This is a genomic window from Fibrobacter sp. UWB15 (genome assembly GCF_900177705.1).
Taxonomy (GTDB): Bacteria; Fibrobacterota; Fibrobacteria; order Fibrobacterales; family Fibrobacteraceae; genus Fibrobacter.
The window spans coordinates 115343-173013 of the sequence record NZ_FXBA01000005.1 but is presented as its reverse complement, the minus strand read 5'-3'; the positions used below and the strand labels follow the sequence as shown (position 1 = coordinate 173013).

52 protein-coding genes (2 of these 52 running past the window's edge) are annotated in these 57671 nt (G+C 50.6%); 20 read left to right on the top strand and 32 right to left on the bottom strand.

Going from position 1 to position 57671, the window contains the following annotated elements:
* Positions 1-1261: the 3' end of a heavy metal translocating P-type ATPase gene (locus B9Y58_RS09350; protein ID WP_073055560.1), read on the top strand. Its footprint begins 1295 nt before the window's first position; 1261 of the gene's 2556 nt are visible here — the last part of the coding sequence; its start codon lies beyond the left edge, outside the window; it ends in the stop codon at positions 1259-1261.
* A gap of 33 nt (positions 1262-1294) precedes the next feature.
* On the opposite strand, the gene B9Y58_RS09345 is transcribed toward B9Y58_RS09350, so the two are convergent.
* Entirely contained in the window at positions 1295-2458 is a 1164-nt protein-coding gene (locus tag B9Y58_RS09345) for a Bcr/CflA family efflux MFS transporter (protein WP_073055562.1), read from the bottom strand.
* A 265-nt stretch (positions 2459-2723) separates the two neighbouring features.
* On the opposite strand from B9Y58_RS09345, the gene B9Y58_RS09335 reads away from it, so the two are divergent.
* Both B9Y58_RS09335 and B9Y58_RS09330 read left to right on the top strand, forming a co-directional pair.
* Positions 2724-3227: a DUF2798 domain-containing protein gene (locus B9Y58_RS09335; protein ID WP_073055565.1), complete on the top strand. Its 504-nt coding sequence runs from the start codon at positions 2724-2726 to the stop codon at positions 3225-3227.
* A gap of 31 nt (positions 3228-3258) precedes the next feature.
* Positions 3259-3924 carry an MmcQ/YjbR family DNA-binding protein gene (locus B9Y58_RS09330; RefSeq protein ID WP_073055567.1) on the top strand — a complete coding sequence of 222 codons (666 nt, stop codon included), beginning with the start codon at positions 3259-3261 and terminating at the stop codon, positions 3922-3924.
* Positions 3925-3996: 72 nt separating this feature from the next.
* Here the strand turns inward: B9Y58_RS09330 and B9Y58_RS14920 are convergent, their stop codons facing one another.
* The 10 genes from B9Y58_RS14920 to B9Y58_RS09280 all read right to left on the bottom strand — a co-directional run bounded on the left by B9Y58_RS14920 (position 3997) and on the right by B9Y58_RS09280 (position 15562).
* Positions 3997-5241: a YecA family protein gene (locus B9Y58_RS14920; RefSeq protein WP_073055569.1), complete on the bottom strand. Its 1245-nt coding sequence runs from the start codon at positions 5239-5241 to the stop codon at positions 3997-3999.
* 2 nt (positions 5242-5243) lie between these two features.
* Complete coding sequence (locus B9Y58_RS09320; protein ID WP_073055570.1) at positions 5244-6362, bottom strand: AAA family ATPase; 1119 nt, start codon at positions 6360-6362, stop codon at positions 5244-5246.
* Between the two features lie 188 nt (positions 6363-6550).
* Positions 6551-7705, bottom strand: coding sequence for an alpha/beta hydrolase (locus tag B9Y58_RS09315; RefSeq protein WP_109639734.1), 1155 nt, complete (start codon positions 7703-7705; stop codon positions 6551-6553).
* A gap of 123 nt (positions 7706-7828) precedes the next feature.
* Positions 7829-8368, bottom strand: a complete 540-nt coding sequence (locus tag B9Y58_RS09310) for a flavodoxin family protein (protein ID WP_072977139.1) — start codon at positions 8366-8368, stop codon at positions 7829-7831.
* Between the two features lie 140 nt (positions 8369-8508).
* Entirely contained in the window at positions 8509-9519 is a 1011-nt protein-coding gene (locus B9Y58_RS09305; RefSeq protein ID WP_073055572.1) for a PDDEXK nuclease domain-containing protein, read from the bottom strand.
* A 204-nt stretch (positions 9520-9723) separates the two neighbouring features.
* Positions 9724-12069, bottom strand: coding sequence for an EcoAI/FtnUII family type I restriction enzme subunit R (gene hsdR, locus B9Y58_RS09300; protein WP_073055574.1), 2346 nt, complete (start codon positions 12067-12069; stop codon positions 9724-9726).
* A gap of 41 nt (positions 12070-12110) precedes the next feature.
* On the bottom strand, positions 12111-12464 hold the full coding sequence (locus B9Y58_RS09295) for a hypothetical protein (RefSeq protein WP_073055576.1): 354 nt from the start codon (positions 12462-12464) through the stop codon (positions 12111-12113).
* A 24-nt stretch (positions 12465-12488) separates the two neighbouring features.
* Positions 12489-12836, bottom strand: a complete 348-nt coding sequence (locus B9Y58_RS09290; protein ID WP_073055578.1) for a hypothetical protein — start codon at positions 12834-12836, stop codon at positions 12489-12491.
* A gap of 1 nt (position 12837) precedes the next feature.
* Entirely contained in the window at positions 12838-13995 is a 1158-nt protein-coding gene (locus B9Y58_RS09285) for a restriction endonuclease subunit S (protein WP_073055579.1), read from the bottom strand.
* A 121-nt stretch (positions 13996-14116) separates the two neighbouring features.
* Entirely contained in the window at positions 14117-15562 is a 1446-nt protein-coding gene (locus B9Y58_RS09280; protein ID WP_073055580.1) for a class I SAM-dependent DNA methyltransferase, read from the bottom strand.
* Between the two features lie 807 nt (positions 15563-16369).
* On the opposite strand from B9Y58_RS09280, the gene B9Y58_RS09270 reads away from it, so the two are divergent.
* The 10 genes from B9Y58_RS09270 to B9Y58_RS09225 all read left to right on the top strand — a co-directional run bounded on the left by B9Y58_RS09270 (position 16370) and on the right by B9Y58_RS09225 (position 25333).
* Positions 16370-17251 carry a LysR family transcriptional regulator gene (locus B9Y58_RS09270; protein WP_073055582.1) on the top strand — a complete coding sequence of 294 codons (882 nt, stop codon included), beginning with the start codon at positions 16370-16372 and terminating at the stop codon, positions 17249-17251.
* A 23-nt stretch (positions 17252-17274) separates the two neighbouring features.
* Positions 17275-17763 (top strand): GNAT family N-acetyltransferase, encoded by a 489-nt coding sequence (locus B9Y58_RS09265; protein ID WP_073055583.1) that lies wholly within the window; start codon positions 17275-17277, stop codon positions 17761-17763.
* A 119-nt stretch (positions 17764-17882) separates the two neighbouring features.
* Positions 17883-19094 carry a GGDEF domain-containing protein gene (locus tag B9Y58_RS09260; RefSeq protein ID WP_233247899.1) on the top strand — a complete coding sequence of 404 codons (1212 nt, stop codon included), beginning with the start codon at positions 17883-17885 and terminating at the stop codon, positions 19092-19094.
* Between the two features lie 67 nt (positions 19095-19161).
* Entirely contained in the window at positions 19162-19815 is a 654-nt protein-coding gene (queC, locus tag B9Y58_RS09255; protein ID WP_073055585.1) for a 7-cyano-7-deazaguanine synthase QueC, read from the top strand.
* 1 nt (position 19816) lies between these two features.
* Positions 19817-20146, top strand: a complete 330-nt coding sequence (gene queD, locus B9Y58_RS09250) for a 6-carboxytetrahydropterin synthase QueD (RefSeq protein WP_073055586.1) — start codon at positions 19817-19819, stop codon at positions 20144-20146.
* A gap of 3 nt (positions 20147-20149) precedes the next feature.
* Positions 20150-20812 carry a 7-carboxy-7-deazaguanine synthase QueE gene (locus B9Y58_RS09245; protein ID WP_073055587.1) on the top strand — a complete coding sequence of 221 codons (663 nt, stop codon included), beginning with the start codon at positions 20150-20152 and terminating at the stop codon, positions 20810-20812.
* Positions 20813-20991: 179 nt separating this feature from the next.
* The gene (locus tag B9Y58_RS09240) at positions 20992-21828 is read left to right on the top strand and encodes a TIGR02147 family protein (RefSeq protein ID WP_073055589.1); all 837 of its coding nucleotides are present in this window, start codon (positions 20992-20994) and stop codon (positions 21826-21828) included.
* The gene (locus tag B9Y58_RS09235; protein WP_073055591.1) at positions 21815-23326 is read left to right on the top strand and encodes a hypothetical protein; all 1512 of its coding nucleotides are present in this window, start codon (positions 21815-21817) and stop codon (positions 23324-23326) included. Before B9Y58_RS09240 ends, B9Y58_RS09235 begins: the two co-directional genes overlap by 14 nt.
* A gap of 265 nt (positions 23327-23591) precedes the next feature.
* Positions 23592-23933 (top strand): P-II family nitrogen regulator, encoded by a 342-nt coding sequence (locus tag B9Y58_RS09230; RefSeq protein WP_073055593.1) that lies wholly within the window; start codon positions 23592-23594, stop codon positions 23931-23933.
* Between the two features lie 125 nt (positions 23934-24058).
* The gene (locus B9Y58_RS09225; RefSeq protein WP_073055595.1) at positions 24059-25333 is read left to right on the top strand and encodes an ammonium transporter; all 1275 of its coding nucleotides are present in this window, start codon (positions 24059-24061) and stop codon (positions 25331-25333) included.
* A gap of 211 nt (positions 25334-25544) precedes the next feature.
* Here the strand turns inward: B9Y58_RS09225 and B9Y58_RS09220 are convergent, their stop codons facing one another.
* The 3 genes from B9Y58_RS09220 to B9Y58_RS09210 are packed head-to-tail and all read right to left on the bottom strand — an operon-like array spanning position 25545 to position 27122.
* Positions 25545-25880 (bottom strand): hypothetical protein, encoded by a 336-nt coding sequence (locus B9Y58_RS09220; RefSeq protein ID WP_073055596.1) that lies wholly within the window; start codon positions 25878-25880, stop codon positions 25545-25547.
* Between the two features lie 12 nt (positions 25881-25892).
* The gene (locus tag B9Y58_RS09215) at positions 25893-26477 is read right to left on the bottom strand and encodes a hypothetical protein (RefSeq protein ID WP_073055598.1); all 585 of its coding nucleotides are present in this window, start codon (positions 26475-26477) and stop codon (positions 25893-25895) included.
* Positions 26478-26489: 12 nt separating this feature from the next.
* Positions 26490-27122 (bottom strand): sulfurtransferase TusA family protein, encoded by a 633-nt coding sequence (locus B9Y58_RS09210; protein WP_233247898.1) that lies wholly within the window; start codon positions 27120-27122, stop codon positions 26490-26492.
* Between the two features lie 29 nt (positions 27123-27151).
* Between B9Y58_RS09210 and B9Y58_RS09205 the strand changes: the two genes are divergently transcribed.
* Positions 27152-28717 carry a glycosyltransferase gene (locus B9Y58_RS09205; protein ID WP_233247897.1) on the top strand — a complete coding sequence of 522 codons (1566 nt, stop codon included), beginning with the start codon at positions 27152-27154 and terminating at the stop codon, positions 28715-28717.
* Here B9Y58_RS09205 and B9Y58_RS09200 read toward each other — a convergent pair.
* From B9Y58_RS09200 to B9Y58_RS09180, 4 genes are all read right to left on the bottom strand, one after another.
* The gene (locus B9Y58_RS09200) at positions 28707-28916 is read right to left on the bottom strand and encodes a PilW family protein (RefSeq protein ID WP_073055610.1); all 210 of its coding nucleotides are present in this window, start codon (positions 28914-28916) and stop codon (positions 28707-28709) included. The genes B9Y58_RS09205 and B9Y58_RS09200 overlap by 11 nt on opposite strands.
* 307 nt (positions 28917-29223) lie before the next feature.
* A complete protein-coding gene (locus B9Y58_RS09190; RefSeq protein WP_073055614.1) occupies positions 29224-30177 on the bottom strand; it encodes a pilus assembly PilX N-terminal domain-containing protein in 954 nt (317 codons plus the stop codon).
* A complete protein-coding gene (locus B9Y58_RS09185) occupies positions 30167-31321 on the bottom strand; it encodes a hypothetical protein (RefSeq protein WP_143154665.1) in 1155 nt (384 codons plus the stop codon). The genes B9Y58_RS09190 and B9Y58_RS09185 overlap by 11 nt, the downstream gene beginning before the upstream one ends.
* 8 nt (positions 31322-31329) lie before the next feature.
* Positions 31330-33075 carry a type II and III secretion system protein gene (locus B9Y58_RS09180; RefSeq protein WP_085534907.1) on the bottom strand — a complete coding sequence of 582 codons (1746 nt, stop codon included), beginning with the start codon at positions 33073-33075 and terminating at the stop codon, positions 31330-31332.
* 279 nt (positions 33076-33354) lie between these two features.
* On the opposite strand from B9Y58_RS09180, the gene metK reads away from it, so the two are divergent.
* A complete protein-coding gene (metK, locus tag B9Y58_RS09175) occupies positions 33355-34545 on the top strand; it encodes a methionine adenosyltransferase (protein WP_073055618.1) in 1191 nt (396 codons plus the stop codon).
* 90 nt (positions 34546-34635) lie between these two features.
* Here the strand turns inward: metK and B9Y58_RS09170 are convergent, their stop codons facing one another.
* Genes B9Y58_RS09170 through B9Y58_RS09155 form a run of 4 tightly spaced genes read right to left on the bottom strand, consistent with a single transcriptional unit; the run spans position 34636 to position 41259 of the window.
* Positions 34636-35502 (bottom strand): hypothetical protein, encoded by an 867-nt coding sequence (locus B9Y58_RS09170; protein WP_073055619.1) that lies wholly within the window; start codon positions 35500-35502, stop codon positions 34636-34638.
* A 2-nt stretch (positions 35503-35504) separates the two neighbouring features.
* Positions 35505-39611: a C25 family cysteine peptidase gene (locus B9Y58_RS09165; protein WP_073055620.1), complete on the bottom strand. Its 4107-nt coding sequence runs from the start codon at positions 39609-39611 to the stop codon at positions 35505-35507.
* A 40-nt stretch (positions 39612-39651) separates the two neighbouring features.
* Positions 39652-40524, bottom strand: a complete 873-nt coding sequence (locus B9Y58_RS09160; protein ID WP_109639732.1) for a hypothetical protein — start codon at positions 40522-40524, stop codon at positions 39652-39654.
* 9 nt (positions 40525-40533) lie between these two features.
* Positions 40534-41259, bottom strand: a complete 726-nt coding sequence (locus tag B9Y58_RS09155; RefSeq protein WP_233247896.1) for a hypothetical protein — start codon at positions 41257-41259, stop codon at positions 40534-40536.
* Between the two features lie 21 nt (positions 41260-41280).
* On the opposite strand from B9Y58_RS09155, the gene B9Y58_RS09150 reads away from it, so the two are divergent.
* Both B9Y58_RS09150 and B9Y58_RS09145 read left to right on the top strand, forming a co-directional pair.
* Complete coding sequence (locus B9Y58_RS09150) at positions 41281-41772, top strand: peptide chain release factor family protein (RefSeq protein WP_073055623.1); 492 nt, start codon at positions 41281-41283, stop codon at positions 41770-41772.
* Between the two features lie 66 nt (positions 41773-41838).
* Positions 41839-43077, top strand: coding sequence for a hypothetical protein (locus B9Y58_RS09145; RefSeq protein WP_073055624.1), 1239 nt, complete (start codon positions 41839-41841; stop codon positions 43075-43077).
* Here B9Y58_RS09145 and B9Y58_RS09140 read toward each other — a convergent pair.
* Positions 43074-43529, bottom strand: coding sequence for a hypothetical protein (locus B9Y58_RS09140; RefSeq protein ID WP_143154666.1), 456 nt, complete (start codon positions 43527-43529; stop codon positions 43074-43076). The two genes, B9Y58_RS09145 and B9Y58_RS09140, sit on opposite strands and share 4 nt — an antisense overlap.
* Positions 43530-43629: 100 nt before the next feature.
* On the opposite strand from B9Y58_RS09140, the gene typA reads away from it, so the two are divergent.
* A complete protein-coding gene (gene typA / locus B9Y58_RS09135; RefSeq protein WP_073055627.1) occupies positions 43630-45462 on the top strand; it encodes a translational GTPase TypA in 1833 nt (610 codons plus the stop codon).
* Between the two features lie 239 nt (positions 45463-45701).
* Here typA and B9Y58_RS09130 read toward each other — a convergent pair whose 3' ends face one another.
* The 8 genes from B9Y58_RS09130 to radC all read right to left on the bottom strand — a co-directional run bounded on the left by B9Y58_RS09130 (position 45702) and on the right by radC (position 54914).
* A complete protein-coding gene (locus B9Y58_RS09130; RefSeq protein WP_073055629.1) occupies positions 45702-46445 on the bottom strand; it encodes a hydroxymethylpyrimidine/phosphomethylpyrimidine kinase in 744 nt (247 codons plus the stop codon).
* Positions 46446-46457: 12 nt separating this feature from the next.
* A complete protein-coding gene (locus B9Y58_RS09125) occupies positions 46458-47756 on the bottom strand; it encodes an MgtC/SapB family protein (RefSeq protein WP_073055631.1) in 1299 nt (432 codons plus the stop codon).
* Positions 47757-47818: 62 nt separating this feature from the next.
* Entirely contained in the window at positions 47819-49468 is a 1650-nt protein-coding gene (locus B9Y58_RS09120; protein ID WP_143154667.1) for a sensor domain-containing diguanylate cyclase, read from the bottom strand.
* A gap of 69 nt (positions 49469-49537) precedes the next feature.
* A complete protein-coding gene (locus B9Y58_RS09115; RefSeq protein ID WP_073055635.1) occupies positions 49538-50023 on the bottom strand; it encodes a dihydrofolate reductase in 486 nt (161 codons plus the stop codon).
* Positions 50024-50042: 19 nt separating this feature from the next.
* Positions 50043-50855, bottom strand: a complete 813-nt coding sequence (locus tag B9Y58_RS09110; protein WP_073055636.1) for a thymidylate synthase — start codon at positions 50853-50855, stop codon at positions 50043-50045.
* 117 nt (positions 50856-50972) lie between these two features.
* Positions 50973-51227, bottom strand: a complete 255-nt coding sequence (locus B9Y58_RS09105) for a hypothetical protein (RefSeq protein WP_073055638.1) — start codon at positions 51225-51227, stop codon at positions 50973-50975.
* 111 nt (positions 51228-51338) lie between these two features.
* Positions 51339-54047: an OmpA family protein gene (locus B9Y58_RS09100; RefSeq protein ID WP_073055640.1), complete on the bottom strand. Its 2709-nt coding sequence runs from the start codon at positions 54045-54047 to the stop codon at positions 51339-51341.
* Positions 54048-54209: 162 nt separating this feature from the next.
* Positions 54210-54914, bottom strand: a complete 705-nt coding sequence (gene radC / locus B9Y58_RS09095; protein WP_073055641.1) for a RadC family protein — start codon at positions 54912-54914, stop codon at positions 54210-54212.
* Positions 54915-55044: 130 nt separating this feature from the next.
* Here radC and B9Y58_RS09090 point away from each other — a divergent pair, with 130 nt between their 5' ends.
* Positions 55045-55878 (top strand): CvfB family protein, encoded by an 834-nt coding sequence (locus tag B9Y58_RS09090; protein WP_073055643.1) that lies wholly within the window; start codon positions 55045-55047, stop codon positions 55876-55878.
* A 51-nt stretch (positions 55879-55929) separates the two neighbouring features.
* Here B9Y58_RS09090 and B9Y58_RS09085 read toward each other — a convergent pair whose 3' ends face one another.
* Positions 55930-56661, bottom strand: a complete 732-nt coding sequence (locus tag B9Y58_RS09085; protein ID WP_233247895.1) for an OmpA family protein — start codon at positions 56659-56661, stop codon at positions 55930-55932.
* Between the two features lie 84 nt (positions 56662-56745).
* On the opposite strand from B9Y58_RS09085, the gene B9Y58_RS09080 reads away from it, so the two are divergent.
* A protein-coding gene (locus B9Y58_RS09080; protein WP_073055646.1) for a hypothetical protein crosses the window boundary here: on the top strand, positions 56746-57671 show its 5' portion. 133 nt of this gene lie beyond the right edge of the window; the window shows 926 of its 1059 coding nt (coding positions 1-926); its start codon is at positions 56746-56748; its stop codon lies beyond the right edge, outside the window.

Here is a 57671-nt window from a genome sequence, read left to right as displayed (position 1 = left end):
GGTCGGCCGCGTAAGCACCGTCGTCCTGGACAAGACAGGGACCATCACCAGCGGCACTCCTGCCGTTGTCGGCGTTCTCCCAGAAGATGGCGTAAGCGAAAGCGAACTGCTACGCTACGCCTCGGCGCTGGAATCGCGAAGCGAACACCCCCTGGCAAAAGCCGTTACGGAGCAGGCAAGGCGGGAATCGGAAAAATCAGGACAGTCGCTACAGGCCTGGATTGCGGACATTTCCGGTTCCGTGGTGCCCGAAAGTTTCGAGGTACTCCCCGGTTTCGGACTGAAAGCCACCCTAGCTTCGGGCACCGAAAGGCAGGTGCTCCTGGGAGGCTCCTTGCGCTTTGTACGGGAGCACATCCAGATTTTCGAAGCTGTCGAAAGCAAAATTCGTGAATCGTCTGCGAGGGGCGAGACTCCCCTACTTTTTGCGCTATCCCTTGAAAACGGCACTTCCAAGCTCCTCGGGACCATTACCGTTGCCGATAGCGTGCGGAGCGACTCCCGCCTTGCCATCGGAGAACTCAAGTCCATGGGGCTCAAGGTGTGCATGCTCACGGGCGACAACGAACTGACGGCAAACGAAATCGCCCGGCAGGCGGGCATCGACCGGGTTTTCGCGGGAGTGCTCCCGCAAGGGAAAGACGACGTGATCCGGGAACTCATGGAAAATTCTACAGTCGCCATGGTTGGTGACGGCATCAACGACGCTCCGGCCTTGACCCGCGCCCATGTGGGCTTTGCTATCGGAGCGGGTTCCGACGTAGCATTGGATGCCGCCGACGTGGTGCTGGTCAAGAATTCCCTGTGGGACGTGGTAACCGCCATAAGGCTCAGCCGGCGGACCATCCGCAACATCCACGAGAACCTGTTCTGGGCGTTTATCTACAATGTCGTCGGAATACCCCTTGCGGCAGGTTGCTTCTACCACCCGTTCGGCTGGACGCTGAACGCCACCTTCGCGGCATTCGCCATGAGCCTTTCCAGCTTCTGCGTGGTGACTAACGCCCTAAGACTTAATTTATTTAAAACAAAGGCCGTACCGGCTAAAGGAAAAACGATGCAAAAGAAGTTCAAGGTCGAGGGCATGATGTGCCCCCATTGCGAAGCCTCCGTCAAGAAGGCGGTAGAATCCATCGACGGCGTGGAAAGCGCCGCGGCAAACCACAAGAAAGGCGAACTGCTGGTGAAATTCTCCCGCGAGATTCCCGATTCGACCATCGCCGAAGCCGTAAAGGAAGCGGGCTACGAGTTTATCGGGTAATACATCGTCGGTTGATGGCGAGACATTCAAAGATTAACGTCGAAAGGCCATTGCCGAAATCGAAATAAGTGTCAACACCGCGCCCACGAGAAGCACGATTGATGCACTTGTGGCGATGTCGCCCATGCCCACCAGCGGAGAGACGATTCCGCCCATCAAGAAGCCTGATGCCCCGATGGCCGCTGCAGCGGTACCTGCATTTGTACGCTCAGCGTTCAATGCCAAGGCCGTTGCCGGAGGCTGGCTCATGCCGAACATGAACGTAAGCCCCATGAAGGCGACTTGCAGAAGCGGGAGTAAAGCGTGCGTCATGAGGGCGGCAGCAACGGCAATCGCGAAAACGAGCATCCCCGCGCCCGCGATTTTCAGGGCCTTGAATTCGCTGCCGACTTTACCCGACAAGGCGCAACCGATGGCCGTGAAAACGGCATTCAGCGCAAAGCACAGACTAAAGCCGACAGGCGAAAGGCCGTAGATTTTTTGGTAGATAAACGGCGAAGACGCGATATACCCGAACAAGATAATCATTGGGAACGTGCATACCAGAAAATACAATACGTAGGTGCGGTTCTTGAACACTTTTGCGTACAAGCTAAAACTTGCCAAGACAGACTTTTTGCTGCGGCGTTTTACAGGGAGCGATTCCTGAAATTTCCCTGACATAAAGAGCAACAGAGCACCATACAGGAGCAACACCGCGAAAGTCCCTTTCCAGCTCATGAAATTCAGCAAGAATCCGCCCAGCACGGGGGCTACAATCGGGGCGACTCCGTTCACTGCGCTCACCATGGCAAGGAACTTGGTGAGGACGGGACCACGGTAGGAATCCGCCGAAATGGAACGGGCAATCACGATGCCGCCGGATGCCGCCATGCCCTGCAACAAACGAAACACGTTGAAGGTTACGATGTTCGGCGCAACAATGCAGGCGACAGTCCCGCAAACAAAAAGCAACAGACAAACTAGCAACAACTTTTTGCGGCCATACTTGTCGCTCAGTGGGCCTACAAAGAGTTGCCCCACCGAAAGCCCGAGCATGCTCATGGTGAGGCTCAACTGCGCCATCGAGGGGCTTGCCGCAAAGTAATCGGCAAGGCTCGGGAGGGCCGGCAAGTAAAGGTCAGTCACGAAGGGGCCGAACGCCGAAAGCAAGCCTAGCAACAGCATAAGGAAAGTGAATTTCTGTTTTCCGCTCATAAATTCCTCTTGGCGAAACCATGCAGAATCGCCATAAAAAAAGCCCGCAAAGCCGGACAACTGGACTTATGCGGGACCGCTACACGTTGATTTCGCAAGCGAATTTAGGAAAAAATTTTTCCGTTGGCAAGTTCTTGACAAAGGCAAAAAAAATTTTTATTTATGGGCACGAAATTTCATTGCGTATAATGGTTCAGCGTGAAACTCAAACATCAGGGTTTTGCGCCTTTTTTATTGCGCAGGGCCCGCAACAAAAGAGGTTAAAATGGACTTTTACATGAAACTCCCGCGCGGCAAACGCGAATTCACCCTTTTTCTCGTGACGCTTTCGATTATCTCGATGAACATCATCGCGCCGCTCATCACCTGTTTCGAGATGGGTTTTAGCATGGAAAGCTGGGCGCACGTATTCCCGATTATGCCGATACTCTGGCCGTGCGTCATCGCGACGGTGCTTGTCACGTACAAGCCCGCTGCATTCCTGACTTCAAGGCTTACGCAGAAAGGCGACAGTTTCCATGCGGTGATTACACTCAACATCATGTGCACGGTTTTCCTGATGTCCATCATCTTGACGATTGTAGGTACCTGGGTCGGAAACCGCGAAATCACAATGGAGCCGCTGGTAAACTTCTTTTACAAGTGGCCTCGCAACTTTGCCATTTCGCTCGCGGTAGAAATCTTGATCGCGCAGCCGATTGCCCGCCGCGTGATGCTAGGCTTGCACAAGTACCGCGACGCCCGCCGGGAAGTCGCTGTTTCTAACTGAGCCGTAAATAATTTTATCTATCTTTTCGTTTGTGACAGGCATCGACGAACAATTCAACGGCAAGAAACTCCTTGTAAAAAAGCTCATTCCTTTCGGATTCACGAAGGAAGGGGCAAACTATGCGCTCGTCCGCGAAATACTTGGCGGACAATTCCGTCTGGAAATCAGAGTGGGACGGGGCAAGAAAGTTTCGGTCAAGGTATTCGATAACGATTCCGGTGAAGAATATCTACTGTTTTCGGTGCTGTCAGTGCAGGGGGCCCTCGTGGGCCGCATCCGCAAAGAAGTTTCTGCCATTACGGATAAATTCATTAGCGAATGTTTCGAGACGCAGATTTTCAAAAGGAAATCAGCGAACGACCTGATTGGCTACGCGGAGCAAAAATACGGAGACAAGCCCGAATATCTGTGGGAACGGTTTCCGCAATTCGCCGCCATCCGCAAACACGAAAACAAGAAATGGTATTGCCTGTTGGGGACTGTCGAAAAATCAAAAGTTGGCCTCAAGGGCGACGAGATTATCGAAGTGGCGAACTTCAAGATAGTCCCGAAGGAATTGCCGGAACTCCTGAAAAAGCCCGGCTACCTCCCCGCATACCACATGAACAAGAAAAGCTGGGTAACGGTCATCCTTGACGGGACCGTGCCGCTAACCGAAATCAAGAAATTGCTGGATAAAAGCTATACGCTGGCGTGAAAAATAATGTCATTTCAGCACAAAAACAGCCGCCAATAAACCAAATCCCAGTAAAATAAGTTTCAACAAACCCTAATTCACCATTTTTCCGCAGCATTTCTTGTACTTGAGGCCACTACCGCAAGGGCAAGGATCATTGCGCCCCACTTTCGGCATCGATCGATCAACAGAAGGATTCTGTTTCAAATCTCGCATTCCAAAGTCACTTTTTTGAGATGGAGACAATTCATTCGAAGTGTTTCCGTAAGTAACCCAAAGCCTAGCCTTATTGTTGAGTTCCATAATAGCACTGATAATAGGCGTAATCTTGTCCATATCAATGCGGGTAAAACCGATTTGCAAACGATACCTTTCAATAATTGCAGTAGGATGTTCCAGCCCTATGCGCAAATCATCCAGGAGGCACAACGCATCAAATTCTGCTGCGGCGGGATTATCCGAATGCTTTTTAAAGTGTTCGCGGATGGTTTTGAATTCCGCAAGATTTTCATTGATATCATCCGTATAGTCAAGCCAATCGTTAAATTCTTCGCTGGTCGGTCTATATGGACGATGGTGTTTACGACTTTCAATAATGTTATCCATCACAACGGGGGTTTCGACACTCCAGTTGCAAAGGCATACTCCATAGTTCGTAAAATAGCGGGTAAACAAGCTGCACTCGTTGATTGCCGCAATTCCTTGACTCTTTGTCAGAGGGTTATCGCTATGATTCACATTCCACTTGCTGATAACCGTTTCGGGATCGCAAATGCCATAAAGGTTGGCGTAAACCTTGCAATAGTCATGGAACCCAGCCATAGACCGTTTTGTTCCATCCACAATTTCAATAAATTCCTCAGGAACAACCAATGTCAAGTTGTCTTCATCCGTTCCGAAAAGGAACATAAACCCAATAGACAAATTCTGTTCCACGAACTTGAACACGCGTTCGTCGATGTTCAGAAAATTGAATTTTGTTGGATAACCTTCCGGGAACATTTCCTTGAAGGGAGACTCACCCGCGTATTCATCAAACATAAGGTCCAAGAACAGCGAATATTCAAATTCACCGGAATACTTGACAAAACTTTTAAATATTTCTGGAATTCGCTTTTTAAGGATTTCGATGTACTCGGCCTTGCGCAATTGTTCTTCGCAAACCTCGTCTTTTTCTAGTTCCGGCGTCGTGCAGAAATGAATATCCTGGACGGAATCCTTTGGGCAAGCATTCAGAAGTTTTGCAAGAGTCTTAGACGGAATCGGTTCTTTGTGGATGCAGTTCGTTTCACGGAGTAAACGGCTACGGTAGTCTTTCGGCAGAGAATTGATGTTCATTTTTAAAACCTTTTAAACCACTTGTTGAATATGGGGTCGCTGATATAGAGACCAGTTTCGCGCTGTTCTACTATATCTCGGTCTATCAGGGCCTTCTTTATTCGGGGAATATTCGATTTAGTCCCGAGGCGATAAGTCTCCAGCACCTCCTGCGACAGGAAACCGTTATGAATTCCCGCGGCAATCGCCCGGAGCATGTTCATCTGGTAACTGGAAAGCCCCTCCGTCTGCTGCATAAAGAGCGCCGCATTCTGGGCGATAAGTTCATTCACGGCGGTATCAATTATTTCAGAAGTAACTTCGCGTTCCGTGTGCAGCATAACCAACCATGCAAGCTGTTGTACGTAAGAAGAATAATTTTCCACTTCGCCACAAATTCTTGAAGCCTGTTCCTTGTCGATACGAAGTCCATGCTTCTTGAACTTATCGCAGATAAAGGGAACCCAATTTTCGGTAGAAATGACACCCAGGTAAATCGCGTCGCCAAACTGATAGAATGGCATGCTCTTGTTCTGGAAGATGTTTGTGAGCAGGTGCTTTTTGCTGCCAAAAAGACAATACGAAACGTTATGCTGCAACTGCCATGCACCGCGAAGCCGTTTCTGGACAGAGAGCGAATCCGGAAACTCGCCAATCTGTTGAAACTCGTCGATGCAAACAACGATGCGTTTCTTTTGCTTTTTCGCAATATTTTCGGCCAATTCCAAAATTTGCTCGGGAGCGTTTTCCTTCGGAGTGATACCCAGCGAAAGCGAAAACTCAGACGTCGGATCCGGCCCCATGCTGATTTTAGGCGAAACCCGGCTCAAAAAATTCTTCGCATTTTGCAGGATAGAATCAATCTTTGACGAAGTCTGCTGCAAAACTGCGGTCGCAAGTTTATTGTAGAAATCGTATTCGCTGCGACAGTCAAAAATGTCCAAATAGACGACTGTGGCCTTTTTCGGATTCACCAAGCGGCCGACATGGCGAACCAGAGATGTCTTGCCGATACGACGATTAGAGATAAGCAAGGTGTTTACCCCGTGCTCAAAATTCGCCTTGAGCCTTTTGGTCTCAGCTTCGCGATCCGTAAAGTTTTCGCCCTCAACCGCATAACCATATATAAAAGCGTCGTTCATGGGAACCTCCGCCGATAATATACATTATTTTTCATCGGTACACAATGTTGTGCACCAAAAAGTACACAAAGTTGTGGTCCACAAGGTTGTGTACCAAGCGTTTGGCTTAAATTCAACAAAAAGCAACCAAGGTCACAATTTGTGACCTTGGACAGCAGCGAGAATCGTCGCGGTTTTGTGTCTTTTGCTTACTTCAAGTTCGCCTTGAAGAATTCGTTCAGCTTTTCGAAGGGGATTTTTTCCAGGTTGTCGTAGAGGTCCACGTGGGAGGCTCCGGGGATAACGAGGAGTTCCTTGTTGCCGACGGTCTTGCTCCAGTTCTTGGTGGCGTCGAGTTTTGCGGGAACGTCCGCCTTCTTGCCGGTCATCTTTTCGAATGCGCCTTCGCCGAAGTAGCGGCTGTGGGCCTTTTCGCCGTGGATGATGAGCACCGGGTTACGGATTTCGTCAGCGTACGCGAGGAGCTTGGTGTTCATGAGCGAAGTGCCTGCGGAGGCGGCCCAGCCCTTGTTGCTGTTGAGGGATCGCTTGTGGTAGCCGCGGGGGGTCTTGTAGTAGGCGTAGTAATCCTTGACAAAGTAAGGTGCGTCGTCCGGGAGCGGGTCCACCACGCCGCCGGCCAGGTCGTAGGTGCCGTTTTTGAAATCCTTGGTGCGCTGGGCCATCAAAGCCTTTCGGGCCTCGTTGCGGGCGTCGGCGTTGTTTGCCGCATCGAAGTAGCCATTTGCGGATACGCGGCTCATGTCGTACATGGTGGATGCAACCGTCGCCTTTACACGGGTATCGATGCCGGCAGCATTAATCGCCATGCCGCCCCAGCCGCAAATGCCGATGATGCCGATTCGTTCCGGGTCAACGTTGTCGCGGGTCGAGAGAAAGTCCACGGACGCCATGAAGTCTTCGGTGTTGATGTCCGGGCTGTTCATGTAGCGCGGCTCGCCGCCCGATTCGCCGGTGAAGCTCGGGTCGAATGCGATGGTCAGGAATCCGCGTTCCGCCATCTGCTGGGCGTATAGGCCGCTGGACTGTTCCTTGACGGCACCGAACGGGCCCGAGATTGCGATGGCGGGGAACTTGCCGTTCACCTTGAGGCTCGTGTCCTTGGGCACGAACATGTCGGCGGCGAGTTCAATGCCAAAGTGGTTCTTGAAAGTGACCTTGGAATGTTCGACCTTGTCGCTCTTGGGGAATACCTTATCCCATTCGGCGGTGAGCGTGAGCTTGTTCATATTTTCTTCCTTTGTCTGTTGTGCTGCAGGAGCAGTTTCTGTTGCGGGGGTGCATGCCATCAGGGTGCATGCGGAAGCCACGGCAAGCGCCGCTTTAAAGAATCTGGATTTCATGATTTATCTCCTATTTAAAAATTCAACTCTTCTTGTCATGTCCGCGCAGGCGGACATCTTAAGATTCTCGCCTTCGCGAGAATGACGAACTGCAATTTCGCCTTTGCGAGAATGACTTTATTGTTAAACTTTCTTTCCCATGGCGAACGCCTTTTTCAGGAGCGCGGAATTCTTCTTGACGTCGCCTGCGCTTTCAGCACCCGTAGCGCAGAGGGCGCCCTTGAGCTTCACGCCGTCGAAACAGGCAATCCACCCGCCAATGCCGCGCTTCGCGATGTTCATGGCCTTCGCGTCGGTGTCGGCGGCAGAAGTGAGCAGGTAAATCTCGCGGAACTTGTAATCGCTGGAATAGAGGGAATTCGCGCGGTCGAGCATCGTCTTGAGCTGGCCGCTCATCTCGTAATAGTAAATCGGTGTTGCGAATACGATGACGTCCGCCGATTCCATCTTCTTGGTGATGGCGGGAGCGTCGTCCTTGATGACGCATTTGCCCTTCTTCTGGCAAGCGAGGCAGCCCATGCAAAAACCGATCTTCTTGCCGCGTAGCGACTCGAATTCCACCTTGTTGCCCGCCTCGGCGGCACCCTTCGCGAACTCCTGCGCCAGGGTTTCGGAGTTGCTCCCCTTGCGCAAGCTGCTGGACAAGACCAATACTTTTTTCATAGGTTCCTCTCGGTTGAAGTCTTTACATGTTCAAATATACCTTCATTTTTCAGATATTGCAAATACTTTGTTTTAATAACTAGATATGCTTGTAAGGCATAGATTTAAATAGCATAAAAAGGCGGGGCATTTTTTAGCATCTACTTCTCTTCGATCAATTCTATCAGCTGTTCCTTGTTGGGTAACACTGTTTGATACTTGCTGGCAAAAATCTGCGAATTGCCTTCGGGCAAAGTGATTTCTACAAGGGAGTCCGACTTTTTCTTGCAAAGAACGATGCCGATAGTGTTATTTTCGTGCGGAAGCTTTACAAAGCGGTCATAGTAGTGCACATACATCTGCATTTGGCCCAAATCCTGATGCGTGAGTTCGCCAATCTTCAGATCCACCAACACAAAGCACTGCAGCAGCCTGTTGTAAAGAACCAGGTCCACAAAGAAATGCTTTTCGTCCAGCGTAATCCGCGACTGCCGCCCCACGAAAGTATACCCCTTTCCCAGTTCAAGCAAAAAAGACTCCAACTTGTCGATGAGCTTGCTTTCCAGTTCGGTTTCCGAATATTCGGACTGTTCCGGCAGTCCCAAGAATTCCAAAATGTAGGGATCCTTGACAATGTCCGCCGGAGACTCCACGATACACCCTTTTTTAGACAGTTCCCTCACCGACTCCTTATCCTTGCTTACAGCGAGCCGTTCATAAAGCGCGGAATCGAACTGCCTTTTGAGTTCCCGCAGGCTCCAATTCGAGTTTTTTGCCTCAATTTCGTAGAATTTCCGTTCGTTGGGATTATCAATACGCATCAGAAACAAGTAATGGGAGTAGCCGAGGGTGAATTCCGCAGACACTGTCTGCGAAATCTCCTTGGAGTAAATCAAGAAAAACTGACGCATTTGCTCCAGGTTTCTCTGCGAAAATCCCTTGCCATAATTCGTGGTAAGTCTGGCAGAAAGATTTTTGAGGACTTCCTTTCCGTATTCCGCGCGGACGCTACCCTTCTGCTCGTTTTCGACAATCGAACGGCCGATTTCGTAATACGTGCGTACCATCGCCGTATTAACGGCAACAGCAACAGACTTACGGTTCTGTTCGAGAATCGACGCAATTTGAGAATAAAGAGCGTCTTCCCTATGATTAGCCACTTTTTTAGCCATATAGCCTCCATTTAGCCGCAAAAAAAACGGCTTGTTAACGTTTGAGGCGTTCTTGCAAAACCGATAAACCGATTTAACGCAAAAACGCACCTCGCCTTAAAACAGCGAGATGCGTTCAGCGGTAATGTATCAAAATCTACCAAAGTTGGCAAGGGGTATAACAAAATTTTACATAACGAGACAGGTTATTTGTATTTCAAAAGTCTACGCTACGTACAACGTTTTCTGAAAATCGGTAAAGAGCTTCTTCAAATCCTTGCCGGTCACGCCCATTTTATCGCAGGCGTCCTTGATGGTGCCGTACTTGAGTTTGACGAGTTCGGGCAACTGGTTCAGCGAGAGTTCATCGACTCCGTTTTCCACATACTGCTGCAAGACAAATTCCATGAAGGGAACTTGCTTTTCGGTTATTTCGTTCAGGATTTCTTCGTGCATCAGGCGGACTCTTTCAGCGCGTTCCATGGGGCTTTTGTTGTAAGCGATGAGTTCCAGCACATCGAGCAGGTCGCATTTTTCGTTCTGCGTCAAGGCCTGCACTTGGCGGAGCCTTTCTTTGCTGAATCCGTTGTCGCTCAAGTTCTGCAGCAACGCTTCGCGGGTTGTGGGATCAGACCAGCGGGCTCGCAAATCCTTACTATCCTTGAAGAACTCCGGAATCTTGCCGAAGAGGATTTTGATAAACTGTTCGAGCGTTATGAGTTCGCCATCGAACATAAATTTTTCTTGCCACTGGGCACGCAAGCGCAAAATATGCCCATCAGAAAGTTTAATTTCAACGCAATTTTTTTCTTTCATGTTTGCGTCGCATGTGCACGGAAGATTGCCGCAGATTTTGCAGGGTTTCGGTTTGCGTGGCCCGCCGCTAGAGCCGTCGCCTCCATCAGGTTTTCCACCATCGGGCGGTTCCGGCGTATCTACAATCGGTTCGCCATCCCACTCGGGGTCGCTAAAGTTCCTGCTCGCACCAACGAAATCGTAAATCGTGAAGAAATACTTTCCGTCGAAAAGTCTTGTACCGCGACCGATAATCTGCTTGAATTCGATGATGTTGTTCACTGGCCGCATCAGCACGATGTTGCGGACGTTCTTGGCATCTACACCGGTCGAAAGCTTTTGCGATGTCGTGAGAATCGTGGGCAACAGTTTTTCGTTGTCCTGGAATGTCTTCAAATCGGCTTCACCCTTGTCGCCATCGTCACTGGTGACTCGCTTGCAGTAATTCACGTTGGGTTTGCGCGAATGCTGGTTTATCATGTCGCGAAGAATAGCGGCATGAGCCTGAGTCGCACCGAACACAATCGTTTTTTCGTCGGGATCAATCTGTTTCAGGAATTCTTCTACCCTAAATTCATCACGGTCGCGAATCTTGATGTTGCCATGATAAAAATCATCTTCGGTGTAAATCTTATTCGGATCTACTTCGCCGCTTTCCACATCGTCATCAGATTCATAAACATAAGTATCAATATTGCTAGAAGAAATCCGGACGCGGTATGGCGTCAAGAAGCCGTCTTCAATTCCCTGCTTCAGCGAATAGACATAGACGGGCTTTCCGAAATACTCGTAAGTATTGGCATTTTCCTTTTTCTTGGGAGTTGCCGTCAGGCCCAAGTGATACGCCCGTTGGAAATAATCGAGGATATCACGCCAGCGGCTTTCGTCATTGGCGGCACCGCGATGGCATTCATCGATGATGACAAGATCAAAAAAATCTTCGGGGTAATTTTCATAAACGAATTTTCCATTCAACGAGGTCATCATCGTCTGGAAAATACTGAAATAGATGCTCGGGCCCTTCGGCACCCCTTTTGCCTTGGCAATGGATTCCGGCGTAATGCGACACATGGCATTTTCGTCAAATTGTCCGAAATCATTGAGGGCCTGATTCGAGAGGATATTGCGGTCGGCAAGGAACAAGATGCGCGGCAAGCGTTCCGTTCCATCGACATTCCATTTCGCCTTGAAGATTTTCCAGCAGATTTGGAAGGCGATATAGGTTTTGCCCGTTCCCGTAGCAAGCGTGAGCAAGATACGGTCCTGCTTTCGGGAAATGGCATCCATGACGTTATTGACGGCGATTTCCTGATAGTAGCGGGGAGACTTGCCGCCATCCCTGTTGAACGGAACTGCATTCAGCTTGTCGCGGAGCGGATTGTTTTCAGGATAAAGTCGTTCCCAGAGTTCCTGCGGTGTCGGGAATGCATCGATAAAGCCTTCCTCACCCGTCTGCATGTCGATTGCCCAGATTTTATCGCCGTTGCAGGAATACGTGAAGCGGATGTTCATGCGTTCCGCATATTCCTTGGCTTGCGGCACACCCTCGCTTACATCGAGTTCATCCTTTTTCGCCTCGACAATGGCAATCTTGATTCCCTTATAAACCAGAAGGTAGTCGATTTTCTTGGGGTTGCGTTCAGCATGGCCGATTCGCCCCGGCGCAATCTCATAAGCGGACTGCTCCGTATAAATGGCGCTGTCCGGCGTCACTTCCCATAAGGCTTCTTTCAGCTTGGGGTCAATCTTCTTTCTTCTGGTATCGGACTCGTTCATAATCTAGTGGGCAGTGGTTAGAGGTTAGGGAACTTTATCAACTAGGTATTTTTCAAAGTCGGATGTCTATAATACACTTTGGAGACCAATTCATGCAGTTCCTTATTAACCGCCAAAGCCTTATCACTATCCTCTTCTATTTTATTCAGAATTGAAGACAGTTGTTCAGTCAGTTCAGCATTCGCCTGAACATTTACCGCAGCATTCACAAGAGACTCTCTAATATTTTTTCGGTTAGTTTCAATATCTTCTTCAATTTTTTTGATATACAGGAAGATTTCCTGAAATTCACCTTGAACATTTTTGATATTTTGTTGTTTATTTACTATAAAGAGCACTATGCCTATAACGACAGAGACCGCTAAGACAATAATAAGAATGGTTGTTCCTTCCATGATTGGTTTCTCCTTGGTTTGATGTTATTTTTCTTGATATAAATGTTTAATTGAAGGGTGATTTATGCATATCAATGCAATTTTTTGCGTCAGATTATCACAGCTGCATTCAACTTGATCAAAGAATTGTTCTTCATCCTTTATCACCTTGGGCAAAAGCGCATCGTTTGATACAGAACGAATTTTTATCATAAAATCAAGAAACTGCTTGCGATGTTCACGTTGAGTGATTTCTGCATAATTTTTTAATTCGGCTATTTTTTCAAGGATTCGATCGAAATCATCCTGAACTTTGTTGACTTTCCTAATGCCCCAAATACTCCATATAATGAATACGGCAAAAAGGATTAGGAATACATCTTCTATCTCCATATCAGTTACCTCCTTGGAAGGTTTGTTTGAGGATTGTTTTTTTGAGTTCGTCGCAGTTGGCGATGATTTGCTTGTAGTTCGCTTCGAGGCGCTTGACGTTTTCGGAAAGTTTATCTAGGCGAGCAACAATTTCTTTTTGGACGGAAAGAGGGGGAAGAGGAATTTGGAAAGATCTTAAGTAATCCAAACCAACAAAACGTTGGGTTGTTCCTTTAGCCTCTTGTTGCATTTTTTCAAGAATAAATGATGAATTAAGAATATACTGTAAAAATTTCGGATTAATCAATGTTGATTTTTTGAAAAGAGCAACATTTTTTATAGCATAACAAGGTTCTTCCGACACAAGGACCGCATTTCCAATTGTTCCTATCATAGCGAATAAAATATCACCAACACAAACTTTACTCCGCTTATTGATAGCCTCATAATCTTCTTTTGAGATATATTTCACATTATCAACATCAATCAAACCATTCTTCAAATTTTTTGAAGTAACTAAAGGATACCCCTCTTTATGGTATTTGGGAGAATCATGAGTTCCATCTCGGACATCACACACATCTCTCATTTTTTTCCATTCCCAGCCGGAGGGCAATTCTGCACAGGATTCTTCGCTACGCTCAGAATGACGTGATAGTGGGTTAAGTTCTTTTTCAAGGGTGGTTTCGAATAGTTCCTTGGCGTTTTTGAGGTTAGTTTCGGCGTTTGTTTTGAGCGTTTCTATTTTTGAGAATTCTTCGTCAAGGAATTTGACTATGCGTTTCTGTTCCGAAAGAGGGGGAATGGGAACTGACAATTCTTTTAATAATCTGTAATGACGGGCGTATCCTAAATTATCAAAGTTCACACTTTTTAGAAAATAGAAGAAAAAGTGAGCATTAAGATAATCTTTCGGGCATAAGATTTTCACACCATCTGCGCCAAGAACAAAATCAAAGTCAATATATTTCAAAACCTTTGTATGGTCTCCAAAAATTACAATCGGCTTTGTTACTTTGAACAAATCAATTCTATCGTTCCAATATCCAGAAATCAAACAATCTTCTTGTGACACAATAGGGAATTCGCCCTCTTGCAAGTAATCTTTGCTAGGGATTTTTGTCGTATACTTGACACGTTCTATACAATCTTCAAATTCTTTCCATTCCCATTTGCTCATAACATTCTCCGGTTGCTTAGACCCATTCGACTTTGTTTATCCCGGACTTGTTCCGGGACTCAGGGTGACACGTTGTTTAACGCTTTGGATTCTATCGCTACGCTCCAGAATGACAAAGTTCTCATATCGACAATTTGGCGAGGATTTTCCTGTTTTCTTCGTCTAAACTCTGCATTTCCTTGATGATGGTTTTGGCGTCGCGGAGTTCGACTTCGGTTTTCTTGTTGGGATTTTTCACCGAGAGATCATATGTTTCGGGGTTCAAATCCTTGACGTTCACGGTCCACGATTTTTCGCTGTCAGTCTTTTTCTTCTGCAACTTCACGAATTCCGCAAGGTCATCTTCGGTAAGCGGGTTCGTCTTGCCCAGGTTGCGGCCAAAGTCCGGCTGGTAGTACCAGATTTTTTCGGTGGGGCGCCCCTTTTCGAAGAAGAGCACCACGGTCTTTACGCCTGCTCCTGTAAACACGCCGCTTGGCAAATCGAGAATCGTGTGCAGGTCGCAGTTTTCCAGGAGTTCCTTGCGCAACATGACCGACGCGTTGTCGGTGTTCGAAAGGAAGGTGTTCTTGATGACGATGCCCGCGCGGCCGCCCGCCTTGAGCAGCTTGACAAAATACTGCATAAAGAGGTAGGCAGTTTCGCTTGTCTTGATGGGAAAATTCTGCTGGACCTCGGCGCGTTCCTTGCCACCGAAGGGCGGGTTCGCGATAATGACGTCTTTCCGCATTTTCTGTTCCACGTTCGCCATGTTTTCGGACAAGGTATTCGTGTGCAAAATGTTCGGGGCGTTCACGCCGTGCAAAATCATGTTCATGATGCCGATGATGTAAGCAAGGCCTTTTTTCTCTTGTCCATAGAAGGTTTTCTTCTGCAAGGTTTCCCTGTCGGCAACACTCTTGACTTTTTGCTTCATGTAGGCGTAGGCTTCGCAAAGGAACCCTGCACTTCCGCAAGCCGGGTCAAGCACGGTCTCGCCGATTTTCGGGTCGATGATGCGGACGATGGTGCGGATAAGCGGACGCGGCGTGTAGTATTCGCCCCCGTTACGGCCTGCGTTGCCCATCCTGCGGATTTTGTCTTCGTACAGGTGGCTCATCTCGTGCTTGTCTTCGCTACTCTGGAAACTCAGCGCGTCGGCATACCACAGGATTTCGCGGAGGTTGTAGCCGCTCGTTATTTTGTTGCGGAGTTCACCGAAGATTTCGCCAATCTTGTATTCCAGCGATTGCGGCGTGGTGGCGGTTTCCTTAAACTTTTTGAGGTAAGGGAACAGCTTGTTGTTCACGAAATCCGTGAGGTCGTCGCCGGTGAGAGCCTTGGCGTGGTCAGGTTCGCCATTCTTTGTTTTCGGGGCGGCCCAGGTGTTCCAGCGGAACTTCTTTTCGATAATCCGTTCGTAGGTTTCGCCCTTGAGTTCGGCTTCTTCTTCGCGCTCGGCTTCGAGGTTGTCCAAGTACTTGAGGAACAGGACCCACGAGGTCTGCTCCACGTAATCCAGTTCGTTGCTGCAACCACCCTCTTTCCAGAGGATGTCATCGATATTGTTAAAAGTCTGCTCAAACATAAGGGCCTCATTTGCTAGCCCTTATACTGGTGCATTCAACTGCAAGCAAAATTCCGCGGTCATTTCGGCAAGCTCAATGACCTTTATCTCGCCCGGCAACCACGCGTTCGCAAAAAAGAAAAAGCGTGGCGTCGAATGCACATACTGAAACCGAGGCTCTGGTAAACCTGTACCACAATAAGTACAAACGACCCACGCCCATTGCTGGACGTGAGTGTTCGCCTTACTCTCGTGATACATTGAAAATTTACCAGATTTTCGGTTTCGAGAATAAGAGCTAACTCAACGTTAAACTCGCGCCCCAAACCGTGAGGAATGGGGCTATGTCAGTGGGAAATATATATAAATATGCGAGAGATGGATTGCCACGGGTTCTACGAACCCTCGCAATGACGTGTATCAAGCCCGGAATGACGTGCGAGGCAAGAGCAGCAGAACCACTTGCGAGTTCTACTGCCGAGCCGAAGCGGTCATGCGCTTGCGCAATGACGAAAAAAAACGGTGACCCCGGCACAGTGGCCGGGGTGACAAATGGAGCGGGAATGACAAAAGCCCGGGGGTTTTAGGGGGCGGAGCCCCTTAGGCGAGGGGGTGCTGGAAGACTTGCCCTAGTTCGGTCTAGATCCTTCGACTACGAGCCTGCGGCTCTTCGCTCAGGATGACACGCTCATGGCTCCAGGGTGACAACAGGGCAAGGCTGCAAGCAGGGGGATTCTTCCCCCACCATCAAATCAATCAGTTATTCCTTTTGGGCTTTATTTTTACGATTTTATACCTGCGGGGCTTGAATTTTATTAGTTTTCGGGTATGGAACTTCGAGTTTTGCGGTATTTTCTGGAGGCAGCGCGGTTGGGGAATGTCTCGCGCGCGGCGGATAATCTTTGCGTGACGCAGCCGACGGTGAGTCGCCAGCTCAAGGAGTTGGAGGAGGAACTGGGCGAGAAGCTTTTCGAGCGCACGAACTATGCGATTCGGCTGACGCCTGCGGGTGAACTCTTGCGGGAGCGTGCGGAGGATATCCTTTCGATGGCCGACAGGACGGTGCAGGATTTCAAGTCGCTGAAGGAAGACGAGGTGGTGGGTGAAATCGCCATTGCCTGCGCGGAATCGCGGAACGTGAACTTTCTTTCGAAGTGCATCGCAATTCTCCGGGACGACTATCCGAAGATTAAGTACAACTTATATTCGGGCGACAGCGAGCGCGCCCTGGAAAAGCTGGACAAGGGCATTTTTGATTTCGCGGTGGTTGTAGATAACGTCGATTTGGAAAAGTACAACTGCCTTGCGGTGCGTTCGGTGGACCGCTGGGGCGTGGTGATGCGTCGTGACGACCCTTTGACCAGGCGGGATTTCATCGAGCCGAAGGACTTGCTCGACAAGCCGCTGCTGGCGTCGCGCCAGGCTATGGTGGCGGATTTGCCTAAATGGTTCGGCGACGATATTTCGAAGCTGAACGTGATTGTGGGGCTGGATCTTTCGTACAACGGTTCGGTGCTTGCCAAAGAGGGCACGGGCTACCTGCTCACTTTCGACGGCCTGGTGGATACGAGCCGCAGTTCGCGTCTGTGCTTCAGGCCGCTCATGCCCGAACTCACCACCAACATGTACATCATTTGGCGGCGGGGCCAGCAGTTCACGCGGGCGGGCGAACTTTTCCTCGACACGCTCCGGCACGTGCTGGGGGAATAAAAAGAAATTAGAGGATTATTCTCATGATTAAAATTGAAGGATACAGTACAAAGTATATCAACGACGCGATTGAAATCTGGAACGACATCGTCGAAGACGGAATCGCGTTCCCTCAGAAAGATGCGCTTGACCCGCAGACGGGTGACGCCTTTTTCAAGTCGCAGTCGTTCACGGGAATCGCTATCGATGCAGATTCCGGCGAAGTGGTCGGGCTGTACATTCTCCACCCGAACAATGTCGGGCGCTGCGGGCATATTTCGAATGCAAGCTATGCGGTCAAGAAGAACAAGCGTGGCCAGCATATCGGCGAATTTCTCGTGAAGGATTGCCTCGCAAAAGCTAAAGAAATCGGTTTCAGGATTTTGCAGTTCAATGCGGTTGTCGCGACAAACACATCAGCCTTAAAACTGTACAAAAAACTCGGTTTTACGCAGCTCGGCGTGATCCCCAAGGGATTTTTGCTCAAAAACGGGAGCTACGAGGACATCATCCCGCACTATATTGAAGTTTAAAACGATTATTTTCGGGAAGCGTTATGGACAATTGCCCAAAATTTATAGCAGACTATCCTGTAAACTCTGCGGAGTTTTTCACGGCGATAACTTACGCCACAACTGAACTGTACATTTCGATGCACGTTCTTGATCTAGAGGATAAAACCGCGTTCCCCATCAAGACTAACGAATTCATCGATAAGTTCATGAAATGCGGCAATACCCTACAAGAAAGTCTTACCAATATCATGGTAAATCTTGCATGTCCGGAAAGTGTTGAAACCATCAAGAATTTTACGATTCTTTCCACATTGCAGGAACGCCTGAAAGACACAAACGTTATTTCAGAAATTTTCCACGGAAAGATTCACGGTTGGAGCAAGGCGATTTTTGTCCGCATTGGCAACGAAAAGCCTCTACGTCGAGTCCTGTACCTTGTCGAAAACGTGAACGCGCAAATGACAAAGCTGGAACAAGAGAAAGAACTCTTGGAGCAGAACCGCAAACAGCAAAACATGATCAATGCGCTCATGAACGGATACGCCTCCGTTGCCAGTGTTGATTTTGTAACGGACAAGGTGGAAATTTTCCGCACAAGCGATCGAATCAAAAACGCAATTGGCCTCACGAAAGAACCGCCGACTTTCAAAATTCTTGTCGAAAGACTTCTCAATACGGCGGTTCTCAAAGAGGATCAGGATAGTATCCGAAATGTGGCTAACGAGTCGTACATTAAAGAATACTTGCAAGTTGGCAGTAGCCTGTCAAAAATATTCCACAACGAGCTCGGTCATTATGTTGAAATGAAGGTGGTACGAACCAGCGAAGAAACAACCGTATTCGGCTTCACCGACAAAACTAACGAAATCACGGAAATAAACGATAAAATCTACAAGGATTCATTGACTCAAGTGATGAACCGTAAGTATTTTGACGACAAACTAGCGTCACAAAATTGTCAAGCGGTTGTCATGGCGGACATCGACTTCTTCAAAGATGTGAATGACAATTACGGCCACCAGTGCGGTGATGCAGCCCTTGCCGCCGTGGCATCGATACTGAGTACATCTGTTCGAAACTTGGACCGCGTGGTACGTTACGGTGGTGATGAATTCTTGATCACGTTCAAGGGAATCAGCCACGAAGTGCTGAGAACCAGACTTGAACAGATGCGTGCCAAGGCAGAAAAAATCAAACTGCAAGATTACCCGGATGTAAAGTTAACCATGAGCTTTGGCGGAACATTCGGAGATGGAACCGTTTCGGACATGCTCTCGTTTGCCGACAAGGCGCTCTACATGTCCAAGAAAAAGCGGAACTGCGTTTCTTTAGTTCCGTTCGAGCAATAAAAAGTTTCTATATTTGGGCCAGTCAGTTCGAAATCCATCCTGACTATAAACAAAACTAGGAGCCCCCATGAAAAACGCCTTGCTGGTACTCTCCGGCGGAATGGACAGTACCACCCTCCTTTACGAACGCGCCGACGAAATCGCGCTCGCTGTTTCGTTCGATTATGGCAGCAACCATAACGACCAGGAAATTCCCTTTGCCAAGTACCACTGCGAAAAGCTCGGGATTCCGCACCTGACGATTCCCCTCAAGTTCATGCATGACTATTTCAAGTCATCGCTTTTAGAAGGCGCAGATGCAATTCCCGAAGGAAGTTACGACAGCGAAAACATGAAATCGACTGTAGTCCCCTTCCGTAACGGAATCATGCTTTCCGTAGCCGCAGGCCTTGCCGAAAGTCGCGACCTCACCAAGGTCATGATGGCAAATCACTTTGGCGACCACGCCATTTACCCAGACTGTCGCGAAGAATTCGTCAAGAATATGTCGGCGGCCATTGCGGCAGGCACTTACGCAAGCATTACTATAGACGCCCCTTACACCAATATTTCTAAAGCAGACATCGCCCGCAAGGGGAAAGCCCTCGGCATCGATTACAGCCAAACCTGGTCTTGCTACAAGGGCGGAAAAATCCATTGCGGCAAATGCGGCACCTGCCTCGAACGAAAAGAAGCCCTCGTCGAAGCGGGCATCGAAGACACCACGGAATATGGAGCGTAATATGTACAGGGTCATCAAACGCATGGAAATTTCGGGAGCGCACAAACTTTCGCTCCCCTACGAAAGCAAATGCCGCGGCCTGCATGGCCACAACTGGATTATTACGGTGTTCTGCCAGTCCGAAACGCTCGACGAAAACGGCATGGTCGTCGATTTTTCACGCATCAAGGAACTCGTTCACGGCAAGCTGGATCACCAGTTCTTAAACGACGTGATGGACGCTAACCCCACCGCCGAAAACATGGCCCGTTGGATTTGCGAACAAGTCCCCCACTGCTACAAGGTGCAGATCCAGGAAAGCGAAGGCAATCTCGTAGAATACGAGGTCTAGTCCATGAAAGTCTGCGAAATTTTTAGAAGCATCGAAGGCGAAGGCCTACGAACAGGGCTTCCTGCAGTATTCATAAGACTTCACGGTTGCAACTTGCGCTGTAGCTATTGCGATTCGATGTACGCCGTTGAAGGAGGCGACTACAAACAAATGAACGTCACGCAGGTTTTAGACGCCGTTAAAAAATTCAGCGGCATAACCCACGTAACGCTTACCGGCGGAGAGCCCCTGATTCACCAAAATGTAGAGGATTTGCTCAGCCAGCTAAGCGGCAACGGCTACCGAGTCAACATCGAAACCAACGGAACCGTCCCTTGCAAATGGCATTTTCCCGGTTTATTCTACACTATGGACTGGAAATGCAAAAGCAGCGGAATGTCCGTCAAGATGAAGATGGAAAACCTCGAAACACTCGGAAGCGAAGACGTCCTTAAATTTGTGGTAGGTACAATCGAAGACCTCGAAGAAACCGAAACCGTCGTCAAGAGCCTAGCAGAAAAAAAAGACGACATGCCGCATCTATTCGTTTCGCCCGTTTTCGGAAATTTATCCAACGAAGAAATCGTGAACTGGTTACTGAACAGCAACATCATGGTCAAAAACAACGTACGGTTTCAAGTCCAGTTACATAAAATAATCTGGGATCCTGAACGCCGCGGCGTCTGAGAACTGTCCTTCTCTCGGGGACCCCTCTATATTGAACACAGTGTTGCATATAGAAATATTTTCTATAAAGAATTGCAAAATATTGTGATTTTTTATAAAAAACTCAACTTTTGTTGCATAAAACTATTGACAAGGGGATAAAAAAGAGATATATTCTTGGCATAACAGGATGGAAAACAATGAAACCGATTATCGAATATTCAGACTTTCGCCAGTATCTGCTGGACTACTACGAGGAGCGTAAACGCATTTCCGCTTTCTCGTGGCGCGAATTCTCGAAAGTCGCAGGCTTCACCTCTTCTTCTTATATGAAGGTGGTGTGCGACGGAAAGAGCAAGCTCAGCAAGATTGGCGTGGAACGCGTTGCCGCGGCAATCGGACTCACAGGGTTTGAGCTCGACTATTTCCGCGCGATGGTCAAGTTCGGCCAGGCCGCAAACGAAGAAACCAAGAAGGCTGCCTACCGCGACATGCTCGCGATTGCGAAGGTGCATAAGGTGCGCGTGTTGGAAGGGGACTTGTTCGCCTATTACGACACTTGGCGTAACCCCATGATGCGTGAACTTGCCCCGCTGATGCCCGGCGCTACCCCGGGCGAGATGGCCAAGATGTGCTACGCCGAAACATCGGCTCAGGAAGTCCGCGAATCGCTTGATTTTTTGACTAGGACCGGGCTTCTCAAGAAAGAAAAGGACGGCGCTTTCAAGCAGTCCGAAACGTCTGTGAGCGGCACCCCTGATGCAACCAGGCTTGCACTCCGCGGAATGCACCGCCAGATGGCACAGCTTGCCGCTCCGGCTCTTGAGTTGCCAGCAACCGAACGCAACTTCAGCGGCGTCACCATGGGAGTGTCTCGCGAGAGCTATGACCGCATTGTCAAGGCGCTGGACGATTGCCGCCGACAGATTATCGCAATTGCCGCCGAAGACAAAGGCATCGAACAGGTTTACCGTTTGAATTTACAATTATTCCCGCTTACCAAAAGCATAAAGGAGAGCAAAAATGAAAAAGCTTAACATCTGCATTGCGGGCGCAGCAGCCCTTCTCTGCTTCAACTGCGGAGATTCCAATAGCGTAAACGTTTCGGGCACCTCCGAAGAACTGAACGAAGTCGCCGACAAGGGGTCTTCGAGTTCGGGCACACCCGGAGTAGAATCCTCTAGCAGCATCGGAGACCAAAACCAGAATTCATCGTCAAGCGGAGACGTTCATACTCCGCCGAGCAACAACGGTTCGCTGGATGCCTACCTGCAGCAATACGATCTGCAGGCCAAGTACCGCTTCGACAAGGCCGTGCTTGCATTCAACAAGAGCGAAATGGTCGTCAGGACTCCGGCTATAGAAGGCACCACAAATTCCACAGAATTTGATGGCGAGGGCGTCAGAAAGTTCGTACAGCAGAACATCGGCGCAATCGAGGCGCTGTTCCCGAAGGCTGCAGCCAAGTACACCGACCTGGTTGAAGCGACCAAGAACGGCACGAACGAATGCTCGCTTTACTCGTTCAACCTTTACGGTAACGAAAAGTATGCCGGCCATGTGCTGGAATATCTCTCCCCCGACACCATGAAGGTCGTGGATATCGTTGCCAAGAACTGTGAAGACAATACAAGCAACCAGATTGTTCGATTCCTGTTCAGCTACTGCGGCGACGTGAGCAAAGACCCAGTCATCGATCGTACCACGGCAACATCGGACATCGCCAAGGACAAGTGCCCCGCGACAAAGGCCGACGATGAATGGGTCAATGTGATTGATCCGAAGGATATTGTCACGAGTTCCTCTTCGGAAACGCCGAATTCGAGTTCCAGCAAGGAAATCGAAACCTGCATGCACATTTCCGATTACGACGGCATGACCGCTAGCGGTAACTGCGACAGCAACAAAGACACAAGCATCGTTATCGACTGCGTAACCGGCGAAGAAATGAAATGCGTCGAGAATTATTGGACGCGCATAAACGTCTGCCCTCCGGGCAGCGACTGCGACGGTGACGGAATCCCCGACGGCATTTATAGGCCCGACTTGGAACCCTGCGATACCGACACATTGCTCTATTTCTACGAACGACACTTCCAATGCGTAGAAGGCAAGTGGCAATACCTGCCGCCTCCAGACTCCGGCGACACCCGCGCCCAGGCAAGAAATGCGACTGTGGAACCTCGCCAGGGAATGGCCGTAACCCCGCGTGTCGTGATGGCAAGAAATGAAGACGGAACCATTTCCATTCGCGACGATGGTTACAATGCATCCAACAACTTTGTCATTGAAGCGGTTTACACCGAACTTTCTGGAGACACCATTATCGTAGACGTTATCTACCCTGACGGCGCAGATGTGAGTAGCTACCAGATAAGCGCACTCACGTTTACCGTCAGCAAAGTCTACACAAACGTAAAGTACTTAAAATACAAAGACAGCGATAAAGTCAAGGAAATCTACGAAGTAGACGAACTCCTCCCCTGCGCAAGCAGTTCAACTTGCCGGGAGTGCGGAGAAGGCCTCACATGCTAATCCGCTATATCTCTTAAAGCGAAGCAACAATTATTCTCCTAATCCAGCCCCGCATTTCATGCGGGGCTTTTTTGCAACTTTGTTTTACAATTTCAGTATGTTTTCCGTTTATTGAAAAACACAATCCGTAAATACAAGTTATCAAATCGCGTTTTTCTTCTTAAATACAGGCATTTTTGTCGGTTGGAACCCAAATTTAATTTTGGCACGCCTTTTGCAATAGGTTGGGCAAAACAAAAAACAAACCCTAACAAAGGATAGGAACATGAAGCTAGTTACAGCTTATATCCAACCCGAACGACTAAACCTCGTAAAGCAAGAACTTTACGAAAACAAGATCTACAAGATGTCTGTCACGAACGTGCTTGGCTGCGGGCAGCAGCGCGGTTACAACCAACGTTTCCGCGGCGTGGTGACTGAGGTTAATTTGCTCAAAAAGATCTGCTTGAAGATTGCTGTGAATGACGAATTCGTGCAGCCTTGCATCGACGCTATCATCAAAGGCGCACGCACAGGCGCCATCGGCGACGGCAAGATTTTTGTGACCGAACTCGAACAGTGCATCCGCATTCGCACCGGCGAAACCGGCCCGGAGGCAATTGGATAATTAGTAGGAAGTAGACAGTAGACGGTAGACAGTAAAATTTCACAATCAAATTTTCACTTTCTACTTCCAACTTCCTACTGCCTACTTGCTTAGTTAGCAAATTACAAACACAAAGGATTTTCACAATGAACGAAGCAGCAACTGTCGTACCTGTCAGCGACGCCATCTTTATGACAGAAAACATTTGGATCATGATTAGCGCCATGCTGGTGTTTATCATGGGCCTGGGCTTTGCCTGTGTCGAAGCGGGTCTTGTTCGCGCGAAATGCGCGGCCAACGTCGCTTTCAAAAACATCGCGGTTCCCGCCATAGGAATTACGATGTATGCCGCCATCGGCTTTGCCCTCATGTACCCCGGAACGTTCAACGCGATCTCCGGTGTACTTGGATTTGCCGGATTCGGTATCGGTGACTGGGCAGACCCCTCCAAGTTCACCGCCGCCTACAACGGCCACTTCACCCTCTTCACCGACTGGTTGTTCCAGGCGATGTTTGCAGCAACCGCGGCTACCATTGTTTCTGGCGCTGTCGCCGAACGTGTGAAGCTGAACTCCTTCCTCGTCTTCACTGTTGTCTACGTGGCTCTCGTCTACCCCATCGTGGGTAGCTGGACATGGGGCGGCGGCTGGCTTTCTACCATCGGCAAGGCCGGTTTCCATGACCTCGCAGGCTCTACGCTCGTCCACTCCGTAGGCGGCTGGGCAGCTCTCGCCGGTGTCATGATCCTTGGACCGCGTATCGGCAAGTATGTGAACGGCAAGGTGCACGCCATTCCGGCCCACAACATTCCGCTTGCTACCATCGGCGTGTTCATGCTGTGGTTCGGTTGGTGGGGATTCAACGCCGGTTCCGCACTCTCTGGCGACCCGAAGGCAACTAGCTGGATTTTGGTGACCACGAACCTCGCTGCCGTCGCAGGCATCATTACCGCAACGCTCACCAGCTGGATTGTTTCGAAGAAGCCGGACGCCACCATGGCCCTCAACGGATGCCTTGCCGGCCTCGTGGCAATCACTGCCGGTGCAGACGTTGTCACCCCGCTTTCTTCCTGGATTATCGGTGCCATCGCTGGTGTGCTCGTTGTCGGCGCAGTCTTCATGTTTGACCGCCTGCACTTGGATGACCCGGTCGGTGCACTCTCGGTTCACCTGGTGAACGGTGTGTGGGGTACGCTCGCTGTCGGTATCTTCGATATCACTGGCGACTACACCCTCGGCACTCAAGCCATCGGCGTGATCGCTTACGCGGTTCCCTGCTTCGGTGCTGCTAGCCTCATCTTCTACGCCATCAAGAAGACGATGGGACTGCGCGTTACCGAGCGTCAAGAACTCCGCGGCCTCGACCAAAGCGAACACGGACAAGAATCCTACAGTGGCTTCCAAATCTTCAGCAACATGTAATCCATACACTCTAGCAAAACGGATACATCAAACGACCCTGGCGTTTGCCAGGGCCGTTTTTTTTATAATAAAAAAGACCGCCAAAATCGACGGTCTCAAATCTATCCGATTTTGTGTTATCTCCGTGAGCAACAAACGCCTCGTATTAACGAGGCGTGGTTGCGAGAGCGAGGCGATATCACATTTTTATTTATGCGATAGAGCCGAGCGGTTATCTTAGGGCTTTGCGAGCAGAACGCATCAGGTTCTTCAGCTGCTTTTTATCGAGCTGCGGCACTTCGGCATCCTTCTGGGCGCGAGACTTGGGTGCGCAGTCTTCGCAAAGATGCTTAGTCACCGTTCCAAAGCTTGCCGCCCCGTTACTTACGCTCGTTTCCTTAAAGCGGTAAGGGCGAAGCAAAGCCTCCTTCTTGCACTTGTCGCAAATACCCATCTTGGGTTCTGCGGGTTCGCGCTTGCGTTCCTTCTTGGGAGCGTCACTGGTATCTTCCCAGGCCTTGCTCTGGGCTGCAATCTTGCGTGCGAAATGATCGTCTGTCAAGCTCATATTTACCTTCCTTTATTTTAATTCTCTTTTTATAAAGTCGTACAGGAACAGTGCCATAAACGTATTGCATATAGAAGTCGGGTTGCCCTCTTCGGTATAAAGGCTACGGCCGAACTTGCCGCGTTCCAGCTGTTTTTCCTTGAAGTCCGCCACATAGGCGGCAAAATCCAAAATTTTCACCCGTTTTTCATCTTTCTGCTGCAGTCCGCGAATGCAGTCGTTCAACGCCGTCAGCTGGGAGGGCGCCGCCGGGAACATGTCTTCGGGAATGGTCAAAAAATGAATGGGCACAAGCGTCTTGCTCAAGATTTCGTTCGCAAGCGTTTCGTAGGCGGTAAAGACGCCCATGTAGTCCTTGCCACCGCGCTTGAGTTCCTTGAGTCCAAGGCCAACTATAATCCGCCCCGCCTTTTTGCCGATAATGTCGGCCGAGGCTCGGTCATAAAGTTGCTGCAATGTCTGGGGGGCAGGCGCGTTTATAGAAAACTGGACAGGTCTGTTGGCTTCGCGACAGAGAAGTATTTCGGCAAAGCGGTTAGCAGCCTCGCCCTGTTCTCCCAAAAGTTCATCGCCTATAATCAGTATCCTGTTTTCCATTATATATATAATCTACACTCTTCCAGGCCGTTTGACCACAGAAATCGACCAAAAGCCCTCTTTTTTTTGCCTTTTTTTGACAATATGGCCATCGGCGACTAGGGCTCCAGGCACATTCTCGATAGGCGACCCTTCGTCCAGGTAGATTTCCAGTTCCGCCCCATCAGGGAGCCCTGACATCACCAGACGACTACGCATGGCATTGTTCGGACAAACGACCCCGCGTAGGTCCAACAGCGTCGGTACCCCACCTTTCAGGGTTTCCGGCAGGGGTTCCACCTTGGTCCTCTCACAAAAATCGGCAATTTCGGGGGCAAACCTCGCAGGCGAGTCCAACCACATTCCCAGGGGGTAGTCGGACAGATTCGCCGCTAGCACCCGGGCAAGAGCTTCTTCGGGGGCTATCGTAACTAAATTTTCACGTCTGTACCACTCCGAACAGGCGAACGAAATTAGCCTTCTGAGCGCAATTTCGAAGCCTGGATTCCCTTTTTGAGCGTCCATCCATTTTTCAAGTGCATGTTTTTCGTTTTTTACAGACATTTGGCACTTATATTTGATAAATTTTTCAATAAAATCTCTGCCACAATGTAGCAAACTTCCGTGCAGGTTTCTATATTTGGCCGCAAGTTCCGAATGGAGCAAAAGGTTTTACATATAGGTTATACGGTTTTATGGCAATCAGTACAATCCTACTCGACATCATGTTCGTTGTCTACGTTATCGCGGGCATCGGACTTGTCATTTACGGTTTTAGCTGTTACTATAGCATCTACCTGTTCTTGAAGAACAGCCGCACCACACGTCTTTCCGACCGCAAAAAGATTCTGCAGTTCTATCGCGAACATTCTATGGACGAGTTGCCGCAGGTTACCACCCAGCTTCCCGTCTTTAACGAAGCCAACTGTGTCGAACGCCTACTCGAAGCCGTTTGCGCTATCGACTACCCCAAGGATAAGCACGAAATTCAGGTTCTCGACGACTCTACCGACGAATGCTACGAAGTTGCCAAGAAGAAAGTTGCAGAACTCGCCGCCAAGGGTTACGACATCAAGCTGATCCACCGCACGAACCGCTCCGAATTCAAGGCTGGCGCCCTTAAAGAAGCAATGAAAGTGGCCAAGGGCGAATTCCTCGCCATTTTCGACGCCGACTTCGTCCCCGAGAAGGACTTCCTCCTGAAGACCATCCCCTACCTGGTGATGGACGATCAGATCGGTCTGGTCCAGGGGCGCTGGGGCCACTTGAACCGCACCGAATCCGGTCTTACGCTCGCTCAGTCTATCGGTATCGACGGCCACTTCGTGGTGGAACAGTCGGCACGCAGCTGGGGCAAGCTCTTCATGAACTTCAACGGTACCGCAGGCGTGTGGCGCAAGCAGGCCATCTACGGCGGTGGCGGCTGGGAAGGCGACACCCTGACCGAAGACATGGACCTTTCTTACCGTTCTCAGCTCGCCGGTTGGAAGATGAAGTTCGTGTTCGACGTGATCGTTCCGGCCGAACTCCCCAACGACATCAACGCCTTCAAGGCACAGCAGTTCCGCTGGGCAAAGGGTTCTATCCAGACCGCAATCAAGATTTTGCCGCGCGTGCTCAAGGCCAAGGTTCCTCTCCGTGTAAAGATTGGCGCCATCCTCCACACGACGCACTACTCCATTCACCCCTGCATGCTCTTTACCGCCCTCTGTGCATGGCCGCTGCTTGCCTTCTTTGAACCGGTCGCACACCTGCCGACCTGGGCCTACACTGTCGGTTTCAGCTTTATCTTCCTCGCCGCAATCGCACCTTCTGTTCTTTACTTTGTCGCACAGCGCTGCTCCGGCTACACCGGTTGGAAGATCCGCCTGCTCAGCCTCCCGATCCTCATGGCTCTTGGTGTCGGCATTGCAGTGAGCAACTCCCGCGCCGTGTTCTCTGCCATAATCGGTGCCAAGGGCAGCTTTGTCCGCACCCCGAAGAGCGGCGGCTCCAAAAAGAAGGCCAAGAGCCACTACGCCCAGAAGTTCCCGTGGCAGGCTGTTGTCGAACTCGGCGTCGGCATCTACTGCATCTTCGGTCTTTTGGAATACATCGGTGCGCAGAAGTTCATTATCGGACCGTTCCTCGCCCTCTATTCCGTCGGTTTCCTCTCGGTGAGCGTGCTATCCTTCATGCACTACATCGGAAACCTCTTCGAAATGCACAAGGCTCGCGCTGCTGAAAAGGCCGCAGCCAAGGCAGAAAAGGCTACCGCTTAATTCTAGCGCCAAAGCAATAAGGATTTATCCGCCGCAGTTCCTCAAGGATTGCGGCGGTTTCTTTTTGATAGTCGCCATAAAGGTGCAAGTAAAGATTGTGGTAGGCCCCGTAGACCTGGAGTGCCACAAGCGACAAAGTCGAAGCGGCCACGACTGCAACCAGGAGTTCTATCAGGGTAAAGCCTCTCACCGCACGCATCGCACAAGCCTCCGTAACGTCCCCACCTGGGTCCACGCGAGTGGTTTGACACCGTGCACCACCTTCAGAGTAACATTCACCCCATTTATGGTAAAAGATGAATCTAGGCAGGGCGGCGGAGTCAAAATGAACGACTCCATAAATTGAACATCCGCAAGGACCGCATTCGCATGTTGGCGCTCAAGCGCTCGAACGCGATTGAAGCCATCCAAATACCGCCCGAACACGACGGCACCCGCCACAAGAACGGCAAGCGCCACGCAGACCTCCATCAAGGTGAATCCCCCATCCGCAGAATACCCGGCTTTCATTGCAGCCTCCACTCAAAGGGTTTCAAGTCACCGTCAATAAAGTCGGGAATCAGGATGGAATCTAGTTTCAAATCTAGCGGTAGGTCCGCCGATTCTGCAGCTGTCACAAAAGAAGGATACCGCATTTGTGCCTTGCCCACCCCAGTCGGGAAGGCAACCTCGTGCCGGGCAATGGCTATGCCCGAGAATTCCACGCCTCGAGAAATCTCGATGCGGTCTTCGCTAAAGGCCTCCAGCCACTTGATTTTGACAGAGCCCCGCAGAAGCGATCCGCGCAAGTAAATAGGCCCTCGGGCATACACACGAAGCGAATCGACATCTGCACTTCCGCGCACATCGATTGAACCGTCTGCAATAAAGCGACCGGAGAACGCCTGCGCAGCTGAATTTTCGCCACCATCCAAATCCAGCAACAAGTCCCCCTCTTGAACCCAAAGCGCCTGCGGAAAGTCACGCCCGAAATAGCGGCGGTTTCCCGACTTGGTTTCTAATGCGAGCGGCGGACGTACCATGGTGATTTCACGATTCAGTTGCTGTTTGAAGCCCTCATAAATTTCATGCCGAAGCTTGGGCGACTTGAGCATGTTGCAGGCGCTGTCGCAAGCAACACCCGCAAGCACCTGAAGGCGCGACGACGCCTCGCCCGTCGGCGCAGGCAAATTCACCGACAATTGCGCCCACGGGCCAAGCCGCGAGCGTTCAACACTCGGAAGAGCCACATTCCAAGGTTCACCTTCGAAAAAAAGTTCCGGAAAACCTTCCAGGTAAGCAAGGAGGGCCGATTCCGCATCATAAATTTGCTGTTGCATTTGGGCACGCCGCAATGCCACACGCTGCAGGCCTCCCGGCATTTGCAAAAGCGACGTCAGCAAGAGCGTCACCGCCAAAAGGATGCCTAAAACTAGAGGCAAGACCGCGCCCCGCTTACCCATGCCATAATCAAGGTCCATGCGCCCCCACCTTCTTTACGACAGTAGAATCGCCGCATGCCAATGTAATTTGATCGCGTCCGACCGTCCGAACTTCAAACAAGCCCAAGGAATCTCCAGCCGAGATTTCCTTGGACTCCCCCGCCATCGCGACGACCGCAATCTCTTCGCCCACGACACCTTTCAAAAAGACCTCTGGCAGCAGGCAAATCGGCTTACGCACCCGCGGAGCACTCGATTCCGGCAGTTCTACGACAGCATTCCAATCCGGCGAAACCTCCAGCATCGAGATTTCCGGCACCGATAATTCCGGTGGCACAACATCTGCCACATTCGACTGCAAATCGCTTTTCAATTTCGCGCCAAGCTCCCCAAATTTACCAAGCAACATGGCGAGCGCAAGAATCAATAGCCAACAAGTCTTGCACCCAAGTATTGCGCTGACGAATTCCGCGAAACCCTTCGCCGCATTTACTTCGGGCTTGCGCAAATCACGGCCGCGCCAAAAGGAATCTCGCGAGGCCCGATTGAATAACGCCTGCGAAGAAAAATCTTGCGAAATAATTCCTTGCGTAAAGTCGCCTTGCAGAGCTATTTCTTGAAAATGCTCCACCCGCGAAAACAGCGCATCGCTTTCCAAAAAACGCCGGAACCGAGACAAGGCCAATTCCAATTTTGCATGACCCCCTACAAAATCTTCGGACCAGTGGCAAAGGCGGCCTTCAAAGAATACAAGCACGAACAGCCGACCTTCGGCATGAGCGTAGCACAAGTAATTGCCGGCGTTATCGCTTTCGTGCAACTTGCGAATCGCTTGGTCTGCCGCCGCCGAAAGCCAAATCTGTTCGGGCAACACTCGCCGGCTGATTTTTTCAAACGTTATTTTTTCAAATGTTCTTTTTTCAACGGGCTTTTCGACAAGCGCCACCAGGAAACGGGATCGCCTTCCCTCCGACGAATTGAAGGAGACCAAATGCCAAATCCGGTAAAATCCTCCACATTCCTGCAGGCGGCGGCTCGTGCGCGGAAATTCCATTTCAAACATGCGTTCCAATTCCGCCTGCGCCGGGATTTCATCAAAGGTCGTCATGCATTCCCAAGTCAAGAGTTTCGCCTCCATCGGAATTGCCCCCGTGTACCGCAAACGCAATAACAAACCAGCCATATTCAAAATCATAGTCCCGCCTTTTCTACATGCGGCGTGATGAATATGGCAAGTTCATTTTCTTCTTCCTCTTCGGAGGTGTAGCTGAACAAACGCCCAAGCAAAGGAATACTCCCGAGAAACGGCACCGCCGAGCGAACCTCTGATTTACTCTTGCGAATCAGGCCGCCCAGGCAAAGCGTTTCGCCATCGGCAAGCACCACCATCGTCTTCAAGTTTCGGGTACTAATGTCGCGCGGGCCATCGCCGGAGCTGCGCCCGGCCGACTTGATTTCGGGAGAAACTTCTAAGGTGATTCTCCCCTCTTGCGTCACCGAGGGCGTGAGTTCCAACGAAATGCCATCGTTGAACGAGCGGTAATCTGTAATCGGGTAACCATCGGCAGACACTTGGCTCACCAAGTAGTAGACGGTATTTGTTACATTGAGTTCCGCCTTATTGCCGTTGAGCGTAGTCAAGCGCGGGCGCGCGAGGACCTCGGCCTGATTGTTTTCTTCGAGCGAGGCGAGCTCCAGTTCAAAGCGGTCGGGCAAGAGCCCGATTTTACCGAAAGCGCCCGCCGCCGAAAAATCCTTGCCCATAAAATCGAAGTAGCCTCGCGCGCCAAGATCGCGTTCCGCGGTCTTACGCGTGGCACCGCTATGCAGCCCGATTTCAAAGCCACGCCCGCGCTTGAATTCCACCACGATGCAAGAGAGCGTCACCTGCAGCGCCGGAATATCAATCTGCTTGAGCAAATCCACCGCCATCTGGATTTCAAAATGCGAACCGCCCAACAAGAGCGCATTCTGTTCCTTGATTTCGGTCGCCACGAAGTTCGGGCTGGGCGCAAACTTGCCCAAGTACGCAAGCGCACGTTCGCTATGGACATGCCGCAGCGGGTAGAGCTTACTCGCCGAAAGCGCCTTGTGCGTGCCACCCTCGCTCACGTACAAAGTCTTGCCCTCAAGCGCAAAGCTGTAACGACGTCCCTTAAACAGCGACTCAATCAAGCATTCAAGCGTCACCGCATGCAATTTAAGCCGCATGCTTTCGCGAATGTCGCCGTACAGTGCCAAGTTCAATTCCGCAACTTCCGCAAGTACATTCAGCGCCTGCGCCAAATCGCCATCGTTCACCTCGGCGCTGTACAAGTCGCCGTCCTTGTAAATCCGGATTTTATCGCTCGCTTCGCTTGATGCCTTACCCGCAGAACTCAACCGCGGGCTTTCCACCCGCAAGATTGCGCCTTCACGCCAAACCCGAAAACCATGTACAGACATTATAGAGCGAAATGCCGCCTCGGCCGGCATGGAGCGAAGCTCGCCCGTAATACGGCCTTCAAGCCCGGGTGACGCCAGAATGTTCAGGCCGGAATTCAGGGCAAACTCGCGCACGAATTCGCCCACTTCCTTATCCTTGACCGACAGCGTTACAAGCGTGTCGCGCAGGGAAAACTCATGCTCGCCGCGAACACTCGCCCGCCGCACATGGAACACGGATTCCTGCTGCACCAGTTCAAGCCCGTGAGCGGAACACAGCGCGGTCAAGGCATCCAGTACGCCCACGCCGTCCAAGTGAAACGTCACCTTCAAATCGAGGGCGTCATCCACCAACACGGGGGTTTTGTACGCAAGCGAAATCAGGCGCACCACCTCGGCGATAGGCGTATCCACGAAATCCAGTGTCACCGGTTTTTCGGCGCGCTCGACGACATGCGTTTTAGCGCGCTCGACAGCCTGCACGGGCGCGAAACAGAATAAAGCCCACAGCAAAACAGGGGCAAATAGCAATTTATGGGGCAAAAATCCCTCGGGAACGGCAATAACCCTGCCCGGGATATAAAAAAGATTCCCTATTTGGCGAATCAGTGTCAATATACAAAAAAAACGGCTCAAAGCACAATTAGGCCCAAGAATTCCTATTTGGAGTTGTCAGCCTTTATGCATTTTTGTAGATTTATGCATAGAAAAACTTAAACCCGTTTTTTCAGCGCTTGGGAATGCTCAAAAACGCGACATTCTTTTTGGTGCCGAAAACATCAAGGAGCCTACATGGCACATTATCTCTTTACTTCTGAATCCGTATCCAAAGGACACCCGGACAAAGTCTGCGACCAGATTTCGGACGCCATCCTCGACGCCTGCCTTGCGCAGGACCCGAACAGCCGCGTCGCTTGCGAAACGCTCGTGAACACGGGCCTCGTTGTGATTTCCGGTGAAATCACCACCAAGGCTGTCATCGACTACCAGCAGATTGCCCGCAAGACCATCAAGGGCATCGGCTACGTGAATCCGGAACTCGCCTTCGACTACAAGGGCTGCTCCGTGCTCGTCGCTATGGACAAGCAGTCTCCGGACATCGCCCAGGGCGTGGACGCCAAGGCAGCCGACGGTAAGGAAGACGACAAGCAGGGTGCCGGTGACCAGGGCATGATGTTCGGCTACGCCGTAAAGGAAACCAAGGAACTGATGCCGCTCCCGATTAGCCTCGCCCACAAGCTCATGGAAGAAATCCAAAACCTCCGCGAAAAGGGCAAAATCAAGTGGTTGCGCCCCGACGCCAAGTCCCAGGTGACTGTGGAATATGACGAAAACGACAAGCCCGTACGCGTGGACACGGTCGTGATTTCTACCCAGCACGACGAATTCGTGAACGGCAAGGAACTCAAGCATTCGACCATCGAAAAGGAAATCATCGAAAAGCTCATCAAGAAGGTGATTCCGGCCAAGTTGCTCGACAAGAAGACCCGTTACCTCGTGAACCCGACCGGCAAGTTCGTGGTCGGTGGCCCGCACGGTGACTGCGGCCTCACCGGTCGTAAGATTATCGTCGACACCTACGGCGGCATGGGCCGTCACGGTGGTGGCGCCTTCAGCGGCAAGGACCCCTCCAAGGTCGACCGCAGCGCCGCCTACGCCGCTCGCTACGTGGCAAAGAACATCGTCGCCGCAGACCTCGCCTACCGTTGCGAAGTACAGCTCGCCTACGCTATCGGTTACAGCAAGCCGGTTTCCGTACTCGTGAACACCTTCGGCACGGGCAAGATCAGCGACCGCGAAATCGAAGCAATCGTTTCCAAGACCTTCGACCTTTCTCCGGCCGGCATCGTGAAGATGCTCGACCTGAAGAAGCCGGGCTACCAGGCAACTGCCGCGCTTGGCCACTTCGGCCGTACCGGCGCACGCTTCACCTGGGAAAAGACCGATAAGGCTGCAACACTGAAGAAACTCGCTAAAATCTAAGCGGCATCTTTCCAAAAATTGAGGCTCGTCAAATGACGAGCCTTTTTCACATAATTCGGTTGCGCGATTATCGTTTGCGCACCTTAAAGCCTACTTCTTCTTTTTAGCCGGAGCCTTTTTCTTCTTGTCCTTCATTTCGACGCGGCGGCTTCCGGAACGCAGGCGTTCCCACGGGCCAAAGCTCGAAATTGAAAAGAAGAATACGTAGAACCAGACGGCATACGCCACGAACTGAAGTACTCCATAAATCCAGTTCGGGGTACCCATATCATACGTAACGGCGGCAATGAGCAACAGGGCACCCACAAGTACCGGCACCAGCAACTGCTTGGCAGCCTTCACCAAGGCGCCTGCCTGCGGCACGCCAGCCGCCAAATGCTTGCCCGCCACCACGGCAAAAGCCATTGCACAAGCGAAGGCGAATGCAGAATGTGCGCCCCACACCAGACTTGCCGAGGCATCGAACTTCGAAGAGACAATCTCGAGGATTCCGCTCAGGAACAGCCAAGAAAGCGCAAACGGGAACAGCGCACAAGCGACCGAAAGTTTCACGAAAATGAACATGACAATCGCTACCAATGCAAAGATTCCAAACATCGGAAGCGGCATGCTTTCGGCACCGCCAAGTACATATAAGCCCGCAAACGAAAGAAGCATCGCTACCACCGAGGCAACACCCGCGCGGACTCCGCCAAACACGATAAACATCACGACGCAGGCGATACTTGCCACGCCAAGGTAACGGGCAGATTCCCACAAGGCTTTTGCACCTTCCGTTTCGGCAAGCCACATTCCAAACGCTTCAGAAGAGCCAATCGGGAGCGAAACAATTTCTTGCCAACCTGTAGCTACAAACGAGACCGTCGCAATCACCATGACCACAAGCGCGATCAAACGAAAACGCAACATCCATTCCAAAAAAGTCTGAACTTTACCAGGCTTTTCACGCAAATCCATAATTACCTCGAAATCAATAGTTTCTGTTTTTTAGTCCAAGTTTTCTTTCCGAAATCACCGCTAGCGGCCACGGTGCTGCGTACCACGTAGTGGTACAAGCCATTAGCAAGGGGTCGGCCGTGATTGTCGCGGCCATTCCAATGCGTCACGCCCGAAACAGCATCTTTAATCACTTTCACCAGTTTGCCATTCTGGTTGTAGATAAAGATGTCAACCTTCGACGTTCTGTTATCGGGAGTCAAATTCTTGAAGTAGAAGGTCGTTCCTTTTTTGCCCATCGGGTTCGGCACGTTGAACACATCGGCAAGACCTGATTCCATGTCGTCCGTAATTTCAACATTCAAAGTCTTAGTCGCCACATTATCCAAGACGTCCTTTGCAAACACCTTGAAAACGTATTTGCCAGCAGGATACTGTTCCGAAGTAAAGTTCATGCGAAGTTTCGCTCGCTTCGAAGTCTGTTCCAAATAAGGCCACGGGTGGAACGGATCCTGCACGCCCTCGATTTCAAAGGCAATGCCTTCATCAGCATGTTCTCTGTAGTCGATAGCGGTAGAATCTTCGATAATCACCTGCAGGCAAGCCGGAGACTGCAACTTGACCGTTTCTCCGTCAGCATAATTCGTCGTTACGCCACCATAACAGGGCTGCAACTGAATCGTCGGAGGCAACGTATCGTTCAGCGAGTCTGCAAAATCCGAAATTCCACTAATGACCAGGTTCCTGATCCAAGAACGACCGACAGAGCTTTCGTTCGTAGAATAGGCCCAAGCACTGAATTCCGCCGTCGTATCGCCTATGGAAATCTTGCGGGGAGTCACAAAACTCGTAGCGAATTTGCCACCCTTCACCGGAATTTTTTCAGAATAAACCAGCCCCCCATCATAGAACACATCGAGGGAATCATCATTCACTTCTAGAGACATTCTCTTGAACACGCGGCCTTCTCGCAATACCAAATCGATATAGCCGTCGTTCATGCCCTCTACTGTACCGGACAAAGTCATTCGATCCAAGCCCTTGATTGAATCAAGAGGCGTATCCAGCAATATCTTGAAATCACTGCTGGGCATATGAATCACCGGTTCACCCAAAAGTACATAACGTTCATTGTTGTAACGTTGCCTTTCGTAATCCATGCCAACAGACCGTTTCGTCTTAAGAACAGCCATGCCAATGGTTTCTCCATTTTCCATCAAGGCGTTCATCAAGAGACTCTTTCCGAAATTGAAATTATAATCGGCAAAGGTTTCGCGAGTTGCACCAATAGAGACAATAGATCCCGCATTAGGAGTCACAAGGAATTCTTCGGATAGCGAACGACTTGTACCTTCATCAAAACGTCCGACCGTGCAAGAGAAGGATCCCAAAATGGTATAACGGCCCTTATTCGAAAGCTTGGGAATGTAGCTCGGCTTCAAAAGGCCTTCGCTAGCCCAATCCGTCTTGGAACCGTGTCCAAAGTATGTCGTAAACAGGGCTCCCTGATTCAAGATATTGATAAAGTCATCTGCAGCGGCCTTCTTCTGGCTTGACGCATCTTCCGGATAATCAAGCAAGTAAATTTTCTTGAAATTCCAACGTTCCTGTTTAGAATCAGCCATTTCATCAAGTGCCTTCACAACGGATTCCTGGTACCACGTATGCCTCGTCAAATCGTCCATGCCACTATTTCGAGCGTCATCGGCCGCATGCAACAAGGTGGTGCGCCAATCCGAATAATCCATGACACCTTTCTTTTCGTAATCTTTCGCCTTTTCGATATAGTTGGCAAATTCCGTCACCGAAGAAATCGGAAGTCTACCTACCGCGACATCCAAATCGTAACGGCCGTACATTACCGCTTCTCCGGAATCGAGTACGCCAAAGAAATCTTCAACCACACCGTCTTCTTTTTCAAAAGGCGGGAAATAAGAGGTCGACAACTTGCTGTCAAAGCCGCGATAGTCAAAATTTCCTGCCCCCACAAGCAAAACATAGCGGAAGTTCGGGCATACAGAATAAACGTAAGAGATGTAGTTACGGACTGCCACCGGCGAGACGCGTCCACCCGTATAGCGGTCGTAAATATCTTCAAGAACCACTACCGAAGTCGGGATCGGTTTCACAGAAGATTCGTCATTGCGGAATTCAGCCAAAGCCTTTGCCGGCTCCAGGAATTCAGTAGGAGAGATAATCAGGTATTCCAGTTTTGAATTGGGTTTCGACAGATCCTTCAAAACACCATCGCCATAATCAGGAATGCCTTCGACCTTCAGTCCCGAACGGTACACATTTTCGCGGACAGCCAAATACCTTACATCTTCGCCAACAGGAATGCTATCCTTCGCCACCGTTCCCGATGCAGTCAAGAACCCGACGGGCTTCAAGTTCACGAATCTCAGAACCTGCGTCTGCGCCGGAACAGGAACATTGACAACACCCGAAACAGCACCGCCAGGCAAAAGCCATTCCGCGGAATCGACTACAGGATTCCACTGGTAGGCAACTGTAAAACCATCAAAGCGGTCATATTGTCTGTCGTTAGGCAACATTTCCAGGACATACTGGTTTCCCTGCGACAAAAGTCCCGGATTATCAAAGCGGAAATTACCACCCGGAATAAGTTCCATTTCATAGAGTTCTGCACGAAGTCCATTCACTTCCAATGCAAAAACGATGGATTCCATGCGGCGTTTATAACTGTCAGCCGAAAGCGTCAGGCTTGCTACCTGATCGTAGGCCTGGAGCGCCGAGTTCGCCCACAGGGAACGATGCGGGAAATAACTCGTAGCCACATACTGCTTGCCGCCCTCCACCATGCCAGGCAAATCAACAATTTCCCTGATTTCGTCATTGGAGAACGTGATGAGATCCGTTTCCTTACGGGAATGCCATTTCCAGAACCATTCCTTACCCGTCGCCTTTTCCCAGTCCAGTTCCTTTCCAAAATAAGTATCACGCAAGAGAGCGTCTTTTTCGGCACGGGCATAGCGCAACCAAGCGATATCTTTTCCATTAGCCGAAGGCGCTGCAACCTTTTGACTCAAGCGGAGTCCCTTGCCGGAATTTTTATAACCGAACAGGAATTTCTGATAGAAGGAATACGGGGAATAGGAATGGTAATAATCCATTTTCCCGTTCACGAACATGGGGTCTTCGCGGTCACAGCGTTTCCAAAATCCGCTGCCATAGCCGACAAAGATAATGGAGTCACCGTCATTAAAAATGCCGTCGGGAGTACTGCCTCCAGGAGTATGGTCGCGGACTTCGATGGGGATTTCAAAAATCTGATTCGGTATACGATCTTCTGTACCGGGACCAACATCTGCCAAGGTATCGGGCGATGCACCGTAAAGACAAATTCTTTCTACGGGAATACCATCGATGGCGTTTTGACGCTGCCACACCAGAAGCGAATTGCGAATAGCACTAAAAGGAACTGCATACAGGCCATCTTCGCTGAAAGAGGCCATGCTCCGATCGCCCTTGTCACCCACCTGAAGTCTAGCCAAGAACGAAACATCGCTCAAGCCACCGTCAGCTTCTTTGCGCAAAGCCTTCATGGACTTGGCCCTAGACGTTCCGAAACGGGACGCCGCAATAGGGTTGCCCACCTTGGATAAGGCTCGCTTCCCCGGATTGACACCATTTACGGAACCGTTGAACTGGACGTTCAAGCGGAAATTCTTGCGGAGGGAAACCGAGGAACCATTCCTGACATAAAGAGGTACGCGAATATCGGTTATCCAGAGTCCATCACGCAAGACCGGTTCAGAAACATTCACCGGCAAAATGCGTAACGAATCCGAGGCACCACCAGGGCCCCCCTTACAAAGAGACCTTCCCAGGGGAACCATTTTGGAATCGGTCACAGAAACAGAAGGTTTCTGGTTCGACGGAAGAGCGACATGGTAATAGCGGAAAGGAACCGCATTGCCATCCAGGTAGGCCGCGTTTTCAGGCAAAAAAACTCCGCCACGGTCGTTCCCATCCAAGCATTCATGAATACTGGATTCAATAACATTATCGTCCAAGACAAATCGGCTCTTGGAATCTTCGACCACGCGGGCAAAAGAACAAATTGCCCCCAAGGCCACAAATAGAGTTATAAGTACATTGGGCTTCACGCTACTAAAATAGCAAATAGCGGGAGCCTAGATTTATCATTTAGCGCCGAATTTCCAATTCCGAATAGCCATTTCCGTTCGTGCGGAATTCAATGGTTTCTCCGGCTGCCGTAGTAGCCTTAAAAAGCGTGAAAAACGAGGGGGCTACACCACGTACAAGAATCGCCTCCAACTCGGAACGTTTCAGCATCCATTTAGAATTCCAGGCAGGCATGTACCAATGCCACGGCTGCCAATTGAACACACCACGAACAGATTGCACAAAAGCCCGGAGCATCAACGAATACTCGTACTTGAAATAGTCTTCGTAGTCCGTCAGAATCGAAGCCTTTTCGTCAAGGGTTCTCGAGGCATAGTCTTTTACCATGTAAAGGGGTTCTTCCCCTTTCTTGTCGTAAGAAAACACCATCCCCGACGAAAGCAATTTCACCTTCAAGTTGTCCTTGTCGCGGTGAACATATTCCGTTTCAGAAATTTGTCTGTAATCCCTAAGAACTACCTCGGGGCGAAGAACCGCATTGATCGCCAACGGTTCCGGTTTTGCATCAAGTGACTGCAGTTCGTAAAAGAGGATTGTCTCGCCGTTCCCCTTAGGCAGAAGTACCGCCACCAAAGGCTTTGCGCGTTCCGTAATCACCCACACCATTTCGGGCTTGTTCGTCCCCTTCAGCATAGGGTCCAGAATTCCCATCAGCGACGGATCCTTGACGCCGTTCACGTCCCATTCCATCCAGGTTCCCGTACCGCCTACGGAATCGAGCGTTGCAAAAAGGCGCTCGCCGCTAAACGGTTTCTTGGATTCGACTGCACCTACGACCTTTGCAGAACCGGCCGTATAAGGTTTACTTTTGGGAGCAGCCCACAAGCAAACCGCCGACATCAAAAAGACAACGAAAAACTTAAAATGTTTCATCCGCATTGATTAGAACCCAATCGGTTCACAGAGAGAATCGTCCAATCTAGAATAGGTCATGTGGTATTCACGGTCCAGCCAGTAGAGGGCCAGTTTCTTGTTGGTCCAGCTCTTCTTGACGGCCGTCGCTTCAATACCCTTGGTAATCAGAGGCACCGTTTCGACCAAGTCCAGCTTCCAGGACTTATCGTCCCATTCAAAAATCATGATCGGCACTTCGGGGCTCTGTTCAAGTCCGATGCTTCCACGGTCATTCTTGATTTTCATGGGACCAAGTTTCAACTTGGTAAAGTTATGCATAATTCCCGCTTTTGACATATAGAGCCAAAGCATGCGGTCTTCGGGAACCTGCCACAGGTGTTCGCGTTCGTAAAGGCGGTAAAGCAAAATCGAATAGATTTCGTAGAATTGGCAAGTATCCAAATCTTCGGGTCTATACGTTCTCGCATGATTTTCCAACGTATCGAGCCAATATTCCGAAGAATCGGTCAGCATGGCATAAAGGTCGTCGGCAGGCGTATCTTCGTGAATCGCGTTCAGGAGATTCTGGAACATCGATTCAAGCATGGCCTGTTTGTCGTACTCGCGGTGTCCCACCTTTTCGTTCTTGATTTCTGCGGATTCGCCAAGAGTGGCATCCACCAGGGATTCGTTGCGCGGATCGTTCGTATCTTTTGCATTCGAAGAACCCGCACAAGCCCAAAAGAAAACACTCACCCCTACTGCAAGGGCCATAACAATTGTATTTTTAAGAGTATGCATCGCGATACCTATTTAAAAATGACGTTGGACGAACTGCTCCGCGCTTGCACCCTCAAGGGTTTTCAAGGGTCGGGTCCCGGCGGTCAGCACCGCAACAAGACCAACACGGGCGTTCTGCTCGGTTTACGGGATTTCAATTTAGAAATCAAATCGTGCGAAGGCAGGAGCGCTCACGAAAACAAGGTCCATGCGCTACACCGAATGCAAATGGCACTCGCCCTGCAGGTTCGCGAAGCCCCTGCAAACCCCGAAATGCCCTTCCCGGGGAGTAACGGGCACCTGCAACCGAGCAATGCGCTGTTCCCGTTGTTCGTTGCCCACGTTTTCGACATCATGGCGACCAAGAACGGCGACACCAAGGCAGCCGCGGCGGCCTTCAACCTGACGCCTAGTGCACTCGTAAAAATCTTAAGGCAAGACAAAGCCTGTGCCACAAAGCTGCAAGGAAACCGAAAACAAAACGGACAAAAGGCACTAAAGCTCTAAATTTTGAACCGTTTTTTCAATTTTAGCGTGTTAATAAATAGGACCACTCAACCAAATGGAGGTATTATGAGTCCTATTAAAACAAAACACGCAACCATGGCCACATCGATCCTTTGCGCACTCGCGCTCTGGAACTGTGGCAGTGAACCCCACGAAACAAACGCCATCATCAGTGGAGCAGAACACGCTTCCGTTGCACTCAGGCTGCAATACAGCACACCCCCGCTGCTTGACAGCCTGGTACTAGACTGCTACGGAGCGGACACGCTGCACTATGTACGTTCCGCCGACAGCGCCCTTTTTAACATGGATCTGTTCCCTAGCGACAACTGGTCCTTCAAGGCTAAAATCTATGCCAACGGGGCCCTAATGCAGGTCGGTGAACTGTCGACCAAACTCGAAGCGGGTTCCTCCGAGACCCTTTCTATCCAGATGCACCCTATCGTAGGATTCGTGCTTGTGGAAGTCCCCACGGGACTAAAAAACGAAAGCGGCATCGCGAGCGGCACCATGATACTCTCTTCGGAAAGCGACCGCTACGAAATTCCTATGGCGGAATCCACCGGGAAAATCTACTTCAAAAGCGATATGCTCAAGCTCGGCGTTGAATATGACGTGCAGATTTTCCTGTACGATTCTGACGGGAACGCCATCTACAGCCTAAGCGACAAGTTCCTGCTTACCGAAGACAGCCCGGTGCCAGACCTCACGCTGAACTCGTTGCGAAGCCAGGTGGCCCTAGCGATCAAGACCGCAGAGGAGCGTTACGTCGAAATCACGTTGCCCCTTCGAGCCGGATTCCGAAAGCCGCAAGTCGACGACCTGCTGATTACGGAATATTTTGCAGCCCCAAACGCAAAGGACAGTTCGCAGTTCGAATTCGTTGAAATCTACAACGGAACCATCGACACCTTGCTTCTGGACGACTGCGTCTTAGGTATCACCAGCTCCAACGTCCTCAAGCGCTACGCACTCACCGTAAGTGAAATCCTGCCGGGAGCAGCCCTCGTCTTGGGAGATGCAATCTCCGAAAGGACACCTGCAACCTACGTCAACACCGACGGCTGGAGCGACATGACCAACAGCAAAGGGAGCATCGTCTTGCAATGCGACGGAATCACTCTGGATTCCCTGTACTATGCAAGCGCCCCCGACTCGGTGCACACTAATGTAGTTCCCGCCCTGGGTAGCGGCAAATACAATCAAAGTGGCCAACTCATCGTCGACCACTGGAAAGTGCGTTCGGATTCCTCGGCATGGTGCCTTGCGGCCCCCACTCCGGGCGAACTGAATTTATGTAATTAAGCGTGAATCTGCGTATTAGCGCGTTCAACGTCAAACAGCCTGCGCAGTAATTCTGTGCGGGCTGGATCGCGTTCTTCAGCAAGAGTCAGCGGACCCATGTTCAGGGCCACCAGAATGGAGCCCGGATAGTTGTTTGCGCTCTTGATGAAGTCGCTAGAAGAAACGCCTTCGGTGTAGAAGTCGACAACGAAAGTATCCCAGTCGTCATTTTCGAGCTGTTCCTGGGCTTCGGCCTCGGTTTTTACAGCCTTGATGGTTGCTCCCACCAGAAGGTCGGTCAGCACGGTCAGGCAAGCGTCGCGATGGGAATCGTCTTCTTCCCAAATCAGGATACGGCGGTCGCTATAGTCGCGAACCTGGGGGGTCTGGGCAAGGGAGTCCTCGGAATCGAACTTCTCGAGGGCGGCTTCGTCCATTTCTTCATCGTCAAAATTGTCGAGTTCTTTTGCCATAGTAGCCCAAATATAGTAAACTTGCCCCCAAAACATTGCCATAATCGGCTAGAATTTCTAAATTTGCGCGCAAAAATAAACGTCAATCAAAAGAGCCATTATGGATACATCTAAAATCAGAAACGTCGCCATTATCGCCCACGTTGACCACGGTAAAACCACCCTGGTGGACCAGCTCCTCAAGCAGTGCGGAACATTCCACGAAAACGAGGAAGTCAACGAACGCGTGATGGATAGCGACAACCTGGAACGCGAACGCGGCATCACCATCCTTTCCAAGAACACGAGCGTCATGTACAAGGGCTATCGCGTGAACATCGTCGATACCCCGGGGCACGCCGACTTCGGTGGCCAGGTGGAACGCGTGCTCGGCACGGTGGACGGCGTGATTCTGGTGGTGGACGCCTTCGAAGGCCCCATGGCTCAGACCCGCTTTGTGACCCAGAAGGCCCTTGAAATGGGACTTATTCCTATCGTCGTCGTGAACAAGATCGACCGCGACGGCTGCAACCCGCACGCCGCTCTTGACAAGGTGTTCGACCTGTTCTGCGAACTCGACGCCAACGAACAGCAGCTGGACTTCGACAAGGTGTTCGGTTCTGGCCGTAAGGGCATCTGCAAGGCCGAAATGGAAGACCCGGATGGCGACTTCCACATTTTGATGGACAAGATTATCGAACGCATCCCGGCCCCGAAGGGCGATCCGGCAGCAGAACCGCTTCTGCAGATTGCATCGCTTGAATACTCGGGCTTCCTCGGCCGCTTGGCCGTGGGCCGCGTGCAGCAGGGTACCTTCAAGCCGAACATGACCGTTGCCCAGGCTACGAGCGACGGCAAGGTGAAGAACATCCGTATCCAGAAGATTCTGCGCTACGAAGGCCTGACCCCACAGCCGATCGAAGAAGCGGGTCCGGGCGACATCATCTTGATTGCCGGTCTCGACAACTTCGACATCGGTGATACCCTTTCTTCTACGAACAATCCGGTGCACCTCCCCCGCATCCACATTGACCCGCCGACCATCTCTATGCTCTTCACCGTGAACACCTCGCCCCTGGCCGGTAAGTACGGTGGAAAGTTCATGACGGGTAACCAGCTCCAGGAACGTCTGGAACGCGCCCACATGGCCGACCCCGCCCTCCTCGTCGAAAAGGTCGACGGCGCCTCCACCTTCAAGGTGTCCGGCCGTGGCATTCTCCACTTGACCATCCTCGTCGAAAACATGCGTCGTGAACTCTATGAATTCACCATCGGTTCTCCGCAGGTGATCTTCAAGACCGACGAAAACGGCAAGCTCCTCGAACCGATCGAAGAATTCAAGGTCGAAGTGCCGAACGAATTCAGCGGCGCCTGCATCCAGGAAATCAACACCCGTAAGGGCGAAATGGTCAACATGACCACCGACGAAAACGACCGCGTGACTCTCGAATACCTGGTGCCCTCCCGTGGCCTTATCGGAATACGCCCGAAGCTGTTGTCCCTTTCCAAGGGTTACGCCGTCAGCCAGTCCATCTTCAAGGACTACGAACCGTACAAGGGCGAAATTCCGGCCCGCGTGAACGGCGTGCTCATCGCGAAGGAACCGGGCGAAGCCGCAAGCTATGCACTTTCCAACCTGGAAGACCGCGGTTACCTCATCATCGGACCGGGTGCCGAAGTTTATCCGGGCATGATCGTGGGTGAACACAACCGCGACGTCGACATCATCGTGAACGTCACGAAGGGTAAGCACCTTACCAACATGCGTTCCAAGTCTGCCGACGACATGATCCAGCTGACTCCGTACCGCCGCCTGACTCTGGAAGAATGCGTCACCTTCATCAACGAAGACGAATGCATCGAAGTCACGCCGGAAGTGCTGCGCCTCCGCAAGACCGAGCTCGACCCGATCAAGCGTAAGCAGCTCTCCAAGCGCCCGGCCGAAGAAGACTAAACGACCGGACTGGCTAAAACCAGCAAAATCCTTACTCTGGAGCCAGTCCTCTCGCAACCGCCCCTAGTTAATACCAGGGGCTTTGTTGCTCACAGAGACCGCAATTGTCATCCTGAGCGAAGTCGATATACGAAACTAGACTCTTTAGTGTCTTAGTTGAGTTAGGTTCGAAGGAGCAGGATCTAAAAGCATTAAAAGCCCCGCACTGCGGGGCTTTTTCTTATGCAAAAGAGGGATGTTTACACCAAGAACCCGAGCCTTCCTTCACCGCTTTCCAGGTATTCGTTCATGTACTGCTTGGCGATTTCGCAGGCGGTAGGAACGTCCTTACCGAGGGCGACGTTTGCAAGGATTGCAGAACTGAGCACGCAGCCGGTGCCGTGCTTGCCTTTGCCGGGGAGCCGCGGGCTAATAAACTTGAACTGTTCTTCATTATACCACAAGGTATCGATCGATTCCTTGCCGCGGGCATGGCCACCCTTCAGGAGTACGGCAAAGTCGCGGCCCATCTTGATTTGTCCGCGGGATTCCGCAAGCCCCAGACCCAAGTAGGCAAATTCATCTTGGTTCGGCGTCACCAAGTCAATAGACTTCATAATCGGCAAGAATTTTTCGGCATCGCGCATAAAGTGAAAACCCGCCGAAGCACTTGCAATCGGGTCCCACACGATGAATGCATACGGCGACTTTTCACGGACAAATTCCACAATGCGCTTTAAGGTGCGGGCCTTTTCCACAAGCCCGATTTTCACGTACTTAAACTTATGCTTTTTAAAAAGCGTTTCAAGTTGCGCCTCGATGCGGTCCCAAATGACCCAGCCTGGCGCCACGAATTCTTCTTCGTTCTGTTGCGTGAGCGCCGTGCAGACCGCCTGGCCGTACACGCCAAAATGCGCCATCGTCTTGATGTCCGAGATAAAGCCCGCCCCGGCAGAGCCGTCAAAGCCCGCTACCGTCAAAGCGTGAATCAATTTTTCACCCATACCCTATCCTTTTTATACGAACGCGTAATACCCGATCAAGCCGGCCGTCACTAGGCAAATCAGCACCACCGCAGGCAATATCGGACGACGCATCGACTTCGCGCCCAAGAAAAACACCAAGCCACCCTTCGTGATTGTATTGGCGAGGCTAGCAAACAACAGCGCCAGCACCAACTCACGCACGGCAAGGCCCGATTTCAGATTCATATCAATAACCGAGAACGCCACCGCATCCATTTCGGCAGCACCGCCCAAAAAACTGCAAGCGAGCAGCGCTCCCGACCCTAGGTAAACGCGAGCCGCATTGGCCACGAACATCACACAAGTAAAGATGACGCCGAACTTGATTGCTGGCAAAAGCTTAAAGGGGTTCGTAAAATCAGCCGATTTCTGCTGGTGATTGCGGAATTCCTTCACCTTAAGGTAAAGCGCATAACCCAGCGCCGGCACTACCGGTAACAGCAACGGTAACGCCAGGGGCCCGGCCAAGGAACTACTCAGAAACACGCAAATCAAATAAAGGCGCACATACATCACCGCCCAGCTCAGCACAATGCCAAGCGTAAAGTCCGACGCGTAAGCCTCGTTTTCGCGGCTTCGCCCCGCCAAATTAAGCGTAAGCGCCGTACTGCTGGCAAGGCCACCAAGCAAGCCCGTAAGCCAAATTCCTTTGCCCGGCCCCACAAGCTTGATCAAACCATAGCCCACAAAACCGATGCCCGAAATGAACACCACAAAAATCCAGATTGACCGCGGATTCAAGACTTCAAGTCCCGGCGGGCCGTAAGAATTATTTGGGAGGAACGGCAACACCAGCGCCGTAATCACCGCAAATTTAACGATGGCGATAATGTCTTCTTTTGAAAGACGCTGGGCAAACGTATGCAACTGTTCCTTCGCCGAAAGTACCCAAAGCATCACCACCACCACAATGCAAGATTCCAGCAGGCGACCGTACCAAGAAATGGCGCCCAGCAAATACACCACAAGGACAGCAATGTTTGTGGTTATACCGTCATTACTCACCACCGGTTGCCCTTCTTTGGGGCGACGCCCCATGGCATAAGACAAATGAGACGCCACAAGCAAAAGTCCAACAACGACAAAACCCGTCACAAAGGGTGCAACACCATTCATCAAATCCGAAAGCATAGCCGTCATGGCACCCGCTAGGCCCACTAGCGTAAACGAGCGGACACCAGCCGGATGCCGATCCGACTTGTCCATATACGTATGCTCGCGCTGCAGCCCAATAATCAGGCCTATGCCAATGGCAGCCGCTAAACGGTAAAACACGTTAAAGTCTAGCATGTCTTTAATATATATTAAAGACACAAGACAAGGGCCGAATGGCGAAAGAAAATATCAAAAAATTATTCTTTACGCGCCGATTTTGACTTCATGGATGATTTCATAGCGTACATGCGTTCATCCGCCAAATGGTAGACTTTTTCGGCATCTATGCGTTGTTCTTCTGCGACGCTAAAAGAATACTCCAAAAATTCATGTTTGAAGGCGGTACCATAGGCAACTTCCAGTGGAATTGGCAATTTGGCGCTACATTCTCTTTGAAGTTCCGTCATTTTTTTGACAGCGCTCTTCACATCAGCCACATGTTCACTGCGAACAATAGCCAAAAATTCATCACCGCCTACACGAATGGTCGTTCCAACGCCCTTAAAAGCTTCCTTGAAAACTTCTGCAAAAGCTTTAATGAACCGGTCGCCTTCGTTATGGCCGTACTTGTCATTCACAGCCTTAAGGCCATTCATGTCAATACTCACAAAGGCGTAGTCGCCAAAACTCTTATCTAAAATATCAAAAATCTGCTGGCACTTGGCACGGTTGAAAAGCCCCGTCAAAGCATCCAGATAAGCCATCGTAGCGAGTGCCCCCTTTTCGGCGCGGTCTTCCAGAATATATACCAAATAAACGACATAGCTTTGTACAAGCGACAGCACAAAGCCAAGCGTACCCAACGGAATCCAGGACGATCCCAGCAAAGGTATATCAGCAGCAAGATGACGAGCAAAATTATAGCGAAGCATGTCCGCCACCACCATCACCACAAAGAACAAGACGCCGCGAGAAAGAATCTTTCCGGATTCGTCCATTTTTTTGTTGTAGAGAATACCGGAATAAACAAAGTATACCAATCCGAAAAATACAACCACATGGAAGAATACCAGCATTTGAGGGTAGAAGAACAAACCTGAAAAATGAAGGACCGATGTGACAACCAGATAAACCACCTCATAGACTACCAGAATTTTCATCACCAAAGTCTTGGATCGATTGAGTCGCATCCGGTGCATGTTCCAAAGCAGCAACGTAAATGGAATCGGAGAAAAATAGAGGCAAATATATTCAAGGGTCGTATTGAGAGTCAAATTATACGACACAATCTGGATCAGTTTCGTATAGCACATCGTCCAAGTGCCAAACGTAAACGACAGGAATCCGATCATCAACAGACGGAAATAATTGACTCCGTAAATCCGCATGACCGCACCAATCAAAACCGCAAATACGCCAAAAAGAATAAGGAATATTCCAATGACAAGCGCAAAAATATGGTGCGAGGAATAATCACTTGTAGCGTATTCTTCAGGTAAAAGTTCATATGCCGAGAAAGTGATTTTTCGATTGTTCACTTTTTCGATAAGAACTACTTTTAACTTTTGAAGTTCACCGTGATTCAAGTGGACGAGGTGAAAGCCGCATCCCGGGAACACTTTATCTTTACCATACTCATACACGCTTTTGCCATTTTCAAAAACCTCGACAGCGCTGTGCACCGTCCGGAATCTAAAAATTGAATGCGCAAGCAGGTTGGCCGGAATTTCGCCTTCCAATATTAAAGAATCGCCACTCCGGAGTCTTTTGGGGAACGTGTAATTCACCAAAGATTCGACTTCGGTCTTTTCGCCCTTATATGTAACGGTCCAACCTTTATCAAGACGGACATGTTGCGGAGCTACGCCATTGGAACGGACCGCAAACAAAAAAACGACAAACAACAAAAGCAACACTGCAGCCGAAACTGACGTCACCCACAAATATTGCTTATGAATTTTTTCCGGTTCTACCAATTAACGCTCCCAGACTTCAAATGTTGTCGGATAATCATTCTTTTCATCGGCTTCGAAACGTTCTTCGCTCACCTTATGCCAGCCGTCGCCCCATTCCGGGAACAGCACATCGCCTTCGACATCAGCTAGCACACGAGTCACATAAAGCTTTTGTACCAAAGGCATGGCTTCGCGGTAAACCGCCGCGCCGCCAATGATAAAGCATTCTGTTTCATGGGCGGCGCGAGCGTTCTCAATCGCCTGAGAAAGATTATTGCAAACAATGCAGCCTGGAGCTTCAAATGCCACATTCCGAGTCAGCACATAATTGGTGCGGTTCGGAAGCGGGCGTCCAATATCATCGTAATTCTTGCGGCCAAGCACAATAGAATGGCCCGTAGTAATCGCCTTGAACCGTTTGAGGTCCGCCGACAAATGCCACGGTAAATGGCCATCGCGACCGATTACATTATTCTGAGAAATTGCGACAATTGCAGAAATCAGCATCTCTTTGCCTCCCCTTCACTTATACCGCAATCGGCGCTTTAATTGTCGGCCACGGGTCGTAATCGACCAGTTCAAAGTCTTCGAACTTGAATTCAAAAAGATCCTTCACTGCCGGATTTAACTTCATGGTCGGCAACTTGCGCGGCGTGCGCGTCAGCTGTTCGCGCGCCTGTTCAAAATGGTTCGAATACAGGTGCGTATCACCCAAGGTATGAATAAATTCGCCCGGTTCGTAGTCGCAAACCTGAGCAAGCATCAAAGTCAAAAGCGCATAAGAAGCGATATTGAACGGAACCCCGAGGAATGTATCGGCACTACGCTGGTACAGCTGGCAGCTGAGCTTACGCTTGCCCGAAGCACCTACACCGCCCACATAGAACTGGAACAGACAGTGGCAGGGCGGCAAGGCCATTTTATCCACTTCGGCCACATTCCAAGCGCACACCAGGTGACGGCGGGAATCGGGATTGTTCTTGAGGCTGTTAACCAAATTCTGAATCTGGTCGATATGGCCTCCATCAGGGGTAGGCCAGCTACGCCACTGGTGACCATAAACGGGGCCCAGGTCGCCGTTTTCGTCAGCCCATTCGTCCCAAATAGTCACCTTGTTGTCGTGCAGATACTTGATGTTCGTATCGCCCTTCAAGAACCACAGCAGTTCATGAATAATCGAGCGCAAGTGCAGCTTTTTAGTCGTCAGGCAAGGGAATCCCTTGGACAAATCATAACGGCACTGGCGGCCAAAAACAGAGCGAGTTCCCGTACCCGTACGGTCAGAACGGTCAACTCCGTTTTCCAAAATATCCTTGAGCAGGTCTAGGTATTGTTGCATGTTTCTAATTTAATAAAAAAAGTAGGAAGTAGGAAGTTGGAAGTAGGAAGTTTACAGTGACTAGTCGTTGAAGGGTCTTAATTGCGGCAAAGTCGCCTAACCATCCCTGTCTACTGCCTACTGTTTACTGTCTACTTCTCCAAATATCTCCACGCGCTTGTACTGTTTCACCTTTTTGTCTTCGGTAACGGCATTCTGCAACAGATACTTGTTCAGCGCCTGCAGAATCAGGTCCTGAGTATGTTTCGGAACAGGCTTCTTGCCGAGACGGGCTTTCTGCACCATCTTGTGGTTCAAATTGGCTGGGAGCATTTCCACGAGGTCATGGTTCGAAGCATTGAGAGACTGGAGAATTTCGTCGAGTTTGGTCATAGAGGAGTAGGAAGTTAGAAGTAGACAGTAGGAAGTAGGAAGAGATTTTTGATTAAGATAGAAAAAGTCCCCGGCGGTATGCCAGGGACTTTATTCAAAGGTTAGCGAAGATTACTGAACCAAGTTGCTTTCGCACTGGGTACCGTCGTTATCCGGCGTTACGAAGTGCATTTCGATACGGCGGTTCATTTCGCGGCCTTCGGCGGTGCTGTTGTCATCCACCGGGCAGCTGGAACCCATACCGATAGCCTTGATGCGATCCTTCTTGACGCCCGCCTTGGTGAGCACCTTCATCACTTCCTTAGCGCGGTTTTCGGAAAGCTTCTGGTTGGTCTTTTCCTTACCCACGTTGTCGGTGTGCCCCTGGATCACGATCTTCAGATCCTTGTAACTGTCTTCGTTCACGAGCTTCTTAGCCACGTTCTGGAGGATCTTCTTGGCGTTGGATTCCAAGGTAGCCTTGCCGCTCTTGAAGGTCACGCCATCGAGCTTTTCGACAGCCTTCTTCGGGCAGCCATGGCCGTCGTCACCCGGTTCATCCGGGCAGCGGTCGATACCGGTACAGACGCTTTCGAATTCCTTCTGGAGCTTCTTGGTTGCAACCCATTCAGAGCAGACGCCGTCCTTATCCGGGTCCGGATCGTCTTCAATCGGGCAACCCTTGTTCCATTCAGGACCGGCTTCGAGTTCGCAACGGTCGTAGCCACGGCACATTTCAGCGAACTGGTCAAGCATCTTCTGCTTGGTCACCCACGGAGAGCAGAGGGAGTCGCCATCCGGGTCCGGGCTTTCCATCGGGCAGCCCTGGGCAAAGGCTTCACCGGCTTCAGTCGGGCACTTGTCGACGCCTGCGCAGATACCGTCATACTGGTCGAGCATATTCTTTTCGGTCACCCAAGGATCGCAGAGGCCGTCCTTGTCGGTATCCGGGTTGCCAAGCGGGCAGCCTTCGTTAGTAGCCGGGCCGAGTTCGGTCGGGCACTTGTCGATACCCTTACAAGACTTGTCAATGAACCATTCCTTAGCCATTGCTTCGTCTTCAGCAGCCTTTTCGAAGTAGAAGCCCATCTTCTTTTCGGTCACCCACGGGTCGCAGAGGCCGTCGTTATCGGCATCCGGATCATCCCATGCGCAACCCTTGTTGGCAGCAGAACCGGCTTCACCCGGGCACATATCGTAACCCTTACAGATGTCGGCGAATTCATTCATGACGCCTTCGTCAGTCACCCACGGAGAGCAGAGACCGTCACCATCCGGGTCCGGCTGCTTGGTCGGGCAACCGTTGAATGCCGGAGAACCAGCCTGGGCCGGGCAATCATCAATGCCTTCGCAGACGCTAGCAAATTTCTTGGTCATCTTCTTCTGAGAAACCCATGCATCGCAAACGCCATCACCGTCAGCATCCGGATTATCGAGCGGGCAACCATCGTCACCTTCGCCAGCTTCGTTCGGGCACTGGTCAACGCCTTCGCAAACATCAACAAATTCAGATTCGAAGCCCTTTTCGGCAACCCAGGCATCGCAAACGCCATCTTCGTCAGCATCCGGATTACCCAGCGGGCAACCCTGATTCAAACGGTGGCCGATATCGTCCGGGCACTTGTCTTCGTCATCCGTAACACCATCGCCGTCGCGGTCCTGAGCCAAGAGGAAGCCGCTCCAAGTAATACCGCCGTAAACGGTGTACTGCGGGTTCACGCGAATGCGGTCGGCACGAACTGCATCAGCTTCGACGTAGGTCGTCATGTATCCATCGGTGGCAGGATCTTTAACCATGGCACCATTTTCCATAGCCCAAGCTTCGGCAATGGCGCCAGAACGGTTGCCGTCTCTCAGGACTTCAACACCGGACAGGTACTTGTCAGCTCCGATGTAATAAGAAGCACCCAAGTGAATATCGACGCCCACCGGCAGGTGGAACACCAAGGCGCCTGTCAATTGCTTCATGTCAAGTTTGCCATCGCCATTGGCGGTGCACAGGCTACCCAAGCAGTATTCATAGTCATCCAGCTGGATATCCCAGTAGAATTCTGCAAAGAGGGACATGAATTCGAGGAAATAAATTTCAGCGGCTGCACTCATGAACGGAAGGGACTGGTAATCCGAATTCATCGCATAGCGATAACCGCCGTTCAAGTGGAGCAAGAACGGGAATCCATCACCGCCGTCCAGCTTGCTCACATCCATCGTCACGGCAAGGCCACCCTTAATGGTAGTCACCTTGTTTCCGAAGGGGTAAGCAATGCCGTTCTTCTTGTTGATGTATTCCGGTTCACGAATCCACAAGCCCTGCTTGGTCGTATTGGCCGTACCGGCAGTCACGCCTCCGAACACGGCAATATCGAAGACCTGGTCTTCGGGGAGCGGGAAACGAATCTTGACATCACCCTTCAGGTTGCCAACATAGCCAACCTTCGTGTTAGAAATATCGCCCTTCCCATTGATATCTTCTGCGGTGAACTGATCGTAGTAAACCGGCAAAGTAACACCGATATCGAAGTAATGCCAAATACCGATGGCAAAACCGATATATGCCGATCCGCCCAAGAAATCGCCTACCTCGGCATCTCTTTGTTGAGCAAACAAGCCTCCGTCGACATAAGACTCACGCAAAGCTGCGCCGTCATCACTGTTCGGGAACATGTCATTATTGAATGTCATATCGCCCAAAAGGGTAAACACTAGTTTGGAATGGCCAAGGGACTGAGCAGATTGGGTCTTATTCACACCCACAAAGCCTTCCTTGTTGATTGTCTGGGGATGTCCAGCAAAGGCGGAAGCCGCCAAAGCAAGGGCAAGACCCATAGCTACCTTATTCATAGCATCTCCTTATAAAGGGCGACTACCAAACAAAGCCACCCGATTTAACTAATGTAAATATAACTTATTAGTCCCAAAAACAACCCAAAAACGTGCATTTTTTTTGAAATTTAATGAATATCACACAACGGACGAATTGTAATATTTTTATAAGAAGTTGTTCTAGGCTGGGCTAAACGTCTTTTCGAACATTCCGGGATCCATGCGGCAGATACTGGTAAGCCCTCCCTTCCCCACAATGACATGGTCCAGAACGGGTATCTGGAGGATTCTTCCCGAAGCACAGAGCACCCGCGTAATGGCCAAATCTTCCGAACTGGGTTCCAGCGAACCCGAAGGGTGATTATGGGCAAAAACCACTGAAACGGCACGGTCTTCAATCGCTTTGGCAAAAGCTTCCCTTGGGTGTACAGGAGTCTTGTTGACAAGACCCGTCGTAATTTCATGCACCCGGATGACGCAATTGACCGAATTCAGGGTCACCACAACCAAATGCTCCTGTTCCTCGTATTTCAAAAACGAAAGCCTTGTCATCAAGTCCTCCGGAGCCATTATCGGACTCGACTTGGAACTCAGAATATAACGGCCCGAAAGTTCAAGACATGCCAGAATCTGGGCCGACTTTACCTTGCCAAGGCCCCTGATTTCGCGGATTTTATCTAACGTAGGCACCTGGGTTTGGTCCGAAAGAAAATCCGCCAATTGGCGCGAAAGTTCAAAGACATTGCAATCCTGGTTTCCGCTGCCAAGAATCAAGGCGAGCAATTCTTCGTTCGTGAGGGCGGACGCCCCATATTTTTCGATTTTTTCGCGGGGCAAGATAATCCGAGCCGATTTGTCGCAAAACATCATTTGATTAGGGTTCATAAAACAACCTTTTGTAAGAGGGTTCTACTTTATATACGTCAAAATTGAAAAAACGGTTCAAAATAGCCCCTTTGTTCTCCCCTGCACTTTTTCTATTTTTGGTTTAAATCACTTGAACGGAAGGTCTCTTATGGAATTAGGCAAATACAACCGCGCCCGGGTAGAGGAAATCATGCCCCAAGGTTACTACCTGGAACTTGAAACCGGCGGGCGCGTGCTGCTCCCCGGCAAAAAAGAAGAATTCAGCCTCACAGAAGGTGAAATCCTGGACGTATTTGTCTACATGGATTCCGAAGACCGCCCCATCGCCACTCTCGACAAACCTTACGCTACCGTCGGCGAATTTGCCGTACTCGAAGTCAAGGACGTGAACCGCATTGGCGCCTTTTTGGATTGGGGTCTGAACAAGGACTTGTTCCTCCCCTACAAGCAGCAACTCGGTGAACTGAGGCGCGGCGACCGCTGCGTCGTGTACATTCTCGAAGACGACAAGAGCAACCGCATTGTGGCCACCGAAAAAATCAAGAGCTTTTTGGACCCCGACACCTCGGAACTGCACCTGGGTCAAAAAGTCCAGCTCGCCGCCTACGAAGTCACCCGCGACCACATCGATTTTCTGGTAGATTACCGCTACACAGGCCGCCTCATGGTCACACAGGGTACGCCGCGCATTTACATCGGCGACACCATGGCAGGCTATATCCAGCGCTTTACCGAAGACGGCAAGATTACCCTGAATCTCACTCCGGTAGGTTACAAGGGAATCATGAAGAGCGAAAGCCCCGCCGCCATTATGCAAAAGCTCGAAGAAGCAGGCGGTTTCTTACCTTACGGCGACCACAGCGATCCCGAAGAAATTCGCCGTGAATTCGGCATGTCCAAGAAGACTTTCAAGAAAATTCTGGGAACGCTCTTCCGCGAAGGAAAGATTCTTCTTTCCGACGAAGGCTTCCGTAAAAATTAGTTGGCAGTAGGCAGAATGCAGTTGGCAGATTGCATTACTAAGTTCTGCAAACTACTTCACTTCCACTTCGACTTCGTTGTCGTTTAGCACGCGAAGTTCGATACGGCGGTTCTTTCGGCGGCCTTCTTCGGTCGCATTCGAAGCCTTGGGCTGGCTGGAGCCGTAACCGCTTGCCGAAAGGTGCCCGCGGTCAACACCGTGTTCGACCATGTAAAGGAATACCGTATAGGCTCGCTGTTCCGAGAGAGTCTGGTTAAAGGCATCGCCCCCTTCGGAGCTGGTATGGCCTTGGATTTCAATGTGAGCCAGGGGATTCTTCAATATTCCTGCCACCGCCTTGTCCAGAATTTCTATGGACTCCGGTTCGAGTTCCGCGCTGCCCGCCTTGAAGTTTACGCCCTTCAATTCTACACGGGTATCATCGAACACCACCGTAATGCCACCCGTACTTGCCGTCGGCGACACATAAGGAGACGTTCCGCAATCAAACGGTCCTGTAACGCTTTCGCAGTAAATCGTATAAGTTTCTTCGCGGGGAATGTGGAACGTGACTTCGCCTTCTGCATCCGTAGTCACGGTCAGTCTCTTATTGGGATCGTTCTGCCCCACAAAAGTCAGTTTTTTATGGGCCTGCGGCACATCCTGGTTGTTAGTGTATGTCACTGTCAGTACAGCATGGGTCTTGTTGGGCAACAAATCACGAGCAAACGCAAAAGACGAAAAAAGATTTACACACAAAACTGCGCTAAAAACGGGCAAAACGCCAAAACGAAACCGTTTCACGGAACACTCCTTGAAATTTGGGGCAAAAGTAGAAAAAATATTCTAAATTTGGACACGAAAACAAAAAACCTTCAAGGAGTAAACATGAAGTTCAGGAAAATCGCAGTGGCCGCTCTCGCGATGGGCATTTCCGCTTTCGCCGCTGATGCTACCGACAATATGACACTCAAGGGTAACGTACAGACCCAGGTCACCAAGTCCATTGCCGATGAAGACAACAACTTCAGCAGTGGCTGGATCCGTGCCAACATCGGCGGTCAGTACAAGAGCGAAAACCTGGACGGAACCATCATGCTCCGCATTTTTGCCCCGGAATTCGGCAACAAGGTCAAGGACGGCGACGGCAAGACCACGAGCTACGACAAGATTCTTGCTGACCTCTACTGGGTGAACTACAAGTGGGCCCTTAACGAAAACAATCAGTTGAACCTGAAAATCGGTCGCTGGAAGACCGACTGGTCTCAATCTACCAACTTCGGTACCTATGTCGACAAAGATTTGACCAAGCGCGGTCTCTGGATGCGCGATTACAGCCACAACGCTGTTGAAATGGGCTGGAAAAACGGCCTCAACCAGTTGAGCGCCATGGTGGCCGCCAAGAACGGCACCGCCAACCAGGGCTACGTCCGTATCGAAGACGACATGAAATTCACCTTCCCTCTGGAAGTCAAGGTGGCCTACCGTTCTAACGCCATCGACGTGGTGCAGAACACAGCCTACATTACCCACCGTGTGGCTGCCTACGCCAGTTACGAATTCCTCCCGATTCTCCGTGGCTACGGTGAATACGCCTGCATTTACACCCAGGACGACAACCTGAACACCGAAGTCGCAAACTATATCGCCCCCGAATCCAAGTATTTCCAGCCGGGCATCTACTTCCAGCCGTTCTACCTGGGCTTGGATTTCGCCCCGAACAGCGGTATCATGAACACCCTGATGAGCCACCTCATGGTGGAATGGGAATACATCAACAAGCGTGACAACCTCGATGGTTCCCCCAAGGGTAC

What these genes read in the sequence shown, in the direction of transcription:
- B9Y58_RS09345 (WP_073055562.1), bottom strand. Translation starts at nt 2,458, where the DNA reads ATGAGCGGAAAACAGAAATTCACTTTCCTTATGCTGTTGCTAGGCTTG.
- B9Y58_RS09335 (WP_073055565.1), top strand. Translation starts at nt 2,724, where the DNA reads ATGGACTTTTACATGAAACTCCCGCGCGGCAAACGCGAATTCACCCTT.
- B9Y58_RS14920 (WP_073055569.1), bottom strand. Translation starts at nt 5,241, where the DNA reads ATGAACATCAATTCTCTGCCGAAAGACTACCGTAGCCGTTTACTCCGT.
- B9Y58_RS09320 (WP_073055570.1), bottom strand. Translation starts at nt 6,362, where the DNA reads ATGAACGACGCTTTTATATATGGTTATGCGGTTGAGGGCGAAAACTTT.
- B9Y58_RS09315 (WP_109639734.1), bottom strand. Translation starts at nt 7,705, where the DNA reads ATGAAATCCAGATTCTTTAAAGCGGCGCTTGCCGTGGCTTCCGCATGC.
- B9Y58_RS09310 (WP_072977139.1), bottom strand. Translation starts at nt 8,368, where the DNA reads ATGAAAAAAGTATTGGTCTTGTCCAGCAGCTTGCGCAAGGGGAGCAAC.
- B9Y58_RS09305 (WP_073055572.1), bottom strand. Translation starts at nt 9,519, where the DNA reads ATGGCTAAAAAAGTGGCTAATCATAGGGAAGACGCTCTTTATTCTCAA.
- hsdR (WP_073055574.1), bottom strand. Translation starts at nt 12,069, where the DNA reads ATGAACGAGTCCGATACCAGAAGAAAGAAGATTGACCCCAAGCTGAAA.
- B9Y58_RS09295 (WP_073055576.1), bottom strand. Translation starts at nt 12,464, where the DNA reads ATGGAAGGAACAACCATTCTTATTATTGTCTTAGCGGTCTCTGTCGTT.
- B9Y58_RS09290 (WP_073055578.1), bottom strand. Translation starts at nt 12,836, where the DNA reads ATGGAGATAGAAGATGTATTCCTAATCCTTTTTGCCGTATTCATTATA.
- B9Y58_RS09285 (WP_073055579.1), bottom strand. Translation starts at nt 13,995, where the DNA reads ATGAGCAAATGGGAATGGAAAGAATTTGAAGATTGTATAGAACGTGTC.
- B9Y58_RS09280 (WP_073055580.1), bottom strand. Translation starts at nt 15,562, where the DNA reads ATGTTTGAGCAGACTTTTAACAATATCGATGACATCCTCTGGAAAGAG.
- B9Y58_RS09270 (WP_073055582.1), top strand. Translation starts at nt 16,370, where the DNA reads ATGGAACTTCGAGTTTTGCGGTATTTTCTGGAGGCAGCGCGGTTGGGG.
- B9Y58_RS09265 (WP_073055583.1), top strand. Translation starts at nt 17,275, where the DNA reads ATGATTAAAATTGAAGGATACAGTACAAAGTATATCAACGACGCGATT.
- B9Y58_RS09260 (WP_233247899.1), top strand. Translation starts at nt 17,883, where the DNA reads ATGCACGTTCTTGATCTAGAGGATAAAACCGCGTTCCCCATCAAGACT.
- queC (WP_073055585.1), top strand. Translation starts at nt 19,162, where the DNA reads ATGAAAAACGCCTTGCTGGTACTCTCCGGCGGAATGGACAGTACCACC.
- queD (WP_073055586.1), top strand. Translation starts at nt 19,817, where the DNA reads ATGTACAGGGTCATCAAACGCATGGAAATTTCGGGAGCGCACAAACTT.
- B9Y58_RS09245 (WP_073055587.1), top strand. Translation starts at nt 20,150, where the DNA reads ATGAAAGTCTGCGAAATTTTTAGAAGCATCGAAGGCGAAGGCCTACGA.
- B9Y58_RS09240 (WP_073055589.1), top strand. Translation starts at nt 20,992, where the DNA reads ATGAAACCGATTATCGAATATTCAGACTTTCGCCAGTATCTGCTGGAC.
- B9Y58_RS09235 (WP_073055591.1), top strand. Translation starts at nt 21,815, where the DNA reads ATGAAAAAGCTTAACATCTGCATTGCGGGCGCAGCAGCCCTTCTCTGC.
- B9Y58_RS09230 (WP_073055593.1), top strand. Translation starts at nt 23,592, where the DNA reads ATGAAGCTAGTTACAGCTTATATCCAACCCGAACGACTAAACCTCGTA.
- B9Y58_RS09225 (WP_073055595.1), top strand. Translation starts at nt 24,059, where the DNA reads ATGAACGAAGCAGCAACTGTCGTACCTGTCAGCGACGCCATCTTTATG.
- B9Y58_RS09220 (WP_073055596.1), bottom strand. Translation starts at nt 25,880, where the DNA reads ATGAGCTTGACAGACGATCATTTCGCACGCAAGATTGCAGCCCAGAGC.
- B9Y58_RS09215 (WP_073055598.1), bottom strand. Translation starts at nt 26,477, where the DNA reads ATGGAAAACAGGATACTGATTATAGGCGATGAACTTTTGGGAGAACAG.
- B9Y58_RS09205 (WP_233247897.1), top strand. Translation starts at nt 27,152, where the DNA reads ATGGCAATCAGTACAATCCTACTCGACATCATGTTCGTTGTCTACGTT.
- B9Y58_RS09200 (WP_073055610.1), bottom strand. Translation starts at nt 28,916, where the DNA reads ATGCGTGCGGTGAGAGGCTTTACCCTGATAGAACTCCTGGTTGCAGTC.
- B9Y58_RS09190 (WP_073055614.1), bottom strand. Translation starts at nt 30,177, where the DNA reads ATGGACCTTGATTATGGCATGGGTAAGCGGGGCGCGGTCTTGCCTCTA.
- B9Y58_RS09185 (WP_143154665.1), bottom strand. Translation starts at nt 31,321, where the DNA reads ATGGCTGGTTTGTTATTGCGTTTGCGGTACACGGGGGCAATTCCGATG.
- metK (WP_073055618.1), top strand. Translation starts at nt 33,355, where the DNA reads ATGGCACATTATCTCTTTACTTCTGAATCCGTATCCAAAGGACACCCG.
- B9Y58_RS09170 (WP_073055619.1), bottom strand. Translation starts at nt 35,502, where the DNA reads ATGGATTTGCGTGAAAAGCCTGGTAAAGTTCAGACTTTTTTGGAATGG.
- B9Y58_RS09160 (WP_109639732.1), bottom strand. Translation starts at nt 40,524, where the DNA reads ATGAAACATTTTAAGTTTTTCGTTGTCTTTTTGATGTCGGCGGTTTGC.
- B9Y58_RS09155 (WP_233247896.1), bottom strand. Translation starts at nt 41,259, where the DNA reads ATGGCCCTTGCAGTAGGGGTGAGTGTTTTCTTTTGGGCTTGTGCGGGT.
- B9Y58_RS09150 (WP_073055623.1), top strand. Translation starts at nt 41,281, where the DNA reads ATGCATCGCGATACCTATTTAAAAATGACGTTGGACGAACTGCTCCGC.
- B9Y58_RS09145 (WP_073055624.1), top strand. Translation starts at nt 41,839, where the DNA reads ATGAGTCCTATTAAAACAAAACACGCAACCATGGCCACATCGATCCTT.
- B9Y58_RS09140 (WP_143154666.1), bottom strand. Translation starts at nt 43,529, where the DNA reads ATGGCAAAAGAACTCGACAATTTTGACGATGAAGAAATGGACGAAGCC.
- typA (WP_073055627.1), top strand. Translation starts at nt 43,630, where the DNA reads ATGGATACATCTAAAATCAGAAACGTCGCCATTATCGCCCACGTTGAC.
- B9Y58_RS09130 (WP_073055629.1), bottom strand. Translation starts at nt 46,445, where the DNA reads ATGGGTGAAAAATTGATTCACGCTTTGACGGTAGCGGGCTTTGACGGC.
- B9Y58_RS09125 (WP_073055631.1), bottom strand. Translation starts at nt 47,756, where the DNA reads ATGCTAGACTTTAACGTGTTTTACCGTTTAGCGGCTGCCATTGGCATA.
- B9Y58_RS09115 (WP_073055635.1), bottom strand. Translation starts at nt 50,023, where the DNA reads ATGCTGATTTCTGCAATTGTCGCAATTTCTCAGAATAATGTAATCGGT.
- B9Y58_RS09110 (WP_073055636.1), bottom strand. Translation starts at nt 50,855, where the DNA reads ATGCAACAATACCTAGACCTGCTCAAGGATATTTTGGAAAACGGAGTT.
- B9Y58_RS09105 (WP_073055638.1), bottom strand. Translation starts at nt 51,227, where the DNA reads ATGACCAAACTCGACGAAATTCTCCAGTCTCTCAATGCTTCGAACCAT.
- B9Y58_RS09100 (WP_073055640.1), bottom strand. Translation starts at nt 54,047, where the DNA reads ATGAATAAGGTAGCTATGGGTCTTGCCCTTGCTTTGGCGGCTTCCGCC.
- radC (WP_073055641.1), bottom strand. Translation starts at nt 54,914, where the DNA reads ATGAACCCTAATCAAATGATGTTTTGCGACAAATCGGCTCGGATTATC.
- B9Y58_RS09090 (WP_073055643.1), top strand. Translation starts at nt 55,045, where the DNA reads ATGGAATTAGGCAAATACAACCGCGCCCGGGTAGAGGAAATCATGCCC.